The sequence below is a fragment of the Amycolatopsis speibonae genome (genome assembly GCF_042647925.1).
Taxonomy (GTDB): domain Bacteria; phylum Actinomycetota; class Actinomycetes; order Mycobacteriales; family Pseudonocardiaceae; genus Amycolatopsis; species Amycolatopsis speibonae.
Window position 1 is genome coordinate 1 of record NZ_JBHRWK010000030.1, and the last position, 57,104, is coordinate 57,104.

A 57,104-nucleotide genomic window follows, 5' to 3' on the forward strand; every position below is an offset into this window, starting at 1 on the left:
TCACGGACCGGACGGGCTACGGAGCCCAGGCCGCCGATACCGCCCAGGTCACGTCCTGGTCGTACGAGACCGGATTGTCGAACGGGTGGCCACCACCACTGGCGGCGACGAAGACCTCCTCGGCGTAATGCCGCATGTTCGTGCCGAGTTCGTTGACCGACGCCAACCGGACCCCACCGGCCCCGGGCTGGGCGCAGAACGTCGCGTCCTTCCGGAACAGGTCGGTGTTGTCGTTCCCGCCGAGCCGCACCCGGAAGTCCGCGTGCCGCAGGAACTGGCCCGGATAGTTGCGGGCCTCCAGCGAGTAGCACGACGGATCCGCGAGTCCGCGCCGCACGAAGAACGTCGCGTCCGCCTTGAGCAACGCCGCGCTCGACGCGTTCACCACGTCCGTCCGCGCGACGCCGTCACGGTGCCGCAGGAAGCGGTCGGTGAAGCCGGGGGTGGTCACCTTGAACGAGCGCGCCTGGTCCAGCGGCAGGTCGGCACCGCTGCGCCAGAGCGGGACCGTGGCCGCCCACGTCGTATCCGCCGCGAAGCTCGACGGCGTGTCCCAAGGGTTCGCCCCGCCGCTGCGCGCGAGATAGACGGTATCGGCGTAGTGGCGGATGTACGCGCCACGCTGGTTGAACGACTCCAGCGCCGTTCCACCGGCGCCTTCCCTCGCGCAGAAGGTCGCGTCCCCGGCGAACAGGGCCGAACCGTCGTTCGCGTCCTTGCGGATCCGCGACGACGCGTGCCGCAGGAACTGCCCGGGGTAGTTCCGCGACTCGAACGACAGGCACGACGCGTCGGCCAGCCCCTGCCGGACCCAGAACGTCGCGTCCTTCTTGGCGACGTCCGCGCTGCCTTCCCCGAGGACGTCGGTGCGGACGAAGTCGTCCTGGTGCCGCAGGTATCGGTCGGTGTATCCGGCCGTGGTGACCCTTAGCGAGGCCAGCTCACCTCGGCCGACCTCGGTGCCCTTGGCGATGGCGAGCACCTTCTGATTGATCTCGCGCACCCGCGCCTCGGTCACCTTCAGCACGCGGCGGTCGTAAGTGTAGAAGCCGTTGACCTCGTTCTCGACGTCGTACGGTTCCGTGTAGACGGACGCGGAAAGCCCACGGCCGTGCACGAACCGCCCGGCCTGTTTGGTGATCTCCACGTACCGGTTCGTCAGCGACGTCTCGTCCGGGTACAGCGCGCCGTACGCGAAACCCTTGCCGGGTTCCCATTCGTGCCCGGCGACGCGTCTGCCGAGGCCGCCGTACTCCCCCAGCACCGCGACCCGTTTCGCGTCCGGCTGTCTCGTGCCGGTGGAGACCTGGTACGCGTGGTCGTCGATCACGTCGCCGTTGCCGGGATCCGGATCGGACACGCAGCAGTTGGAACCCGAGTTGTGGTTGATCAGCCGCGTGTTGTCGATCGAGCGGACCAGGTCGACGATCCGGCCGGCGTCGTATTCACCCCAGCCTTCGTTGAACGGCACCCATTGCACGATCGACGTGATGCTCTTGTGCTGGTCGATCATCCGGCGCAGTTCGGATTCGTAGTTCGCGTGTCCGTTGGGGACTTCGTCGATCGAGTCGAGCGCGGGCATGTCCTGCCAGACCATCAGCCCCAGCTTGTCCGCGTGATAGAACCACCGAGCGGGCTCGACCTTGATGTGTTTGCGAACCATGTTGAAGCCCAGCGCCTTCTGGCGTTCGAGGTCGAACCGCAGTGCCTCGTCGGTCGGCGCGGTATAGATGCCGTCCGGCCAGTATCCCTGGTCCAAAGTGCCCAGCTGGAAGACGAACTTGCCGTTGAGCAGCGGCCGCATCACGCCGCCGACCATCGCCTTGCCCAGGGACCGCATGCCGAAGTACCCGGTGACGACGTCGCCTCCCGGCAGCCGCACCCGCAGGTCGTAGAGGAACGGGTCGTCCGGTGACCACAGCCGCGCGTTCGGTACCGGGACCCGCAGGTGGGACCCGACGGCGCCGGTGGCGGTGCCGACGACTTGGCCGCCTGAAAGCACTTCGGCGGTCGCCTGCTGTCCGGCCGTGCCCTGGACGACGAGGTCGAGCGCGCCGGCCGGGACGTCAGGCGTGGTGTCGAGCCTGGTGATGTTCTCGGCCCGGACGGGTTCCAGCCATACGGTCTGCCAGATTCCGGACGCCGCCGTGTAGAAGATGCCACTGGGCGTCTTGCGCTGCTTCCCGACCGGGTACCGGCTGCCGTCGACAGGGGACGCGACGCCGACGACGATCTCGTTCTCCCCCGCCTTCAGCGCCGGGGTGATGTCGAACGAGAAGGCGTCGAAACCGCCGGTGTGGTTCCCGATCGACGTCCCGTTGACCCAGACCCTGGTCTCCCAGGTGACGGCGCCGAAGTTGAGCTTCACCCGGCGACCGTCCCAAGTGGACGGAACGGTGAACGTCCGGCGGTAGAACATGTTGTCCTCATGCCGTTTGATCCCCGACAGCATCGACTCGATCGGGTAAGGCACGAGGACGTTCTCGCTCAGCGGCCTGCCGATCGGCGGCGAGGTCAGATTCGGCGCGCCGGTGAACCCCCAGGTCCCGTTGAGGTTGAGCCATTCCGAGCGCACCAGCTGCGGGCGCGGGTACTCGGGCAGCGCGTTCGACGGCGAAACCTGGTCCGTCCACGGGGTGGGGAGCGGGACGGGCGCGGCGTGGGCGATGGGGACGAGTGTCGTCGCGGCGGCCAGCAGACCGGCCACGACGCTCAGGGCGCGCGCGGTTCTTCGGTGCATGCGATCTCCCTATCTCCGGGCGGTCGTGCGGGCCAGCGACCGCTGCAGAACAACGACCACCAGCAGGAACGCACCGCTGACCACCGACTGGTAGTTGCTGTCGAGAGTTCCTATCTGGTTGATGACGTTCTGGATCACCGTTCGGATGCCCACCCCGATGACCGTTCCGAGAATCGTGCCCATCCCGCCGGTCAGCAGGGTGCCTCCGATGACGACGACGGAGATGGCGTCCAGTTCGAGGCCTACCCCGATCACCGTGACACCGGATTGCAGATAGGCCGCGGTGAGCGCGCCCGCGAGTCCGGAAAGGACACCGCTCATCACGTAGACGGTGACCTTGGTGCGCGCCACCGGCAGTCCCATCAGTTTCGCGGACTGCTCCGAGCCGCCGGTGGCGAACACCGACTGCCCGAACCGGGTCCGCCGCAGCATCAGGCCGCCGATCAGGCACAGCGCCGCCGCGATGAACACCGGATAGCCGAACCCGAAGAGTGTGCCGCGCCCGAGTTCGACGAACGCTTCCCCCTCCGGGATCTTGTAGGTCGTCGAGCCCTCGCTGGTGATCGCGAGCAGCAACCCGCGGGCGAACAGCAGGGACGCCAGCGTGACGATGAACGGCGCCATCCCGGTCTTCGCGACCAGCAGCCCGTTGATCAGGCCGATCAGCCCGCATACCGCCAGCGGCAGCAGCAGCGCGACCAGGAAACCCCACTGTGAGCCGTACGCGGCGAGGACCCCGCCGAGCGCGTAGACCGACCCCACCGACAGGTCGATCCCGCCGGTGATGATCACGAACGTCATCCCGAGCGCGATGATCGCGAGGAACGAGCTCTGCAAAGCGATGTCACGCAGGTTGTCCAGGCTGCCGAAGCGCGGGAACAGCAGCCACGCGACGGCGACCATGAGCACCAGCGCGATCGCCGCTCCTTGTTTCTGCAGGACCCCGGCCATCAGCTCGCGCCGCGTGGAGTCCTGGGCGGCCATCGTGGGCGCCGCGGTCATCGGCTGCTCCGTTCCCGTGCGACGTACACCGCGCCGACGATGATCGCGGCCTGGATCATCTGCGCGGTCGAATCCGGCAGGTTGTGCTTGATGAGCGTGGCGCGGACGAGCTGCATGAGCAGGACCCCCATCACCGTGCCGAGGATGCGGACGCGCCCGCCGGTCAGCGGGGTCCCGCCGACCACGACCGCGGTGATCGCGGACAGTTCCATCAGCAGTCCGGCGTCCGCGGGGTCGCCGGCGCCGAGGCGGGCGGTGGAGAGCACCCCGGCCAGCGCGGCGAGCAGCCCGCAGATCGCGTAGACGCCGATGAGGACGCGGTTGACCGGCAACCCGGCGAGCACACTGGCTCGCCGGTTGCCGCCGATCGCGACCAGCCGCCTGCCGAACGCGGTCTTCCCGACCAGCGCCGCCACGAGCACGGCCAGCACGGCCGCGATGAGCACGCTCACCGGGATCCCGAGCACCTCGCCGGTGCCCAGGGCCAGAAAACCCGGATCGTGCAGCTGGACGAGCTGGCCGTCGGCGAGCACCAGCGCGAGCCCGCGCCCGCCGACCAGCAAGGCGAGTGTCGCCACGATCGGCTGGATCCCGATCCTCGCCACCAGGACGCCGTTCAGTGTCCCGGCGGCCAGCCCGGCCACGAGTGCGATGGCGACCGCGGGCAGCGTCCCGGCGCCGAGGTACAACGGGATGATCGCCGCCGACAGCGCCATCACGGCACCCACCGAGAGGTCGACGCCCTCGGTGCCGATCACCAGCGCCATCCCCAGCGCGACCACCAGTACCGGCGCCGCCTGGATGAGCTGGGTCCGGAAGTTGCCCACGGTCAGGAAGTTCGCCGTGAACGCGATGTTGAACAGCACGAGCGCGACGACGGCGACGTACACGCCGTACTCCTGCAGCCACCGCGCCACCCTGGTCCGGTCCACCGTTTTCGCCGTGTCCGTCATGGTGCTTCCCGGGTCCTCGGTTCTCTGCTGGGTGCTAGTCATCCTTGTCACCGCCCGAAGCGATCGCGGCCAGCACGTGATCCTGGGTCAGCTGCTCCCCCGCCAGTTCGCCGACCACCGCGCCGTCCTTGAGCACGACCAGCCTGTCGGCGCCGTCGAGGAGCTCCTCCATCTCCGACGAGATCAGCAAGACGGCGAGCCCGTCCTTGGCGAGTTCGTCGATCAGCGCCTGCACCTCCGCCTTCGCGCCGACGTCGATGCCCCGGGTCGGCTCGTCGAGCAGCAGCACCTTCGGCTCGGTACACAGCCAGCGGGCCAGCAGCACCTTCTGCTGGTTGCCGCCGGAGAGTTCGGCGACCTTCTGATCGGGGCTGGACACCTTGATGCGCAGGCGTTTCACGAAGGTGTCGACGATCCTGTCCTGCCGGGCCCGGCTGACCAGGCCGAAGCGGGACAGCTTCGGCAGCGCGGCGAGCACGATGTTTTCCCGCACCGAGAGATGGGGAATGATCCCCTCGGTCTTGCGGTCCTCGGCGAGCATGCTGACGCCCGCGCGCATCGCGGCCGCCACATTCCCTTGCGGGACCGGCTTTCCGCCGACGAGGACGGTGCCGCCGGACAGCGGCAGATCACCGACGATCGCCCGCGCGGTCTCGGTCCGGCCGGAGCCGAGCAGCCCGGCGAGACCGACGATCTCACCGGGTTTGATCTCCACCGAGACACCGCTCAACCGGTTGCCGCTGGTGAGGTTCTCCGCGCGCAACACCGGTTCCCGGCCCGCTTCGTGATCGCCCTCGAAGGCCGTGGCGCCGTGCGACCGGATGTCGCCGACGCTGCGGCCGAGCATCATCGACACCAGTTCCAGCCGCGGCAGGTCGGCGAGCGGTCCGGTGTGGACCCGTTTGCCGTCCCGCAGCACCGTCACCCGTTCGCAGATCCGGTACAGCTCGTCCATCCGGTGGCTGACGTACACGATCGCGATCCCGCGCTCGTGCAGCCTGCCGATGACCTCGAACAGCGTCTCGACCTCACGCGGCTCCAAAGAGGACGTCGGTTCGTCCATGATCACCACGTCGGCGTCGACCGACACCGCGCGAGCCAGCGCGACCATCTGCTGGGCGCCGACGCCGAGTGTCCCGAGTGGACGGCGGACGTCGGCGTCGATGCCGTAGTCGGCCAGCAGGGCAGCCGCGTCGGAGTTCATCCGCGCCCAGTCGACCAGCCCGAACCGCTTCCTCGGCTCGCGGCCCAGGTACACGTTGCTCGCCACGCTCATCAGCGGGATGAGGTTGACCTCCTGGTAGATCGTGGAGATCGCGCCCCGCGCGTGGATCGTGCCGGAATCCGGCTTGTGCACGCCGGTGAGCACCTTGATCAGCGTCGATTTCCCGGCGCCGTTCTCGCCCACCAGCGCGTGCACCTCGCCCGGCCGCAGCGCGAACGACACGTCGTCGAGCGCGCGCACCCCGGCGAACGTCTTCGTCACGCCATCGACCTCGAGAACCGGTTCCATCGTCAGTACGCGTTTCCGAGCTTCTGCGCGGCGTTCGCCGAGTCGTACTGGTCGTCGGAGATCACCACGGTCGGCGGGATCTCCTTGCCTGCGGCGAAGTCCGCCAGGGTGGAGAAGGCGAGCGGGCCGAAGCGCGGGTTCGACTCGATGACCGCGTTGTAGCTGCCGTCGGCGATGAGCTGGACGGCGTTGCGGGTGCCGTCGATCGAAACGACCTTCACGTCCTTGCCCGGCGTCTTGCCCGCGGCCTTGAGCGCGGTGACCGCGCCGATGCCCATCTCGTCGTTCTCCGCGTAGACGGCGGTGATCTCGGGGTTGCTCTGGATGAGCTGCTCCATGACCGCCTGTCCCTTGGACCGGTCGAACTCACCGGTCTGCTCGGCGACGATCGAGATGCCCGTGGTGCCGGCGATCTCGTCCTTGAAACCCTTGGTGCGGTCGGTGGTCACGTTGTTGCCGGACGCACCGAGCAGGATCGCGACCTTGCCGGTGCCGCCGGTCGCCTTCACCATCTCCTGCGCCGCGCGCTTGCCCTGCTCGACGAAGTTCGACCCGATGAAGGTCAGGTAGTCGGAGCACGGCTGTGAGGTCACCTTGCGGTCGATCGTGATGACCGGGACCTTCTTGGCCTTCGCCGCGTCGAGGGCGGGCTGCAGACCGTCGGAGTTCAGCGGCGCCACGATGAGCAGCTGCGCGCCCCGGTCCAGCAACGACTTGATGTCGCTGACCTGCTTGTTGAGGTCGCTCTGCGCGTTGGTGACCAGGAGTTTGTCCGCCGGGATACCGAGTTTCGCCGCTTCGTCCTTGATGGACTGCGTCTCGGCGATCCGGAACGGGTTCGCCTCCTTCTCCGACTGGGAGAAGCCGACGACCGCGTTCTTCACGTCCACCTGCGGGTAGCCGGTCTTCTCGCGGGCACACCCCGGCCCGGCGGCGGCCTGGCTCGGCGCCGCCGAAGCGGCCGGTCCCGCTCCCGACGGGGCGGATTGCTGGGTCTCGCGGCTGGTGCAGGCCGTCAGCGCGAGCGCGAGGCCGGTCACCAGGAGCAGGGTGCGGCGGATGGGCAGGGACATCGATCGCTCCTCGGGGAAAGTCGAGCACACGGGCCTGCGGTGACCCATGTCACTCATAAGGACGATGCCAGATTTACATCGTTGGTACAACGTTGTAAATCCGCCGTTCGCGCGGCTAGGCTGTGCCGGATCTGTGCCGGAGCACTGCAGAGGGGAGCGAGGGTGGCCACGCTCAAGGACGTCGCCAAGCTTGCGGGCGTCTCGGTCAAGACCGTCTCGAACGTGGTCAACGGCTACGACTTCGTGAAGCCGGAGAACCGCAAGCGCGTCGAGGAGGCACTGGCGTCGACCGGCTACCGGCCGAACCTCGGTGCCCGCAACCTCCGCCGGGGCCGTACCGGGTTCCTCGGGCTGATGCTGCCCGAACTCAGCATCCCGTACTTCGGCGAGCTGGCGGGCCTGGTGCTGCAGGCCGCGCAGGAGCACGAGTGGAACGTGCTCATCGAACAGACCCTCGGCACCCGCGAGCGGGAGCGCAACACGCTGTCCGCGCTGGGACCGCATCTGATCGATGGCGCGATCATCAGCCCGGAGGCTTTGCACACCAACGACTTCGAAGACCTGGCACCAGGTGTGCCGCTGGTGATGCTCGGCGAGCACGTCGTCGACGTCCCGATAGACCACGTCGGCATCGACAACGTCCAAGCCGCCCGGATCGCGGTACGGCACCTGATCTCCCTTGGCCGCCGCCGGATCGCCGCGATCGGCGCGCATCCGCAGCGCCACACCGCCGCGCAACGGCTGGAGGGCTACCACTCCGCGCTCGACGAGGCGGGGCTCGTGCCCATTCCGGAACTCGTCCTGCCCGCGCTGCGCTACCACCGCGCCAACGGCGCCGAGGCGATGGCGCATCTTCTCGCGCTGCCGGATCCGCCCGACGCGGTCTTCTGCTTCAACGACCTTCTCGCCATCGGCGCCCTCCGCGCCGCGGCCGAGCGCGGCGTCCGGGTGCCGTCGGACATGGCGATCGTCGGTTTCGACAACAACGAGGAGAGCGCGTACAGCCTCCCTTCGCTGACGACGATCGCCCCGGACAAGGCGGCGATCGCGCGGGCCGCGGTCGATCTGCTGCGTCGGCGCATCGCGGGCGGGAGCGACCTCGAACCCGAGGACGTCCAGACCCCCTTCTCCCTCGAAATCCGGAACAGCACCGTCGCCTGACACCCCGCGTTTCGTCGACTACTTGCGCGGGTCGGTGACGTGACAGACGGACGTTGGGTCGTCGTACCGAAGTTAGCAACGGGAGCGGGTTCACCGACGGTCCCTGACACCTCTTACGACTGTCCATAAGGGACATTCCTTGACGTACAGGTGCCCGATTTGAGTGCTTGGCACCATTTTGCGAGAGGGTCGTGAGTGACAAAGAGGGTTAGAGCGCTCTTTGCCACTCACGACCCCTCGTGCAAAATGGGTATATGGGCATCAAGTGGACATTTACTCCGCAAGAGTTGTCCCTTGTGGACATTCGGCGGGCGAAAAGCTCCTTCGCGACCGAGGCTGGTCATGCCCCCTTTTGCCTTTCCTCTCAATAACCCCACTCGCCACTCACGACCTCCTGTGCCGACGCCTCACCGCCGTGCATCCCGCTTGAGGTACGTGAAGGACCCCTTCACTGCGCAGCCGCCGTGACCGACGTGGCTGTTGTGGCTGCAGTGACTGCTGGTGCGTGTGGGGCGAAAGTGGCGATCCGCAAGTCCGTGAAGGCCTCCTTCCCTACCTTCAGGGTAGGCAAGGAGGCCTTCACGGACCGGAGCGAGACGACGCAAGTACCGCATTCAGAGGACGAAACGCGAAGTGCGTGGCATGGTGTGTCCGTGAACCGGGCCCTGGCCGTACTGACCCTCGTCGCGTACGTGACGTTGCCCCTCGGCTCGGCCAATTACGAGACGCTCGTGCTGCCGACGCTCGTCGCCGGGCTGGTCTACGCGGCGATCGCGATCGCCGGCTTTCCCTGGGTCCAGAAACACGGACGCGCCTGGGCGATCGCGTACGTCTGCGTTCAGTTACCGCTCGGCTTCACGCTGTTCTCGCTTTCCGGTGCCGCTGTCGGGGCCGTCCTGCTTCTCGTGGTCCTCGTCTGCCACACCGTGTTGCTGCTGCCGCTGCCCGTGGCGTTCGGGGTCGCGGTGCTGATCCCGCTGATCCACCTGCCGATGGCGCCGATCGACGGGCTCCGCGAGGGGCTCGGGACGCTGGCGGTGATGGTGTTCGCCGCCGTGGTGACCGAACTGGTCGTCCGGGAGAAGCGGGCGCGGGAGGAACTGGCCGAGGCGCACGAACGTCTTCGCGATCACGCCGCCCAGGCCGAACAGCTCGCGACGATCCAGGAGCGCAACCGGCTCGCGCGCGACATCCACGACGGGCTCGGTCATCACCTGACGGTCGTGCAGATGATGCTGCAGGCCGCCCGCGCGGTGATCGGCACCGGGGACACGGAACGGGCCGACGGGATGCTCGCCAAGGCACAGGACCAGTCGCGTGAGGCCCTCGCCGAGGTCCGGCGATCGGTGTCGGCGTTGCGAGAGCCACGTTCCGAGCCGCTCGCGGACGCGTTGCGGACCTTGACGGAAGAGGCGTCCGCGGCCGGCGTTCCCACCGGGCTGGAACTCAAGGGCACCGCACGGGACACGCGCCCCGAGGTGGAGGAGTCGCTGTTCCGGGCGGCCCAGGAGGGGCTGACCAACGTGCGCAAGCACGCGCGGGCCCAGGCCGCGACCGTGGTGCTCGACTACGCCGGGGCCGATCTGGTCCGGCTCGAAGTCCGCGACGACGGCCTCGGACTCGCCGGGGATTCCCCGCCGGACAAGGGTTTCGGGCTCGTAGGGCTCCGCGAACGGGTCGCCGGGCTCGGCGGCCGGGTGTCCGTCGACTCGGCGGAAGGGCACGGCTTGACGCTGACCGTGGAGGTGCCGGGATGAGCGTCCGGGTTCTGATCGTCGACGACCAGGCGTTGTTCCGCGAGGCGTTGGCGACCTTGCTGGAAGTCCAGCCGGAGATCGACGTCGTCGGAGAGGCGGCCAACGGCGAGGAGGCCGTCCGGCTCTGCGCCGAACTCCGTCCCGACGTCGCGCTGATGGACCTGCGGATGCCGGTGCTGGACGGGATCGCGGCCACCGCCCGGCTTCGGGCCGAGCAGCCCGGCGTTCAGGTTTTGGCGCTGACCACCTTCGACGACGACGAGGACGTGTTCGCCGCGCTGCGAGCGGGCGCCGTCGGGTATCTGCTCAAGGACGTCTCGTCGACGCGGCTGGTGGAGGCGCTGGTCGCGGCCGAACGGGGTGAGTCGGTGTTGCAGCCGTCGGTGGCGGCGAAGCTCGTCGCGCGGGTGGCGCGGCTGCCTGCCGAAACACCCCGGGCCCAGCCGTTGGTGACGCCGCTTTCGGAGCGGGAGCTGGAAGTCGTCCGGCTCCTGGCGGACGGCCGCAGCAACCGGGAGATCGCCAAGACCCTGTTCCTCGCCGAGGGCACGGTGAAGAACCTCGTGACGAGTGTCCTGGCCAAGCTCCAAGTCCGGGACCGGACCCAGGCCGCCCTGCGCGCGCGGGAACTCGGCCTGTTCTGACCACCGGTCACATGACCCCGCGCATGACTTCCGGCACCTGCCGTCGTGCCCCGCCCCGGTCGACCATTGCTCCCGTCGCACCGATCGAGGGAGCCGGAAATGAACCACACGACAGAACCGAAGACCCGAAACCGGGCCGTCCTGCACTTCGCCCGCCACGCGGTGGAAATGCTCCTCGCGATGGTGGCCGGGATGATCGTCCTCGAACCGGTCTGGTCGTTCCTGTGGCCGGAGCTGGCGAAGAACGTGACCGCGAGCGCGCTGGTGATGGCGACGAACATGTCGCTCGGCATGGCGCTGTGGATGCGGATCCGGCGCCACGGCTGGGCTTCGATCGCGGAGATGTCGGCCGCGATGTACCTGCCCTACGTTCTCTTCCTTCCGTTCTTCTGGACCGGCCTGGTCTCCGGGGCGACTCTGATGACGGCCGGGCACGTGCTGATGGTGCCCGCGATGCTCGCCGCCATGGTCCGCCGCCGCGCCGAGTACGGAGCCTGACATGCGCACCTTCGTCCGTGTCACGCTGACAGTGCTGGCCTTCACCGTCGCCGCGCTGGCCCTTCCCCTCACCCTGGGCGGTGTCACGCTCAGCTCAAGCTTCGAAAACCGCTATGCGGCGAGAACCGACGGGGTCTCGCCGCGGCCGGTCCCCCGGGCGCACGATCCCGCCAAACCCACCGCCGTTGTCGTCGTGGGGAACCAGGGCGCCGTCGTCTCCGACGCGCTCGTTCCCTACGAGATCCTGGCGACGGCGGGCGCGTTCAACCTCTATACCGTCGCGCCGGAGGCCCGCCCGGTCACCCTGACCGGCGGGCTCGACCTGATCCCCGACCTGAGTTTCGCCGATCTCGACAAGCTGCTCGCCTCCGCCGCCCCGGAGGTCGTGGTGGTACCCGCGTTGCCGGACCTCGGCGAGCCGACCACGCGACCGGTGACCGACTGGCTCAGGCGGCAGTCGTCGAAGGGTTCGCTGCTCATGAGCGTCTGCAACGGTTCGGGCGTGCTCGCCTCGGCGGGGCTCCTCGACGGGAGGAAAGCCACCGCGCACTGGATCCGCATCGACGGCTTCGACGACGAATTCCCCGCCGTGGACTGGATTCGCGGCACACGCTACGTCGATGACGGGAACGTCCTGACCACGGCAGGGATCCTGTCCGGGATCGACGGGGCGCTCCGGATCACCGAACGCTTCGCCGGTACGGAAACCGCGCGGAAAACGGCCGAAACCCTCGGCTGGACGCACTACTCCCCCGGCTCCAGCCCGCCGATGACGCAGAACACCTTCGAAGCGGCGGACACCGTCGTCGGGTTCAACACCGCCTTCAGATGGGACAAGCCGAGGCTGGGGGTCCTGCTGACCACCGGGATCCGGGAACTGGAACTCGCCGCGGTGTTCGACACCTACGGCCAGTCGCTCGCGGTCGAAACGACGGCGGTCGGTCTCGACGGCACGCCGATCCAATCCCGGCACGGACTGACCTTCGCCCCGCGCGGCAAGCCCGCCGCGGCCGACCTCGACCGGCTGATCGTCCCCGGTGCCGACGCGGCCACGAGGCACGTGGCCGATCGGTACTCCGCGCTCTCACCGGTGTACCTGCACGCCGCGCCGGGGTTCCCGTTCGACGCCGTACTCGAAGACCTGGTCCGCACCACCGACACCGCGACCACGCGCTGGACGGCCAGGACCTTGGAATACCGGACCGAGCACCTGTCGCTCACCGGCGCGGCGTGGCCGTGGACGATCACGCTCCGGCCGTTCGGGTTGGCCGTCCTCGGGTTGCTCGCGGCGTTCGGGATCCGCGCGCTCTATCGCCGCCGCGTGTGATGGACGCCGACCACGAGTTGCGGGATCCCGGGCAGCCCGGCGAGGCCGAACAGTGAGACGCGGACCTTCGGGGGATCGAACGGCTCGGTGACGGTCGAACACCGCAGGCCGGACTCGACGGCGAGCAGCCGGAGCCGCTGCGCCACCAGGCCCGCCCGCACGAGGTGGTGGCGTGCCTCGGAGACGGTGGTGACCAGGAAGGCCGACCACGGATCCTCCGGATCCTCGCCGGGTGGCGCGATCGTCCCGGCGATCGCGCCGCCGATCCTCGGCAAGGACCGGATCCGGCGTGGCGAAACGGGGGTCACGCGGACGCCGTCGGCGGGATCCTCGTCCACACTCAGGACCGGCGAACCGTGGCACCAGGAGGACGCGCGCCCGGACATCGCCCCGAACGAGGCGAGATCACCGGCGGTCGGGCGTTTCCGCGCGGCGGCGGTGATCCGCGCGATCCGCCGCGGATCGGCTTCGTCGTGCGAGAACTCGGTTTCCGGGAGCCAGCCCAGTGTCCGCATCGCGACTTCGAGATGGACGAGCAGCGCGCCGCACGCGATGAGCCTCCCCCGGCTGTCGTCCCCCGGCCGTTCGACCACGTCGATGTCGTCACCCCGGACCTCCAGCGGCCATTCGCCGCGCAGCCACCGGCGGGGCGCCCAGCGCGCGGCCCGCACCAGGATCCGCGTTTCCTCGGCCGTCCACCGGTGTGTGCCGAGGACGGTGGCCTCGCTCACCGGTGTCCCTCCCCCGGCAGGATCCGGATGACCGCGCCGAGCGGGCGGCGCGGGGTGGTGGAGCCCGGGAAGCCATAGCCCAGCCGGAAAACGGCCTGCGGGTACTCGTTCTCACCGAGCAGTGACCGCAGAACGGCGCGTGCGGACGGGATTTCCACGGGTTGCGAATAGAACGACGCGCTGAGGCCGAGCGACGTCGCCGTCAGCAACGCCCGCTGCATCGCCCGCCCGGCCCGGATCTGGGCCAGTGGCCCGTCGGTCGGCGTCGTCAGGACCGCGACGACCGGATCGCGTTCGAATTCCCGGACCTGGTCGCTCTCCCCGTGGTGCCGGACCGGCAACAGCCCGCCGGAGGGCCGGGGCCCGCCCGCGTAGGCCGGGACACCGTCGAAGCTCCCGTTCTCCTTGGTCCACGCGCGAAGCTCCGCTTGGAAGCCCTCGTCGAGCGTCTGCACGTGATCCGCCCGCCGGATGAGCCCCGCGACGGCCTCCAGCAGGCCGACCTCGTCGAGCAGGATCAGCTTCGCGCCCTCTTCGCGGGCCGCCTGCCGCACCGCGTATCGGGGCCCGGCCGGGACCGGGGTCGAGGCGAACGGCCGGCGGTTGCTGTACCGCACGCGGATCGACGCCGCCAGGCGCTGCTCCGCCGCGGTCGCCCGGTGCCGGGGCCCGATGGTGATCCTGGCCAGCAGGTCCGGCCGGTTCTTCTCCGGCAGGAACTCCACGTCGCAGGTCTGCCCGGCGACGGCGATCGCGAGTTCGAGGTTCAGCAGCGCCGCACCGCAGGACAGCCGCGCCTCACGCCGGTCGGGGTCGCACACCGTGAGCACGCGGGCCTCGTCGAGGACGAGGTCGATGACGTCCGGCCCGAGTTCGAAGAGCCACGGCTGGCTGTTGTGGGGTGACGGCGCCCGGACAGCGGCCTCCAGCGCGGCGGTGACTACCGGTGCTTCAGTGAGGATCATCGCGGCTCCTAGCCGGAAGGGTCACCTCCCAGCCTGTCGTGCGGGAGCCGGGACCGGGAGTGGCCGTGGTCCTTTTCGGACCGGGACTTTCGGCCCCTCCCCGCCGTGATCCTTCGACGCGTCTCCCCCGTGCTCAGTCACCTGCTCGCGGTCCGGGGGCGGTCTCCCGCACGACGCGGTAGCGCGGGTTGGAACTCACTCGTGACTCGACTTCGCCGGGCAGGCCGTCGAGCGCGGCTTGGATGGCCGCGAGACGGCCCGCGGTGTCCGACGTCTCTTCGAAACGCCGGTAGTCCGCCTCGCTCGCCCAGCTGACGAGGTTCAAGACCCTCGTCCCGTCGATGCTCGCGTGGAAGCGCGCCGAGACGTAACCCGGGTAGAACCGGACCCAGCGGTCCTGGATCGCGGCGAAGGCGTCCACCAACGCCGCCTGGGTCTCGGGTCCGTCGACCGCGTACTCGATGATCGAGTAGAAACCCTTGTCCTCGCTCATGTTCACTCCTTGTAGCAGTGGGTGAGCCCAGGATTCACCCTCCACCTCGGTGGAGATCAAGAGTGACCTGCCCGACATATCGGACACATTGCTCCGGCCGGCCCTGGTGGACGGGCGTCCGCTCGACAAGGATCGCCCGATGCGCGACAGCAAGGCCTTCGACCTGGTGGCCCGAGGTGGGCTCATCTGTTACGCCGTCGTGCATCTGCTCGTCGCGTGGCTCGCGACGCGGGTCGCGCTGGGCGACACGGCCAAGGCCGACAAGGCGGGTGCCCTGCAGGTGGTGGTCGCCGAAGGCGGTGCGTGGCTGCTGTGGCTGATCGCGGCAGGCCTCGCCGTACTGGCGTTGTGGCAGCTCAGCGAAGCGCTTACCGGGCACCGGCACGTGAAGGCGCGTCGGCGGACGGTGCGCAGGATCGTCAGCGGGATCGAGGTCGTGCTGTACGGCCTCGTCTCCTACAGCGCGGTGAAGATCGCCATAGCGGGCGCGGACGACGGACAGACGTCCTTGGTCGCGGAAATCCTCGCGCTGTCCTACGGCCAGGTCCTGGTGACCGTCGCCGGGATCGCCGTCGTCGCGGTGGCGGTGTTCCTCGCCTCGCGCGGCGTCCGGAAGACCTTCGTGCGGGAACTCGACTTCGGCGGTGCCTCTGGACCCACCCGGACCACGACGATCCGGCTCGGCCAGATCGGCTGGATCGCGGTCGCCATCGCGTACGGCACCGTCGGGGTGCTGACGGTCATCGCCGCGGTCACCTTCGACCCCGCCAAGGCGAGCGGACTCGACGCCGCGCTCAAGACACTCGTCGCCCAGCCCTACGGCGGTCCGATGCTGCTCGCGCTCGCGGCCGGTATCGCCGCGTTCGGGACTTTCGCGGTGCTGGACGCCCGATTCCGCAAGATCTGATCTGCCCGGCGAACCGACCTGTGGCACCGTGAGACCCGTCTGGAGGTCGTGATGGCAGGTGTGGTCGAGCGGATCCGCGAGCGAGGCGAGGACGATCGGCAGGCGCGGATCGTCGAGGTGCTGGTGGAGGCCTTCGACGACCTCATGCGCGCCGACGCCGACGCGTTCCGCCGCAAGTTCCGCAAGATGGCCGCCGCCCCGTTCGCGTTCTATCGCGGTTCGGCGTGCCTGTTCTACGCGGACATGGCGCACGAGGACGACCCGTGGGCGAACGACGAGACCAGCCGGGTGTGGATCCAGGGCGACCTCCACGCCGAGAACTTCGGCAGCTACATGGATTCGTCCGGGACGCTGGTGTTCGACGTCAACGACTTCGACGAGGCGTACCTCGGCTGCTTCACCTGGGATCTCAAACGGCTGGCGGCCAGTGTCGCGCTTCTCGCGTGGAGCAAGGCGATCTCGGACGACGACATCGAGACGCTGATCGGCACCTTCCTGCGCGCCTACGTGAAGCAGGTCCGCGAGTACGCCGAGCGCCCCGGCGACGAACTCGTCCGGCTCCAGCTGGACAGCACCGAAGGCGTTCTGCACAGTGTCCTGCTCCGGGCCCGGCTCAAGACGAGGATCGCCCTGCTCGACGAAGTGACCACTGTGGAGGATTACGACCGCAGGTTCCGGCACGGCCCGGGCGTTCGGGTGCTGGAAGTGGCAGAACGCGAAACCGCGATCGCCGCCTTCGAGTCCTATTTGGACACGATCCCGGAGAACAAGCGGTTCGGCAGTATCACCTACCGGGTCAAGGACATCGTCGGACGGACCGGCTTCGGCATCGGCTCGGCCGGGCTTCCCGCGTACAACATCCTCGTCGAGGGCCGGACCCAAGCCCTCGAGAACGACGTCGTCCTGTCGATGAAACAAGGCAACGTCGCGGCGCCGAGCAGGATCGTGTCCGAGAAGAGCATCCGCGACTACTTCAGCAACGAGGGTCACCGCACCGCCGTCTCCCAGCGCGCGTTGCAGGCGCACGCGGATCCCTGGCTCGGGTACACCGAGATCGACGGGACCGGTTTCGTCGTCTCCGAGTTGTCGCCCTACGTCGACGACCTGGACTGGTCGGAGCTGACCGAGCCGTCGGAGATGGGACCGGTACTCGACTACCTCGGCCGGGCCACCGCGAAGATGCACTGTGTGTCCGATTCGGACTCCGAACAGACGCTGGTCGATTTCCAGAGCGAAGAGGCCATCGCCGGGATCATCGGCGACCGCGAGGACGAGTTCGTCCGCGCGCTGACCGAGTTCGGGATGGCCTACGCCGCGCAGTCGCGGGAGGACCACCGGTTGTTCGTGGACGCCTTCCGCGGCGGGAAGATCCCCGCCGTCCGGCCCGCCGCGGAGGGCTGACCGCACGACGGGGAGCCCGTCTATTCGCGGAGGCCGATCGCCTCGATCGGCTTCGACCGCAGAGCCACCCTGGTGGCGAGGCCGAGCGAGACCAGGCCGAGCAGGATCGCCCCGGCGATGACCCCGCCGAAGACGGCGACCGTGCCGGACGGCAGCGGTGTCCCGCGCAGGCCGAGGTTCAGCAGCATCAGGGGAACCCCCGCCACCACGGTCCCGAGCAGCGCCGCGACCCCCACCGTCGCCAGCGCTTCGAAGCGCATCATCCGCACCACCTGGCGTTTGGTGGTGCCGATCAGGCGCAGCAGCGCGAACTCCCGCGAGCGCTGCGCAGTGCTCATCACCAGCGTGTTGGCCACCGAGATCACGACGTAGCCGAGGATCACGCCGACCGCGACCAGGTTCACGTAGAACTGGGCCTGCTGCTGACCACCGGCGGGCGCGGCTATCGCCGATCCCGGCGTCACGACCAGCCCCGGATAGCGGGTGGCGAGGTCACGCAGGGCGGCGGTCACGGCCGCGGAATCCGCGTCCGGCTGCTGCCGCACCAGTACGGAGTCGTCCATCCGGTCACCGGTGTGCGCCCTCGCCAACTCGACCGGCAGCACGTAACGACCGAAAGCCTGGTCGCGGGTGTACGTGGCGATCAGCCGCAGCTTCGCCGGGGCGCCGTCACCGAAGTAGAACTCGACCTCGTCGCCGATCTTCTTCTCGTACCAGTCGGCTTCCGATTCGCTCATCGCCACGGTGTTCCCGGTCAGATCGGTGATCTTGCCCGACACGACGCCCAGTTCGACGTTCCCGCGGACCTGTGAGCCGTCGAGCCCCTGCGCCCCGTATCGCTCGACGCGCAGGCTTTCCTGCTCCTGCACCGTGTTCATCACCTCGGTGCGCACGACCGGGGTCGCGGCGGCGACGCCGGGGATCCGCTGTGCCGCCGCGGCCACCTCCGGGGAGAGACCGCCTGTACCGCTCGCGAGCACGTGGTCCGCGGTGGTCGACTCGACGGTCTCCTCCTGCCTGGCGGCGGCCGCGGAGGTCTGGCTGTAGAACATCGTCAGCGCGAACGAGACCGCCAGCATCACCGGCGTCACCGCGGCCGCCAGGCGGCGCGAGTTGGCCTGGCTGTTGGCGGCGGCCAGGTAGCCGCTGATCCGCGAGATCCGGTTGAGCACCGGGGCGATCAGCCGTGTCATGAACGCGACCACCTTCGGGCTCAGCACGGCCAGCCCGATCACGATGATCAGCGAGGACCCCGACGAGGCCGCGAGCCCCGGCTCGCCACGCAAGAAGATCGGGACCAGTGAGCCGCCGAGACCGGCCGCCACCAGCGCGCAGCCGACGATGACTCGCACCCGGCCGAGTTCCTTGCGCTCCACGGCGGCCTCGCCGAGCGCCTCCACCGGGCGGATCGACGACGGGCGCCGGGAAGCCGACCACGCGGCCAGCCGGGCCGTGCCCAGGCCGAGCACCAGCGCGGCGACGAGCGGGATCGGGCTGAGCGCCAGTTCGAAGTCCGGCGGGATCACCCCGACGGCACCGAAGGCGTTCCTCAGCCCGAAGCCCACCGCCACGCCGAGACCGCTGCCCAGCACCCCGGCGACCACCGCGACCAGCATGGTCTCGGCGCCGATGAGCTTGCGGATCTGCTGGGGGGTCGCCGCGATCGCCCGCAGCAGCGCGAACTCCCGGCGACGCTGGTTGATGACCAGTGCCAGCGTGCTGGCCACGACGAACACCGCGATGAGGAGCGCGAACCCGCCGAACGAGCCGGCGAGCGCCATCAGCAACATGCGGGTCTGGCTGACGTCGAGGAACTCGACCGTGCTGCGCTCGACCCCGGTCGTCACGGTCACCTTGTCGGTGCCCACCGCGTCGCGGATCTTCTCGGCGAGGTCGCCCGGTTCGACACCCGGGTCCGCCAGCACGCCGATCGCGTGCGCCTGGCCGGGTGTGCCGGCGAGTTCGGCGGCCTTCTCCGGCGAGAAGAACACCGCGGACTGCCGGGTGAGGCCGTCACCCGACTTCGGGGCGGCGATCCCGGAGACCCGGAAGTCCACCGGGGTCGAGCGGACGGCGATCTTCACCTGCCCGCCGACGACGGCCTTGCTCCGAGCCGCCAGTTCCGCGTCGAGGACGACCTCGTCGGCGCCGGCGGGTGCCCGGCCGTCACGCAGCGAGAACGGCGCCAGCGCGGCGGCGTCCCAGTTGTGGCCCCACGACTGGCCGCCTTCCGGCCCGTTCAGCGCCCGGCCGTCGGCCGTCACCACGTTGGCCGGGAAACTCTGCTCCGCCACGACGCCCCGGACGCCGGGAACCGCGGTGATCGCCCCGGTGAGCGTCACCGGCACCGAGGCCTGCTCGGCGACCTGCTGGGCTTCGAGCGGACCCGCCCCGGGCGGGTCGACCGTCTGCTGACCGCCGACGACGACCGCGGCGTCGGCGTACCGCTGGGTCGGGACACCCGCCCGCAGGCCGGATTCCATCAGGATGCCGCAGCCGGCGACCAGCGCCGTCCCGCAGAGGATCGCGACGAACGCGCCGACGAAACCGCTCAGCCGGGTCTTCATCGTCTGCCATGCCAAGTCCCACATGACCGTCACCACTCCCCGAGGTGGGTCATGCGCTCGGCGACGCGTTCCGGGGTCGGCTGCGGGAGGTGCCCCGCGAGCTTGCCGTCGGCCAGGAACAGCACGCCGTGCGCGGCCGACGCCGCGACCGGGTCGTGTGTGACCATCAGCACGGTCTGACCCATGTCGTCCACAATGGAGCGGAGCAGGTCGAGCACCTGGCGCGCGGTGCGCGTGTCGAGCGCCCCGGTCGGTTCGTCGGCGAGGACGACCTCCGGCCGGGTGACCAGCGCGCGGGCGATCGCGACCCGCTGCTGCTGGCCGCCGGAGAGCTCCGACGGACGGTGTTCGAGCCGCTTCCCGATCCCGACCCCTTCGACGATCTCGCGCAGCCACTGCGGATCGGGCTTCCGCCCGGCCAGCCGCGTCGGGAGCGTGATGTTCTGCAGCACGTTCAGCGACGGCAACAGGTTGTAGGCCTGGAAGATGAACCCGATCCGGGTCCTCCGCAGCTCGGTGAGCGCTTTCTCCTTCAGCCTGCTCAGTTCCGTGTCCCCCAGCAGCACCCGTCCCGAAGTCGGCCGGTCCAGCCCCGCCGCGCAGTGCAGGAAGGTGCTCTTGCCCGATCCCGACGGACCCATCACCGCGGTGAACGTGCCCCTGCGCACCCCGACGGTCACCCCGTTCAAAGCCGTGACCGCGCCGTCACCGGATCCGTAGACCTTGCTCACGGATTCCAGTGCCAAGGCGCACGTGCCCCCTGCATTCATCATTTCCCCTTAACCGGTGGTGATCTCTCTCGGCAAAACCTACGGTCGCCGAGGGCTCCGATCGATCCCGCGTGAGGGAAGACTCGTGGTAGCGCTGGCACCACCATCAGGCCGCCGGAGTCCGGATGGGACACTGTCCGGGTGACTACCCGGCTGCGGTCCTGTTGGTCCGCGATCCGGTATCTGGCCATCGGCGCGGCCTCTTCGATGGTCTCCTGGTTCGTCCTCGTCGGCATGCTGTTCGTGCTGCTGATGTGCCCGTTCGGCGTCGGGATCCCGGCACTGCCACCCGCGCTCAAGCTGATCCGGCATCCGGTCAACTTCGAACGCCGCCGGGCCGCCCGCCTGCTCGGCGAGCCGATCCCCCAGCCGTACCGCTCCGGGAACCCGGTGACCGATCCGGCCTCGCGACGGGACCTGGGGTGGCTCGCCTTCCACGGTGCCACCGGTTTCGTCATCGGGGCGTTCGCCGTCGCGCTGCCCCTCGGCGGACTCCGGCAGGTCGTCTCGGCGATCGTCTGGCCGTCCGTGGACGGCGGGGTGGAAAGCTCACTCGGCTTCATGGTGACGTCGTGGCCGCTCGCGGCAGCCAGCGCGGTCACCGGTGTCGGCATGATGGCGCTCACGTTCTTGTTCCCGCGGGTGGCCCGTTGGCAGGCTTCCGCCGCGCGGAAGCTGCTCGCGCCCGCGCCCGGTGTCGTGCTGACCGACCGCGTCGTCGAACTGGCCGCGTCCCGTGCCGCCGCGCTGGAGGCGCACGGCGCCGAACTCCGTCGCCTCGAACGGGATCTGCACGACGGGACACAGGCGAGGATCGCCGCGGTGGTGCTGCAACTGGGGATCGCCGACTCGATCTTCGAGAAGAATCCGGAGAAGGCACGGGAGTTGCTGGGCAAGGCGCAGGACACCGCGACCGGCGCGCTGGCCGAACTGCGGACCGTCGTCCGCAGTATCTATCCGCCGCTGCTGACCGACCGCGGCCTCGACGGCGCTGTCACCGCGCTGGCGGACCGCTGCCCCGTTCCGTGCACCGTGGACGTTCGCAGCAGCAGCCGTCGCCCGGCCGCGGTCGAGGCCGCCGCCTACTTCGTCGTCGCCGAGATGCTGGCCAACATCACCAAGCACTCCGGCGCCGAACACGCCTCGATCACCCTCGACGGCACCGCCGACACCCTCCTCATCGAGATCCGTGACGACGGCCACGGCGGCGCCGACGAATCCGGCGGCAGCGGCCTGTCCGGGATCCGCAAACGCGCCGAGGCCTTCGACGGGACCTTGAAGCTGACCAGCCCGGCCGGTGGGCCGACCGTACTGAAAGTGGAGTTGCCATGCGGGTCGTGATCGTCGAGGACGACGCGCTGTTGCGTGAAGGCCTGGTGCTGCTGCTGAACACGTCGGGCATCGACGTCGCCGCGGCGGTGGACAACGTGGACGAATTCCTCGAAATCGTCACCGAGGACCGGCCCGACGCGGTGATCACCGACGTCCGGCTGCCGCCGACCCACACCGACGAAGGCCTCCGGGCCGCCGTCAAGGCACGGAAGATGTACCCCGGGCTGCCCGTGCTCGTGCTGTCCGCGCACGTCGAAACCGGCTACGCGGCGGAACTCCTGGCCGACGGCAAGGGCGCTGTCGGGTACCTGCTCAAGGAGCGGGTCGGGAAGGTCGAGAAGTTCCTCGACGCGCTGGACCGGGTCGTCAAGGGCGGGACGGCCATGGACCCCGAGGTGATCACCCAGCTGATGGCGCACCGCCGGGCGACCGATCCGCTCGAAGGGCTGACCGCGCGGGAACGCGAGGTACTCGGGCTGATGGCGGAGGGCTACAACAACACGACCATCGCCGAACTGCTCGTGGTGAGCGATGGCGCGGTGCACAAGCACATCCGGAACATCTTCGCGAAACTCGGGTTGCCGGAGGACAGCGGGCATCGGCGGGTTCTGGCTGTGCTCGCCTATCTGAGCGGGAAGAACTAGGCAGGACCCGTTTCGGGTGGTCGTGAGTGGCGTTTCGAGTTCCCTTGAGTGGTAGGGCAAAAGTGGCGTCGCGTCCGAACCCGCTGTGAGCGAGGACGTGACTCGCGTGATCAGGAACGTAACTCGCGAGACCGCACGACTGTAGGTACCTAGGACACCGTTGGCTCTAACCCGAAACGCCACTCACGACCACCTGGACCCACCACCTCAGCGACTCCGGTTCGCGGCGCGCTTGACGGTCCGGATCACCGGCGCCGTCTCGATGTGCGTGATGGCGGGCAGCGCGGCCACCCGGGTGGCCAGGTAGCGGTAGAGCTCCCGCTGATTCGCGCACACCGCTGTCGCGCACAGGTTCGTCGGCCCGGTCGTGGCCGCGGCGAACGCGATCTCGGGATGCCCAGCCAGAGCACGGTCCGGGTGGTGATGTCGAACAGGCTTCCGTCGACGTCGATGTCGAGGTACAGAACGCCGCGTTCGCGCAGTTCGGTCATCCGTCGCCGGACCGTCGTCGGTGACCAGCCGGTCACCGCGGCCAGCTGCGAGAGCTCGGTCCGGCCGTCGGTGGCGAGCATGGCCAGGAGCTTCCGGTCCCCGTCGTCGAGCCGCACCGGTCCCGGCCGGTGCGACACCGGCGGCGGGCGCAGCCGCTCGATCGCTTCCTCGTCCAGCGAGCCGATCTTGGCGACGAAGCTGTCCGCGCCGCCGTAGAAAGCATGCAGCACGGAGTGCGCGGTCACCCCTTCCACGCGCGGGGTGCGCGGAAGCTTGGCCAGCAGCAGCGCCTCGCTGTCGGCCTCGCTTTCCGTGCGGACCGTGCAGGTGATCTCGGTGCCGCCGGAGGTCAGGCTCACCCAGGACGTGTCCGGACGCCTGGCCAGCGCCTCGGCGACCGCGCCCGAAGCGGCGGGCGCGCAGCGCACCCGCAGGAACCACAGCACCGCGCCCAGCGCTGTCGGATCGACGCCGCCGAGCACCCGCACCGCCCCCGTCGACCGCAATCGGGCGTACCTGCCGACAGTTTCGCCAAGGTCGCCGGCCTCTGGCAGGGCCGGGTGGACCGCGCGGGTCAAGGCGCCGGCAACGAACCGATGCTCATCCGCCCGGACGGCTATGTGTGCTGGGCGGGAGACCCGGACGACCTCGAACCGGCGCTCAGCCGCTGGTTCGGTATGCCGCTCTAGCTCGGCGGCTGCTGAGCCTGCGGGTTGGGCTGGGCATAACCGGGCTGGGCGTACCCAGACTGGGGAGGCGGGAACCCGGGCTGCGCGGTCACGGGGTAGCCGGCCGGTCCAGGGTTTCGCCGGCTCTTGACGACCCCGATCGCGACCAGGAGCCAAGAAAGCGCCGTGATGAGGTCGAGTGGGATGCCGACCCCCATGAAGATCAACCGGATCTCGTCGGCGGTGAGGCCGCCGGCCCAGGACGGCAGGTCCAAGACCACGAACTGCCACACGATGCTGATCACCGTCGAGAAGAGCATGACCGCGAAGGCGCCCACCATCAGGCCGGAGACTCCCCTGGAGCGTCCTTTGATCGAAAGGATCAGGCCAAGCATGCCCACCACGAGCAGCAACACTCGCGGGATGGCTTCGATGCTCGTGTACACAAGGGGTGACATGACTGCCTTTCACTGCTCTCCGCCGGAGATCGAGACGTCCGGGCTGGACAGATCCTAAGCGGTGGCGACGCCCGGTGTGGGGTGTTCAACGAAGAAACCCGGGTGTCCGGGCAGGTCTGGAGCCTTATCGTCGGCGAGGTGGACGAGGCTTCGGTACGCATGACGCTCTCGGTGGCGAGGGCCGCCGAACGCCGCGGTCGCCTGGCGCCGGGCGACTGGCCGGACGTGGCGGTCGCCATGCTGTTGGAAGGCAACGAAGATCCGGAGATCGCCGTGCTATGGTCGCTTTCATCGCGGCGCTGGCCAGTGGCCACATCTGTGCTCGCTATCCACTGGAATTCCGGCACCGGCAATCTGCGGGGCGTCGCCCAGGGACGCGGTCATTCCCGGTGTCCTGTCGGCCAGTTCCCGAGCCGCTGCCTACCCGGCCTGAAACGGCTGACCCTGCACGGGAAGCTCGGCACGCTGACCAATGCCGAGAGCCTCAACCGGCTCACACCGGCGCATGTTCCGCACCTTGAGACACTGTTCCTGTCCAGCGTGCCTGCCGAATACGCCACCGCCATGCGAGCGATCTGGCGCACGGAGATCCCCAACGGAACTGACGTGGACATCCACGCGCCACCGAAGCCGGACTGGGTCGCGGAAAATCGGGACAACCCGCTGCGTGACTGGGATGGACGCGAGCACATCAGTACCGCTCGCTTCAAGAAAGCCGTCGGCCAGTACAAGACCACACGACGTGCCGTGCTCGCCGAACTCCGTGCCCCAGGGACGGCCGATCAGCGGTCGCGGCTGTTCTCGCTCGGGCGCGAGTACGGCGAGGCCTTCAACCACATGGATCGCCGGAATTCCTTCATCGAAACAATGGAACGTGAAGAACTCTTCGACGGGCTGGCCGACATCGTGAAGACCGCCGAGGAGGAACTCGGTCGCGATCTCGCCCAGGGTTCACTCGCCCGCGCCTGACCAGTCGGCGGGGAAGCTGGCCCTCCGGTTTGACTTGGAGCGCGCTCGAGGTCCTAGCGTCGGTGGCGTTCGTCAGCCTTCGAGGTTCCGCCCGGTCGGCCGGGCAGAGGGAGTGTCCGCCCATGATCGCCCGAACCACGCTCGGCTCGCCCGGTCTCATCGTCAGCGCGATGGGCTTGGGGTGTATGGGGATGAGCGAGAGCTACGGTGCCTCCGACTGGGACGGCGGCCTGGCCACCATCGACCGGGCCTTGGAGCTGGGAGTCACGTTCCTGGACACCGCCGACGCCTACGGCACCGGGCATAACGAGGTGCTGGTGGGCCGGGCCGTCCACGGCCGCCGGGAGCGGGTACGGCTGGCCACCAAGTTCGGCATCGACCGCAGCGCCGGCGACCGGGCCCGCCGGATCCGCGGTGCCCGGGACTTCGTGCTGCGCTCATGCGATGCCTCGCTGCTGCGGCTGGGTGTCGAGGTGATCGACCTGTACTACGCCCACCGCCCGCCCCAGGACGTGGAGATCGAGGAGACCGTCGGGGCGATGGCCGAGCTGGTCGAGGCGGGCAAGGTCCGCCACCTGGGCTTGTCCGAGGTCGACGGCGAGCTGTTGCGCCGGGCGCACGCGGTGCACCCGATAACCGCGGTACAGAGCGAATACTCGCTGTGGACCCGTGACGTCGAGGCGGTCGCCCCGGTGATGGCCGAGCTGGGTGTCGGGCTGGTGCCGTACTCGCCGCTGGGGCGGGGGTTCCTGACCGGCAGCCTGGACCGCTCCGCGCTGGGCGAGAAGGACTTCCGGCGCACCAACCCCCGCTTCGCCGGTGAGGCGGGCGAGGCCAACGAGAAGATCGCGCAGACCGTGCGCGAAGTGGCCGACCGGCTGGGTGCCACCCCGGCCCAGGTGGCGCTGGCCTGGGTGTATGCCCAGGCCGAGCGGCTCGGGGTGGCGGTGGCGACTATTCCGGGCACCCGCAGCCCGGCCCGGTTGGAGCAGAACGCGGCCGCACTGGAGCTGGTCCTGGACGCCGAAGCGCTGACCGCGCTTGACCCGCTGAGCAGCCAGGTGACGGGCGAGCGCTACACCCCCGCGCACACCGCCGAGGTCGCGCAGGGCTGAGGTCGTTCGAGGGTGGCCGGTGGGCTCGACGCGCGCCGGCCACCTCACCGGTCACGAACAACGAAACCCGTGCCGTGCGAACATCCGCTCATTCGGAGAATCGGGAGCTGAAATTGCCTGGCCAGGCGGCGAGGCGATCAGAAGACGAGGATGAGCTTGCCGCCGGGCCGGCGGGACTGGCTGAGCTTGGCCGCCTCGTGGATCTGGTCGAGGGTGTAGGTGCGGGCGACCGATACGGCCAGGATGCCTTCGCCGGCGAGCCGGGCGAACTCGTCCATCTGGTCGTAGCGGATCTCGGTGGTGGTCCGGACGCCCAACTCGGCCGCGGCCGCGAAGTCCGAGACGGTGAGAACGCGGTCGGGGTCCCCGGTCAGCTCGATCAGGGTCGGCAGTGAGCCGCCTGCCGGGCTGGGCTGGTAGGCGCGGTCGATCCGGCCGCCGGTCGGTGCCGTGTCCAGGGCGCGGTCGACGTGGCCTCCGGCAAGTGCGCTGACGCGTTCGGTCATGCCCTCGCCGTAGGCGGTCACCTGGGCGCCGATCTCTTCCAGGGCGGCCGCCCGAGTCGGCCCGGCGGTGGCGATCACCCGGACACCCCGGTGCAGCGCGAAGCGCACCGCCGCCTCACCCACGGTGGTACCCGCGCCGTGGACGAGTAGCAGCTCACCCGGCTGGACGCCGAGGTCGTCGAGCGCGCGCCATGCCGTCTCGGCCGCCATCGGGAGCGCGGCGGCCTGCTCGGCGGTGACGCCCTCGGGAATACGTGCCCAGGCCGGCATCAGCGCGTACTCGGCGGCGCCGGCTGTCGGGCCGTCGAAGGTGGCCGGGCCGAACACGCGGTCGCCGATCTGGATGCCGGTGACGCCCTCGCCGAGCGCGTCGACGGTGCCCGCGATCTCGAGGCCGAGCCCGCGCGGCAGCGGTGGCAGTCGGTCGGCGAGGAGACCGTCGACGACGTGCCAGTCAGCCGGGTTCAGGCCGCACGCTCGCACGGCGATCCGGATCTGGCCGGGTCCCGGCTCCGGCTGCGGGACGTCGCGGAGCACGATCACGTCCGGGTGCCCGAACCGGTCGAACTGCAGAGCCTTCATGATGATCTCCAAGTGATGACAGCATCTGTTGTCGTCGACCCTAGCAGGACGACGACAGTCTCTGCTGTCATCCTGGTGGCTATGCCGAGATGGGAATCCGACGCACAGGGCCGACTCGAGCGCGCGGCGCTCGAGCTGTTCGAAACACAGGGGTTCGAGCGCACCACGGTCGCGCAGATCGCCCGTACCGCCGGTCTGACCGAGCGCTCGTTCTACCGCTACTTCCCCGACAAGCGGGAAGTCCTTTTCGCCGGTAACGAGCTGGAGGCCCACCTCGTCGCCCAGGTCGAGGCGGCCGCCCCGGACCTCATGCCGTTCGAGGCGCTGCTGACCGCGCTGGGAACCGCCGACGAGGTCTTTCGCTCGCGCGAGTTCCTGCTGCGCCGCGTCGGGGTGATCGCCGCCAGCCCGGCGCTGGCCGAACGCGACCTGATCAAGCTCGCCGACATCGCACGCGCACTGGCGCGGGCGCTCGAGGGCCGCGGCGTCGAGTCCGGCGAGGCACGCTTCATCATCGACGTCGCGATCGCGATCTCCCGGCGCGCCACGTCCCGCTGGCTGGCCGACCCGGACGCGACCTTGTCCGAGCTCATCGCCCAGGCCGCCGCCGAGTTGCGTGACGCGGTCACGCCGCGAGCCCCGACGGTCCGCTGAGCAGGGTCGGCCGAGCTCCCCTATCCGTGACCGAGGAGCTCCACGTCTCCTGGGACGTGAATCAGCGCAGCGTCCGCGTTCGGTACGCACGGGCGTCGGACCTCATTGTCGACGTCTACCGCGAACAAGCGACCCTTCTCACGGTCGACGACCGCAAGACCAGCCCGCTCGTCGTGTTGGAGTACTACGCGGAAGGCTGCCGCGGCCGGATCGAGTTTTCCCGCCTCCGCGGCCCGTCACTATGATCGTCCCATGGCGAAGGTCCTCGACTACGCGACGCCTGGCCCGTTCACAGACCTCGATGGCGTCAGTCCGCTCGTTCTGGAATCCTTCGCGACCGATCCGGTGGAGATCTGCTCCCCTGTCCACGAACTCGTCATTCAACCCACTGACACGCAAGCCCTGAATCTCTCCGCCGGACGCTTCGACGAAAACCAGATCCGGCCTGCCGGGGAATTGGTCCGGCGGCTGCTGGCGCTGGATCCGGCGCCGCCGGCAACGGGGCGCGAGCCGGGCAAGCGTGTGGTGGGTACCTGTCGGCATTTCGCGGTGCCGAGCTGTGCGCTGTTGCGCCACCGAGGTATCGCCGCCCGTGTCCGCTGTGGTTTCGCCACGTACTTCCAGCCGGGACAAAGGCTGGGCCACTGGATTACCGAGTACTGGGACGACGACGGCTCTCGCTGGGTTCGTCTGGACTCCGAGATACTCGGGCGAACGGTGCTGCCGCATCCGCACGACCTGCGCCCTGGCGAGTTCCTCTCCGGCGGGGAGGCGTGGAGTGGGCCGGATGACCGATGCCTACGACGGGAAGACCGGCGCGGACTACGACGAGCTTCTCGACGAACTCACCCGCGCGTTCCCGAAGGCCTGATCGGCCAAGCCGCCAGGTAGCGCCAGCACCACCTCGCAACCGGGGGTCACTCCCCTGGCCCCGCACCTCGCCCTTCCCTAGCGTATTTCCCATGAACGACACCAAAAACACCAGTGGCGCCCTCGTCACGGCTTCCCTCTGGCTGGTCCTCCTCGTCAGCGCCGCGGCCAACTCGATCGGACAGTTCGCGGGGATGGACTGGACCTTCCGAATGATCGCGGGTGCCGTCTCGGTCGTCTGCATCGTGCTTCTGATCATCCGTTATGTGTTGCGGCGTAAGGCCTGAACGATCATGATCGGAAGATCACCGCTCGTCGTGGACCGAGCGATCGAGCAAGCGGCGCAAGAGATCGTCGGCCAGGGCGCGACCGGCGTCCAGATCCGTTCGGTCCGGGACGGCGGGGTCCGTACAGCGTCCGCGGGCTTGGCCGATGTGGTCGCGAAAAGCCCTGTCCACGACGAGGGACGGTTCCGGATCGGCAGTGCCACCAAGCCGTTCGTCGCGACCGTCCTCCTGCAACTGGTGGCGGAGCACCGGCTCCGGCTGGACGACCCGATCGAGTATCACCTTCCCGGGCTCCTGCCGGACGGGAAGACGATCACGGTCCGGATGCTGCTCCAGCACACCAGCGGACTGTACGAGTACCTCCGCAGCATGCCGCTGACCAACGACGACTTCGCGAAGTACCGCTTCAAGCACTTCGAACCCGAGGATCTCGTCGGGCTCGCCACCGCGAAACCGCTCGACTTCCGGCCGGGCACCGCCTATTCCTATGCCAACACGAACTATCTCGTACTGGGCATGCTGATCGAGCGGATCGCCGGACGGCCGTGGGGCGCCGAGGTGACCGAACGGATCTTCGCACCGCTGCGCATGGACCACAGTTCCGTTCCCGGCGACCGGATCCGCATCCCCGGCAAACACGCCCGCGGCTACCAAGCGGTCCAGCGGTCCCTTGTGGACGTGACCGAGATGAACCCCAGCTTGGCGGGTTCGGCCGGGGCCTTGATTTCGACGACAGCCGACCTCGACAAGTTCATCCGGGCCCTGGTGGGCGGGAGACTGCTCTCCCGCCCACTGCTCGCCGAGATGACCCGGCCCCTGCCGTTCACCGAGGGATACGCACTCGGGCTCGAAACCCGGACGACGCCGTGCGGCGTGACCGTGATCGGCCACAGTGGCGGAATTCCCGGCTACGGCACCGTCGCCTTCACCAGTCTCGACGGAAACCGCCGGGTAGTCGCATCTTGGACCCACGGACACGATCCCGGCAATGACGCCGCCCGCGCGGTCATCGACAAGGTCATCTGCGCCTGAACGCTCGGCCCGCCCGGAATCGTCCGGGCGGGCCGAGTGCTTTCAGGACACCTTCGGCGTCGCGCGCACACCGTGGTGCACGTACGGCTCACCTGTCGACAGGGTGTAGAACGTGACCGGTATCCAGGTCTGTGCACCCGGCTCGCGGCAGACGTAGAGCGAGTCGGTCACCGGGACCAGGTCGAACTCCATCGTCTTCTCCGGCACGAGATCGGCCAGCGGACCCGTGGCGGTCTGCCGGAGCCGGAGACCGTCCCCTTCGGCCAGGACCTCCATCTGCACCCCGGCCCGTTCGTAGACACCGACGTGCCTCGAACCGTCGACGGTGACCGGGGTCGCGGGCGGCTCCAGTGGTCGCGGCATCGCCACATCGGCGAGTTCGGCGAAGATCTCCCGGTACAGCTCCTGGAACAGGTCGCGGGTGTTGCCGCCGTTGGTGAGCAGCGTGACGGCGAGCCCCTGATCGGGCAGCAGCCGCAGGAACGCCGACTGGCCGATCGTGTTGCCGTCGTGGCCGATGACCCGCCGTCCGCTCCACTCGTCGCGGATCCAGCCGAGGCCCCAGGAATCGCCGAGCGAGTGCTTGTCGGGGATGTCGGTCTGCTTCTCGGCCATCGCGGTGATGGACGCCGTGGTCAGGATCCGCTCACCGGACGGGGTGAGACCGCCCGTCAGGTGCAGCCGGGCGAAGCCGAGGACGTCCTTGGTCGTGGCCGTGATCAGGCCGGCCGGACCCATGTTCCGGGGCAGCCCCCAGATGGGCGCGGGCTGCTGTTCTCCGTCCGCGCCGGCGACGTGACCGACGGCCGCGCGGAACATCAGCGCTTCCTCCGGCAGGGTCACCGTGTGGGTCAGGCCAAGCGGGGCGAACAGCTTCTCGCGCATCGCGGCGTCCCAGGTCCGCCCGGTGAGCTTCTCGACGACCCGGCCCATGAGCACGAAACCCGAGTTGCAGTAGGAGAACGTCTCCCCGAGCGGATGGTTCTGCACGGCCTGGTCGAGGATCTCGACGTAGCGCTCGAGGCAGTCGTCACCCCGACCGGTGTCGGTGAAGACGTCCCCGTCGATCCCGCTGGTGTGCGTCAGCAGATGCCGCATGGTCACCTGCTTGGCGACGTCCGGATCGGCCAGCCGCAGTTCCGGGACGACGTCGGAGATCGGCGCGTCCAGATCGAGAAGCCCTTCGTCGACCAGTTGCATCACCACGGTCGAGGTCCACACCTTGGAGACCGAACCGATCTGGAACACCGAATCCTCGGTGACCTCGACCCCGGTCGCCGTGTTGAGCACGCCGTAGGAGGCGTGCACCTCGGCGTCGTCACCGATCCGCGTGATGCCCAGCGCCGCACCGGGAACGCGGTGCTTGCGCGCCAGTTCGGCCAGGCGCCGGCGCCAGTGCGCCGCCTCGATCGGCACCCGCGACACCCCGTCGGACGGCCCCGCGTACTGCCCGACCCAGTCGAGGACACGCCGGTTGAAGTCGAGGCGGTGCGAAGGCGGGCCGTCGAGGATGAACAGATGCGAGGCACCCGGGTACAGCACCATCCGGGACGGGACGCCGCGTGCGCGCAGGGCGCCGAACCACTGCTCGGCCTGGCCGACCGGGCAGCGCTCGTCTTCCGCGCCCTGGATCACCAGCGTCGGCGTCCGCACCTGGGCGACCTGGGCGAACGGCGAGAACTGGTCGTTTGCCTTGTCCCACGACGGGCCGCCGAGCTCGCTGACAGCCAGGTAGTGCCCGGCGTCGGAGGTGCCCTCCATGCTGGTCAGATCGCTGACCACGCCACCGGCGACAGCGGCGGCGAAGCGGTTGTCGCGGCTGGTCAGGTAGCAGGTCATGAACCCGCCGTAGCTGTAGCCCGCCACGGCGAGGCGGTCCGCGTCGGCGATCCCTTCGGCGACAAGCTGATCCAGCGGTTCAAGGAAGTCTCCGGCGTCCGCGGTGCCCCAACCGCCGACTGCGCCTGTGAAGAAGTCCTCGCCGTAGCCGTCGCTGCCCCGAGGATTGAGCAGCAGCACCGCCCAGCCTCGGGCGACGAGCGCCTGGTGATAGAGATGGATCGAATCTGCCGCGCCGTTCCAGGCGTTGTGCGGGCCACCGTGGATGTCGAGCAGCAGCGGGGCGGCACCTGAGCGGTCCGTGTCACGCAGCAACCAGCCGTGGACGACGGTGCCGTCGCCGATGGTGAACTCCCGTTCCTCGTGGCGGAAAAGGTCGATATCCGCGACCGTGGCGCCGTGCTCGGTGCGCACGTCGACATCGCCGGTGGCCGGGTCCACGACGGCGATCTCGCCGAACGAGGTACCGGTGGCCAGGACGACCACCGCCCGGTCGCCCGCGATGTCCATTCCGGACACGACGCGGTCGGCGCCCGCCAGCACCGCGCGCGGGTTCCCGCCGTCGGTGTCCACTCGGTACAGATGAGTACAGCCGCGATCGCGGAGGCCGAACAGCACGGAGCCGCCGTCCGCGGTCAGCTTCGGGAGCGCGCCCGGGTAGCCGGCGCCGCCGAACATCACGTTGCGGTCCAAGGAAGCCGTCAGGTCGACGGAGCCGCCGCCGTCGAGCGGGACCCTCAGCAGCCCGAGGTGGCCGACTTCGGTGTCGCCTCGGCCCGCGACCAGGAGTTCGAGGCCATCGGCGGTCCAAGTAGCCGTGCCGGCCATGCCTTCGCCGGAGCCGATCAGCCGCGGCTCGGACGTCTTCGTCGTCACGTCCAGAACGTAGGCGCCGGAACGGAAGGTCAGATCCGCGTCGGAGTCCCGTCCGGCGGTGAAGGCCAGGTGGGTGCCGTCGGGCGACCAAGTGGGCTCACCGGCGTGCCAATCGCCGAAGGTGACTTGCCGGACCTCACGAGTGGCGACGTCTAGGACGTGCAGGTGCTTGCGGATCGTCTTGATCAGTCCGGCACCGTCGGCCTTGAAGTCGATCCGGTCGGCCACCACCGGAGCGTTCGGCGCGGGTTCGTCACCCGCCAGGTCGACCGCGGCCGAGAACGCGATCTTGGCGCCGTCCGGGCTCCACACCGGTGCGCCCGCCCCGAGCGGAAGTTCCGTGACGCGCTCGGCTTCCCCGCCCGACGACGGCAGGAACCACACCTGCGGCGGCCCGTCCTGAGCACGGAGGAACGCGATCCGCGTGCCGTCCGGCGCCCAGCTCGGGGTCATGTCGGCGGTTCCGCGCGTGAGCTGCCGGGCGTCGCCGGTGGTCGCGCCGACCTCCCAGAGCGTGTGCTCGTTCCGGTCCTCGTCGCGGTTCGCGGTCCGCAGGACGTAGACGATCCGGCTGCCGTCCGGTGACAGCGAAGGCTGACTGGGGACGGCGATTTCGTACAGGTCGTCGAGACCGAGACGTCGGGTCATGGTGCGCTTGCTCCTCTGGGGATCGTGAGCTCGTGGCTCTCGTTTTCGCTGAAGTGGCAGGCCGCCGAGTGGGGTCGGTGTGCCACGTCGTCGGCAGGGTCCGCCTGAAGACAGAGCCGGCGGTCCGCTCGCACGAGCGGGCCGACCGGACATCGTGTGTGGTAGCGGCACCCGGCCGGCGGGTGGTGCGGATCGGCGGGCTCGGCGTCGGCGGTCGCCTCGTCCGCGCCGGTGTCGAACAGCGAGGTGTGCGCGGACGGCGCCGCCGCGAGCAGGTCACGCGTGTAGGGATGTTGCGGATCCGTGAGCACCTGCTCCGCCGGGCCGATCTCGACGATGCGGCCGAGATACATCACGGCGACGATGTCGCTGAGATAGCGGATCACCGCGAGGTTGTGCGAGATGAACAGCATCGACAGGCCCAGCCGCCGTTGCACCGACCGGACGAGGTTGAGCACCGCGCCCTGCACCGAGACGTCGAGCGCGGAAGTGATCTCGTCCGCGATGAGCACCTCCGGCCGCCCGGCCAGCGCGCGGGCGAGCGCCACCCGCTGCCGCTGGCCACCGGAGAGCTGCCCCGGCAGATGCCCGGCGCGGTCCGGATCGAGATTGACCAGCTCCAGCAGCCGGGCGACCTCGTCCCGGCGCGCGGCGCGGCCGGGAAGGACGCCGCGCGGGATCGCTTCGGTGATCGACTCCCCGATGCTCATCCGGGGGTCCAAAGAGGAATACGGATCCTGGAACACCATCTGCAGCGGAGGGCGCCGTGGCAGTTTCCGGATGTCCACCCCGCCCAGCAGGACCCGACCGGCGCTGACCGGCGAGAGGCCGACGGCGGCCCGGGCCAGCGTCGATTTCCCCGAGCCCGATTCGCCGACGAGACCGACGACCTGTCCGGAAGGGACGGTCAGGCCGACGCGGTCGACAGCGGTGAGACCGCGCCTCCCGCCATACCGCACGCTCACCGCGTCGAAGACGAGATCGCTCACTCCGCACCTCCGGCGGTCACGGTTTCCTTTGTGGGCTGGGAAAACGACGTCTCCTGCGGATACCAGCACGCGACGCGGTGCCCGGATTCCACGCTTTCCAGCACCGGATCTTCGAGACGGCAGCGATCGGTCACCGCGGGGCACCTGTCGGCGAAAGCACAGCCGCTGGGTACGCGATCCGGTTCCGGCGGACGGCCGGGGATCACCGCGAGCGGCGCCTCACGATCGGTCTCGAGGTCGAGCGTCGCGGCCAGCAGGGCCCGCGTGTACGGATGCCGCGGTGTCCCGGCCGACGGCAGGTCCTCCACCACCCGGCCCGCGTACATGACCAGCATCCGTTCGCAGGTCTGCGAAACGACCGCGATGTCGTGGCTGATCAGGATGATCGCCGTGTTCCGCTCCGACCTGGTCCGCGCCAGCAGGCGCAGCAACTGCCGCTGCACGGTGACGTCCAGCGCCGTGGTCGGTTCGTCGGCGATGATCAGCCGCGGGTCACCCATCAGGCCCATGCCGATCATCGCGCGCTGGCGCATCCCGCCGGAGAACTCGTGCGGGTACTGCTTCGCCCGCCTCTCGGCCGCGGGGATCCGTACCGCGCGCAGGCGGTCCACGGCCCGTTCGAACGCCTTGGCACGCGGGAGGCCCTGGTGCTGTTCGGCGACTTCGGCCAGCTGACGGCCGATCCGCTTGGTCGGGTTGAACGAGGTCATCGGGTCCTGGAACACCATCGCCAGCGACGTGCCGAGCAAGCCGCGCAACTCCCGTTCCGGAGTGGTCAGCAGCGGTTTCCCGGCGAACTCGAGCCGGTCCGCGGTGACCACGGCCGGCGCTTCGACCAGCCGGGACACCGCCAGCCCGGTCAGGCTCTTCCCCGAGCCCGACTCGCCGACGACGCCGATCGCCTCGCCCGCGTGGACGGTGAAGCTCACCCCGCGTACCGGGACCGTCCAGCCCGCCGGGCGCGGGAACGCCACCTGGAGGTTCTCCACCACCAGCACCGCGTCGTCCCGGTCTTCGGCGACCTCATCCCTGGCGGGGGTGACCGACCGCGGCGCGAGCTTGCGGAGCCCGGTGCGGACCCCGATCACCCCGGCCACGGTCTCCCCCACCAGGTTGAAGGCGAGCCCGGCCAGCACCACCGCGACACCCGGTGCGAGGGCGGCCGCCGGGTTGACGTAGATCCCGTTGAGTCCTTCGCCGAGCAGCCGTCCCCAGTCGTAATCCGGTGCCTGCACACCGATGCCGAGGAACGACAACCCGGAGAACGCCAGCAGCGAGGCGCCCGCGCCGATGGTCGCGTTCACCACGAGCGGTTCACCGATGTTCGGCAGGATGTGCCGGACCAGCAACCGGATCCGGCCGACCCCGGAGATCCGGGCGGCGGACACGAAGTCCTGGCCCGCCACGGAAGCCGAAAGCGTCTGGGCCAGCCGCGCGAACGCGGGCGCCAGCGCGAAACCGACCGCCATCACCGCGCCGTGAGTGCCGACCCCGAAGATCACCGAGAAGAACAACACCAGCAGCAGCCCGGGGAACGCCACCGCGATGTTCACCGCCGAGGTGACCAGCCGTGCGGCGGGCCGCGGCAGCAACGAGGGCAACGTGCCGAGGACGAGCCCGGTCACCACCCCGATCACCGTCGCGAGCACCGCCAGCAGCACCGAAAGCCGGGTCGCCACCAGTACCCGGAAAAGGATGTCGCGGCCGAGATCGTCGGTGCCCAGCCAATGCGCCGCCGACGGACCTTGCGCGATGGCTTCGGTGTCGATCTCGAAGGCGTTGTCGTGCCACAGGATCGGGGCCAGCACCGCGAGCACGAACACCACGACCAGCAAGGTCGCCGAGAACGCGCCCACCGGGGTGCGCAGGGCCGCGACCCATTTCGCGCGCCGATTCACCACCATGTCAGCTCTCCCGGATCGTCGAACGCGGATCGAGGACGGCCAGCAGGGCGTCCACCGTCAGGTTCACCAGCAGCACCCCGATGCCGTAGACGAGCACGATCCCCTGCACCAGCGGATAGTCCTTCTGCAGGATCGACTGCGCGATGGTGGATCCGAGACCGGGCCAGGCGAACACGTTCTCCACCAGCACCGTCCCGGCGACCATCCCGGTGAGCATCAGCCCGCTCATGGTCAGCGTCGCGGTCAGCGCGTTCGGCAGCGCGTGCCGCAGGTAGACCAGCCGCGCGGGCAACCGTTTCGCCCGCGCTGTGCGGATGAAGTCGTTGCCCAGCACGGAAAGCGTCTCGACCCGCACGATGCGGGCGAGTACCGAGGCCGGGCCGAGCGCCAGCGCGATGACCGGGAGCACGAACGAACTCGCGTCCGCGTTCCCGGCGACCGGGAACCAGCCGAGCTGGACCGCGAAGAACGCGACCAGCGCGACGGCGAGCAGGAACTCCGGGATGGCCGCGAGCAGCACGGTCGTCGAAGTGAACCCCAGCTCGCCGCCCCGCCGCCGTCCGCCACGGGTCAGCACGGCGAACAGGAGGCCCAGCGGGATCGCCACCGCGATGACCACCGCGAAGGCGGGCAACGCCAGCTGGAGGGTGGCGGGCAGCCGGTCCCCGATCACCTCGGAGACCGCCTGCCCGCTCGTCATCGACGTCCCGAAGTCACCGGTGACCAGCCCACCGATGTAGTGGACGTACTGCAGCCACAACGGATCGTCGAGCCCGAGGGCCGCCCGCCGCGCGTTCACCAGTTCCACCGGAGCGGTCAGCCCGAGCGCCGCGCGGACCGGGTCGCCGGGGATCAGCTGGATCATCAGGAACGCCGTGGTCACCAGGACCCACAGCGAAACCGCGAACCGGCCGAGGCGGCGCACCGCGAACGAGAGCCAGGGACTACCGCGCAGTCCCGACGGCGCCAGGGCGACCACCATCAGCTGTACATCCGGACACTAGACGGCTCGATCGAGCCGAAGTTGACCTTGAACCGCGCGTTGCTGCCGAAGATCGGGATGACCGAGTTGACGTACGGCACGACGTCCAGCCGCTCGATGAGCGCCGATTCCGCCGCGAGCCACGTCGCGCAGCCGGCGTCACCCGGCATCTGCGCCGCCTGCGCGGCCTGCGACGTGTACCGCTCGTTCTCGATGTGCGCGAAGTTCGTCCCGGCGGGCGGTTTCGGCCCGGAGACGAACGAGCCGACCTGACTCGGCAGCAACAGGGTCACCGGCGCGAGCGAGATGTCCCACTCGCCGGTGTTGAAGAGCACCTGGCTGGTACCCGGGCTGTCGAGGGCCTTGAGCGTGACGTCCGCACCGGCGGCCTTCCACGACTGCTGCATCAGTTCGGCCGACGACGCCATCGTCGGCCCCAGCTGGGAGCCGTAGATCGCGGTGAGCGCGAGCCGTTTGCCGTCCTTGACCCGAACGCCGTCCGCTCCCGGCTTCCACCCCGCCGCGTCGAGGGCGGACTTGGCGGCGGCGACGTCGAACGCGGGCAGCTTGCCCGACACCGCGTCACCGGCGCACGCCCTGGGTTCGGTGGTGACCATCCCCTGGCTGGGCGCCCCGGCGCCACTCGTGAGCACCTTGCCGATCTGGGCCAGGTCGAGGGCCTGCACCAGCGCGCGGCGGACAGCCTGATCGCCGCCCGCGCGACCGGGCGCCTGGTTGAAGAACATCTCTCCCATCGGCACGACCTGCTCGCCGTGGAACAGCTTCTGGGCGCGGAGGCGCTGCTGGTCCTGACCGGTGATCCGGGCGGCGTTGACCTCACTCGACAGCAGCAGGTTCGAGGTGGTCGTCATGTTCTGGATGACCCGGAAGACCACCTTCTCCGGCAGGCCCGGCTGCTCACGCTGCCAGTCCCCCGGCCCCCACGCGTAGTCCTTCCGCCGCGTCAGGGTGTAGCGGTCGTTCGGCACGATCTCGGACATCGTGAACATGCCGGTGCCGTACTTCCCCTTGGCCAGCGCCTGCCGGTCGGTCACGCCCTTGCCGCAGACGATCGGCAGGCCGCCGGCATTGCGCAGCAGGAAGGCGTCCGGGGCTCCACTGGTGAGGGTGACCGTCCGCGCCGCGTCGTCGGCGGTCGCCTTGGACCCCGGTGCGATCGTGAGCCCCGACATCGGGGACTTGTTGGCGGGATCGCCGACGAAGTTGATGTTCGCGGCGACGTCGCTCGCGGTGAGCGGCGTGCCGTCGTCGCAAGTGATCCCGTTGCGCAGGGTGAAGGAGGCCGTGGTCGTGGTGGCCTCGAACTTTTCGGCGAGCCCCGGGATCGGTTTGCCGGTCTCGTCGAGGTTGATCAGGCTGTCGTAGAGGTAGCGGCCGATCTCGAGAGCGGTCGAGAGCACGGTCATCGCCGGGTCCAGCGCTCCCGGATCGGTCCCGATCGCCATGGTGAAGGTCTTGCCTTCGGTGAGTTTCTGGTTCGCGGTCCGGTCTTCCCCGGATTGCGACGTCCCCCCGCACGCGCTCACGGTCAAGGCCACCACGCTCGCGATCGCGGCGGTGAGCCGGGCTTTCTTCATGGGGTTTCTCCTACTGGGTGACGGTCTGCGCACGGAGGTGTTCGACGGCGAGCCGGGCGGCCTCGCCGAGGGCGGAATCGACCGCGGGCTGACGATCGGCGAGGGAGTCCGCGCGGGTGAACACCGCGACGGCGTATCGGCGACCGTCCTCATAGGTCACCACTCCCGCTTCGTTGCGGACGGCCGGAAGCGTCCCGGTCTTCGCCGCGATCTCGACTCCGGCGGGGAAGCCGGACGAGATCCGGTGCGGCCAGATCTGCTGGGCCATGATCGTCCGCACGCGTTCGCAGGCGGCCGGGTCGCCCGCGCGGTCGGTCCAGATCGCGTCGAGCAGTTCGGTGATCTCACGCGGGGTCGACGCCGTGGTGCGTTCCGGGTCGAGGACGGCGAGCTTCCACAGTTGTTCCTCGCCGGCCGCGGCGAGGATGGCTTCCAGATCGTCGTCCGGTGTCGCGCCGAGATCGGCGACCACCGAGGCGAAGAGGTCTTCGCAACAGCCGATCAGCCGCGTCCTGGTGAGCCCGAGGTCGGTGAGGACCTTGTCGACGGCGTCCTGCCCGACCCGGTGGTAGACGAGGTCGGTCGCGGCGTTGTCGCTCATCGTCAGCATGAAATGCGCCAGGTCGCGCCAGCTCATCTCGACGTCGTCAGCGCAGCCCGCGGTGCCGATCCCGCCGATCCGGTAGCGCGCGGTGACGCGGGTCCGCTCGGTCTCGTCGAGCCGTCCGGCCGCCACCTCGCGGGCGAAGGCGATCGCCACCGGGATCTTGAACACCGACGCCAGCACGACCGGGTCGTCCGCGCCGACCCCGACTTCGGGACCACCGGGGACGCCGACCTCGCGCGCGTGCACGAACCCGCGCGCCCCCGCGTTCGCGAAGACCGCCTCGATCTCGTCCTCGATCGCCGTCACCGGCTCACCCGCCGGTCGGCGCGTCCGGTGTGGACGTACAAGGCGCGGCCGGCGCCGTCGTCACCGACGAACGCGTGCGGCATGTGCAGGCCGAGACCGTCGTGCTCGGCCACCAGCGTGTCACCCTTGTAGCCCAGCAGCCTGCTCTTCTCGGGCGCCGCGCCGAGGTCGGCGAACATGCCCTTCATCGTGCGTTCCAGCCACAGGCCGCCTTCCTCGTCCTGCGTGACCACGATGTCCGCGACCTGCGACGAGTACTCGCCCACGTAGCGGGACGGGTCCGCCGGGGCCTCGGCGGCGTTGGGTTCGGGCAGCGGCGGGACCTCGACACCCGCCAGGTCGCCCAGCACCTTCCGGAAGATGTCCAGGTAGAGGTGCAGCGGCTTGCCGCCGTTGGTCAGCAGCGCCACCGCGACGTTGCTGCCGGGCACCACCCGCAGGAACGCCGACTGGCCGATGGTGCCGCCGTCGTGGCCGATCACCGGGCCGCCGTCCCAGTCGAAGATCATCCAGCCGAGCCCCCACGCCCCGCCCATCAGGCCGAGGTAGGGCAGTTCGACCTGGCGTTCCCACATGGCGCGGGCGGTTTCGGGCTTGAGCACCTGGGTGCCGTCGTCGGCACGGCCTTCGTTCAGGTGCATGCGCACGAAGGTGAGCAGGTCTCGCGGGCGCATCGCGAGATGCGAGCCGGCGGGGACGTTCGACCGGGTGAGCGCCCAGGCCGGGGCCGGCTCCGGCGCGTCTGCCGGCGAGGCCTGGAGGTGGCCGATCGCGGCGCGGTACCGGATCGCGTCGTACGGTCCGGCCGCGGCGTGGGTCAGCCCGAGCGGCGCGAAGAGGTGCTCACGCAGGCAGTCGTCGTAGGACTTGCCGCGCAGGACCTCGACGATCCTGCCGAGTACGCAGTACCCGGCGTTGTTGTACGAGAACATCTCCCCCGGCTGGAACAGCTGGGGGACGTCGGACAGCGTCGCAACCAGCTTCGCGACGCAGTCGTCGCCCTGCCCGGTGTCGGTGAAGATGTCGCCCTCGAAGCCGGAGGTGTGACAGGTCAGCTGCCGCACGGTGATCCGCGAAGCGGCGTCGTCGTCGGAGAGGACGAACTCGGGCAGGTAGTCGCGGACCGGCTTGTCGAGGTCCAGCCTGCCTTCGTCGACGAGCTGCATCGCCAGGGTGGTCGTCCACACCTTGGTGATGGACCCGATCTGGAAGACGGAATCCACTGTGGACTCGACGCCGGTGCCCTTGTTCAGGACGCCGGCCGCGTGGTCGATCACCTCGCCGTTCGCGAACACCGCGACGGCCGCGCCGGGCACCTGATGCTTCGCCAGGAGCGAGGAGAGGTTCTCCACGAGCCAGGTATCGATATCGGAAAGTTTCGACATGGGCATCCTTGTCCGTCGAAAGGGTGAACCGGCAGTTGCCGGAATGCTAGGACGGTGACGGGCGTCACCGGTTCGTGCGGAACTACGAGAGCGGCGGGAAAATTCATCCGGGCGGACGAATCATTCGCTTCCGGCCTCGGGAAGCCTGAGCCATTCGACGGCCTGTGCCGCGGCGAAGCCGATGAACGCGTCCCGCTCCGGCACCCGCGACCGTCCGTCGACGGCGTCGGTGAAAATCCCTACCGCGTAACGGCCGCCATCCGGGTACTCGACAACACCGACCTCGTTGCGCACCGACGGCAGGGTCCCGGTCTTGCCGCTGACGCTGATCCCGTCGTCGGGGAACCCGGACCGCAGCCGATGCGGCCACACCTGGAGATCCAGCCAGCGCCGGACGTCGGCGCACGCTGTCGGCGACGCCGCCTCGTCGCGCCAGATCAGCCCGAGCAGCCGGGTGATCTCTTCGGCGGTCGTGGCGCAGGTGTGCTCCGGTCGCAGCGCGCGCAACGCGGCGATCCGCTCCATCGGGAGTTCCGCCAGCAGCTTTTCGTCGTCCTCGTAGGAGATCCCGAGATCCTCCCCGATGCTGCCGAGCACCTCCCCGCAGTCCTGCGGGACGGTGGTGTGCTCGAAACCGAGGCTCCGCAACGACTTCTCCGTCCGCTCCTTCCCGACGCGGGCGAGGATCAGATCGGTGGCGACGTTGTCGCTGATCCCGATCATCAGGATCGCGAGGTCGTACCAGGACATCGTGATCTCGTGCCGGAAGGTGGCGAGACCGTACGGGCTCGGCGTGGGATGCCCCGGCGGGACGGTGATCGGCTCGCCGAGGTCGAGCCCGTCGTCGGCGGCCTGCCTCGCCAGTTCCAGCGCGACCGGGACCTTGAAGACCGAGGCCGTGACGACCGGAGTGTGTTCGTCGACGCCGATCCGCCGGGTGCCGTCGACTTCGGCCGCGTGCAGCCGGACCCGGACCCCGACCTCCTTCGCGCGGGCGTTGATCGTTTCGATGACTTCGGACGCGGTGGGCATGGAACTCCTGTCTATTTAGGACTCGCCGTGGGTCAGGCGGGGTCACGCGGTGATCGCGGACCGAGATGAGGTTGCGAAAGCCACTTTCGCAACGTCCCCCTGGGCGCCACCCGGACACACGAAGGCGTGACTCGCGTGATCAGACGGCGAACTCGCGTGATCAGACGGCGAACTCGCGTGATCAGACGGGCGACACGCTCGCGGCAAACGCCCGCCGCGATTCGTCCGTCTAGACACCCGTGTCGCCCGTCTGATCACGTGTGTCGCCCGTCTGATCACGTGTGTCGCCCTTCCGATCACGTGTGTCGCCCTTCTGATCACACGGAACCGGCCCGATAGCGGGTATCCGGGAGACGGTCGGCGCTCACGGAGCCCCACGGGCCCCCGCGACGGGACCGGCCGGGGAGAACTTGAACTGCGCCGGGTTCTGCGGGACCCAGAACGCCATCACGGCGGTCAGGAAGGTGGTGCCGATCAGGAAACCGAACGCGGCCGTGTAGGAGAAAGCGTCGGCGAGCCAGCCCATCGCCACCGGGGCGACCGCGCCGGCCACCTGGCCGCCGAAGTTCATCACTCCCATGCCGATCCCGGTGACCTCCGTGGGCAGCACGCGCAGCGGGAGGCCGAAGACGGCCATCGTCGCCATGCCGAACACCGCCAGGGCGAGCGTCTCGTAGAGGGTGAACTCCGCCGTGCTGTCCGCGTTCACCATCAACGTCAGCAGCACCACGGTCACCAGCGCGATCGAACCGAGATACCAGCGGCCGTGGTCGTGGAAGTAGCGGTCGAACAGCCAGCCGCCGAGGATGGTCGTGCCGATGCTGACCAGCATCGGGATCGCCGCGAGCACCCCGGTCTGGCTCAGCGTCAGGCCCCGCGTCTCCAGGAGGTAGCTGGGGACCCAGGTGATCATCCCGTAGTTCAGCATGTTGGTGACGCAGAACAGCAGGGTGAACTTCCAGATCACCGGCGACCTCAGCACCTGTTTGCGCGAGACTTCAGGGGTCTTCGCCTCAGTGCGGGGAAGGCTGCTCAGGGACTTCGGCAGCGCCTTGGGCAGCAACGTCCAGACGACCACGCCGATGATCGCGCCGATCCCCGCCATCCAGAAGAACGTGTGCCGCCAGCCCACCGCCATCAGCAGCGGGCCGACGATCAGCGGCGCCAGCCCAGCGCCGATCCCGCCGGCGGACAGCATCACGCCGGTCACCGTCGCCCGGTTGCCGGGGGTCGTCCGTTCGGCGATCGCCTTGAACGAGGCCGCCGGGAAAAGCCCCTGGCAGACACCGAAAAGACCGCGGACGAACAGCAGCATGCCGAAGGTGCCCGCCATTCCGGTCATCGCAGTGAACGCCGACCAGGCCAGCAGCGTCACCAGCATAGGACCCCGTGAGCCATACCGGTCGGCGAGGAACCCCGCCGGGATCTGGCAGACCATGTAGACCAGCGCGAACACGGTCACCAGCCAGCCCTGCTGGGTCTTGCTGAGGTCGAATTCGGCGCCGATCATCGGCAGCGCCATCCCGATGGAGAACCGGTCGATGTAGTCGACCGCCCAGGCGAAGACCATCACCACCATGGTGATGAGCGCCGTCCGGTTGATCCGCCGCGCTGTCCAGGTGTCCTCGTTGACCACTGCCGTCATGGCGCCTCCGCGGAAACGTTGGGAGAGAAGGGAGACCGGCGAGGGTGGCGCCGATCACTCATTCTGAAACGCACTCGGCGGAGGGAGTTCGTGCGATCACACGAACATCCGCCGCCGTTTCGGGCCGGGCAGACCAAAGTCAGTCTTCGGCACCCGGCGGCCCTGTCCGCGCGTCACGGGGCAACAGCCGTAGTTGCACCATGGCGGCGAACCGCTCGCCCGCGTCGTCGAGGTCGATCTCGCCGACTTCGGCGAGGCGCCGCAAGCGATAGCGGAAAGTGTTCGGATGGACATAGGCCGCGGCGGACGCGGCGCCGATGTCACCGAAGGCGTCCAGCCAGCACCGGAGGGTGTGCACCAGTTGTGACTGGTGCTGGGCGTCGTAGGCGAGCAACCGCGCGACAGGTCCTGTCGCGACGTCTCCCCTGGCCGCGGCGAGGTCGGCCAGTTCCAGCATGAGCGCGTCGACGTGGACGTCGTCGGCGGTCGCCACGCGTTTCACGCCGGCGTTGGTGAGCAGCACGCGCAACGCCCGGTCCGCGCCGTCACGGGAAGCACGCAGGCCGGAGCCGTCGAGCGCGAGCGGTCCGATGCCGATCGCGGCGGCCGCGCGTCGCCCGGTGCGCTCCAGGAAGGTCGACGCGACCCGCACCGAACGCTCCTGCCAGTCGTCGTGACCGCCGGGCATCGGGACGATGCCGTAGGCGACGTCGCCGACGAGAGCGACTGCCGAACGCGGCTGGACCGCGCTGAGGTGCATGGCGAGCGCGTCGGCGACCCGCTGGCGGTCCGCGACCAGCCGGAGGTCGTCCTCGATCGCGGGCGCGCCGAGCAGGCCCATGGCGAGCACGATCGACGGCTGGCCGAGCAGGCCGAGCCGGGCGATGGCCTCCGGCGCCCCGGAACCGCCTTCGAGCGCCGTGCTCACCAGGTCCGCGCGCAGCCGTCGTTCGACGTCGGCGCCCGCGCGCAGCCGGAGCATGTGCAACGCGACGAGTTTGGTGGCGTCGATCAGGGCCTGGGTCCGCTCCTCGCTGAGCGGCTCCCGGACCGCCGCCCAGATCGAGCCGAGTATCTCGTCGCCTGCCCGGACGGCGAGCGCCACCCGGGGCAGGACGAGCTCGATTTCGTCGTAGCGCTGCGGGTCGACGTAGACGGGCGTGTGGTCGCGGTACAGCTTCTCGAAGACTCCGTCCCGCTCCAGCCCGCGGGCGAACCGCTCCGGCACCTGGCGGCCGAGGATGGTCTCGACCCGGGAAGGATCCGCTTCGTCCTGGCGCCCGGAGAACGCGAGGATCCGGTTGCTCCGGTCTTCGATGGTCACCGGCGCGTCGAGGAGCGCGGCGATCGCGTTGGCCAGCGCGAAAAGGTCGCCCGATGGCATGCCGCCGAGCGTCTGCGGCGAGACCTCGCCGACGTCCCCCTCGGCGAGCAGGGTCCTGAGCATGGCGGCGAGCTGGGCCCAGGACGCGCCGCGGGCGAGCCCGAGCAGGGCGACCCCGGACGATTCCGCGGCGCGCCGGAGTTCCGGCGTCGGGGTGACGGGAGAGCGGACGACGAGCGCCGCAGCGCCCCTCGCGCCCACGTCGCGCAAAAGGCGGACGACCTCGTCCTGCTCCCGCACCCCGACGCCGAGCACGACGGCTCCGCCAGGGATCTCGGATTCGTCGTGCGGATCGTGGATGACCACCCCGCCGAGCTTCCGGCGGGTGCTCCGGCCGACCGCGACCGGCTCCAGGAGCACGTCCCCGAGGTCCTCGAGGACGCGTCCCAGGCTCGTGTGCGGTTTGCTCGGCACCGGTGTCAGCACCCCCCGAAGTTAAACCCGGCCTCACCGAACCGATTGGTTCGTTTCGACCAAATCTAACCCCGGAATTAGTAGCTCGCTATGAACCGATCCACACCTTTTCGGTGGTGACCTCGTCCAGGAGGTCGGGAATCGGGGCCACGCCGAGGCCCGGTCCCGTCGGCACCGGCAAGTGCCCGGCGTCCAGCACGAACGGCTCGGTGATGTCCGTGCGGTAGAACCGGCCGGACGCCGAGGTGTCACCCGGCAGCGTGAAGCCGGGCAGTGACGCCAGCGCGACGTTGGCCGCCCGGCCCAGTCCGGTCTCGATCATCCCGCCGCACCACACCGCGACCCCGTGGGCCGCGCAGACGTCGTGCACCCGGCGGGCTTCGAGGTAGCCGCCGACGCGGCCGGGCTTGATGTTGACGATCTGGCAGGCGCCGAGTTTGATCGCGTCCGCCGCGGCCTTGGCCGAGACGATCGACTCGTCGAGACAGATCGGGGTCCGGATCCGCTTGGCCAGTTCGGCGTGCCCGAGCACGTCCTCTTCTTCGAGCGGCTGCTCGATCAGCAGGAGGTCGAACGGGTCGAGCCGGGACAGCAGGGGCGCGTCGCCCAGGGTGTACGCGGTGTTCGCGTCGACCTGAAGCAGCACGTCGTCGCCGAAGCGCTCCCGCACCTGGCGCACCGGCTCGATGTCCCAGCCGGGTTCGATCTTCAGCTTGATCCGGACGTAGCCCTCGTCGAGGTAGCCGCCGACGACGTCGAGCAGCTGCGGGATCGAGTCCATGATCCCGACCGAGACGCCGCAGGCCACGGAGTCGCGAGTGGACCCCAGTTCGGCCGCGAAGGACCGTTCGTGCGCGCGGAGTTCGGCGTCGAGGACGGCCATCTCCAGCGCCCCCTTCGCCATCCGGTGGCCCTTGAACTTCGCCAGCAACGGCGTCACCCGGTACGCGGTCACGTCATCGGCGGCCAGGAGGGCCGGGACGAGATGGTTCCGCATGACGTGTTCGGCGGCGTCGTTGTACTCCGACGAATAGAGCGGCGCCTCCATCGCGACGCATTCGCCCCAGCCCTCGCCCGCCGGGGTCACCGCACGGACGAGGAGCAGTTCCCGCTCGGACTGCGTCCCGAACGACGTCCGGAAGGGTGCCACGAGCGGCATCCGCAACCGGCGCAGTTCCACACCGCTGAGTTTCACGACTGCTCCTTCGAGATCACGTACCAGCCGGCACGATCGAAACCGGCGACCCGGGCGTTGTCCGCCATCAGTCCGCCGAGGACTTCGCGCAGGGCGACGCGCCACGCGTTGCCGCGACCGGGATCGGTGCGGCGTAACCGTTCGATGTCGGAGGGGACGGCGACGAGCACGGTCGGCGCGTCGGCGGATCCGATGCTCGGACCGCCGTCGGGGTCGACCGACAATGCTTTCGCCGCGCCCAAGGCTCCCGCGTCGATCAGGACGGGTTCACCGGAAGCGGCGGAGCGGACGTCCGGGCTCGTCAGATCCCAGCCGACCATCAGCCGGTCGGTGTCGCCCGAGCCGTTGATGCTGTCCTCCATCGGGCCGTAGAAGTCGGGCTTGTAGCCGATCGGGCGCGCGCCGAGTTTCCCCAGGTTGAAATAGGCGTTGCGCCGCACCAGCGGATCGAAGGTCCAGGTGATCATCGAGACGTCCTGGAGCAGCGCCCAGCCGCGCTGGTGCAGTTTGAGCGCGTGGCCGATCCCCCGGCCCACGCCGGCGCCCGCGACCCCGGCGATATGACTGTGCAGGCTCGCCTTCCCGGGATTCCCGAAGAAACCGAAACAGGCCCCCAGCAGTTCGCCGTTCTCGAACGCGCCCGCGACGTAGTTCCCGGCCGAGGACATCGCACGGAGCAGTTCCGTGCTCACCGGCCGGGCGCCGGGCGCGGACTTCCAGATCGACTCGAACAGGCCGACCACCGCGGCCAGATCGGCGATTTCGGTGAGTTCGCGGATTTCGACGCCCGAAGCCACGGCCGCGGCCCGCGCGGCGGCGACGGCTTCGTCGCGCACCTCCGCCGCCAGGCTCTCCGTATTCGTCGCAAGATTCGTCACGGGACAATCCTTTCCCGGCTCGGCGGCCGAGTCACCGTCGTGCCGTACCAGATTCGCCCGCGGGATTCGTCGCACCGGACGGACCCCGCTTCGCGAGCACGTTTTCCACGAGTGCGGCCAGCAAAGCGGTGCGTCGCGGCAATTCCGCGACGACGACGTGTTCGTGATCCGCGTGTGCCCCGCCACCGACGGCGCCGAGGCCGTCCAGGGTCGAAATACCCATGCCCGCGGTGTAATTGCCATCCGAGGCGCCACCGACCGACGCGGAGGCGAGCTCACCGAGACCGAGCTGGCCCGACAGTTCCCGGGCCAGCGCGAACAGTCCCGCCGACGAGCTTTCTTCGAGCGGCGGCCGGTTGATCCCGCCGGTCACCCGGACCTCTGCGCCGTCCAGTACCGGGCGGAGGTCCCGCATGGCCCTGTCGACGCGGAGCTGCTCGGCCTCGTTCCACACCCGGACGTCGACGGCCACCCCCGCGGCGGCGGGAACGGTGTTCACCGTCGTGCCCACCGAGGCGACGGTAGGGGTCACGCTGGTCCCGGCCGCCGGATCGGCGAGCGCGGCCACCGCGAGGATCTGGTGGGCGATCTCGATCCCCGCGTTGATCCCCTTCTCCGGTTCGAGCCCGGCGTGCGCGGCACGGCCGATCACCTCGACCCGGTAGTGGGAAACGCCCTTGCGGCCGCACTTCAGCGCGCCGCCGTCGGCCGAAGCCTCCAGCACGAACGCCGCGTCGCAGCCCGCCGCCGTTTCCTCGATCAGGGCACGGGACGACGGCGAGCCGATCTCCTCGTCGCCGGTGACCAGAATGGACAGTCCGTCGCGATCGGGGACGACCGCGGCGGCGTACAGCGCCATCACGACCCCGGCCTTCATGTCGAAGCAGCCTGGGCCGCGCAACACGCCGTCCCGTACGGAGAGCGGATGTGTCTCCAGCGAACCGTTGGGCCACACCGTGTCGTGGTGACCGAGCAGCAGCACGCGAGACGGTCCGTCGCCGAACCGCCAGCGCAGATGCGTGACCCCGTCGACGACGATCCGCTCCGGCTCCGCGCCGAGCAGCCTCCGGCCCACGTCCGCCACCACTTCGGCGCTGCGGGCCACGGCTTCGTGATCCGAGGACGGGGATTCGCAGCGGACGAGGGTCTCGATGTCGGCGAGCAGTTCGCTCATCGCGGCTCACCCCGCAGCGGCTTGCCGGGGAAGGCTTCGGTGCGCAGGTTTCCGTCGGTGACGACAGGAACGCCTGAGACGAACAGATGCCGGACGCCGACCGAAGGCCTGATCGGGTCGAAGTAGGTCGCCGCGTCGGTGATGGCGTTCGGGTCGATGACGACGATGTCGGCGTCGGCTCCCACGTTGAGCCTTCCCTTGGCCAGTGCCCCGGGAGCGACCTCGTCGAGCACGCGCGCCGGCAGATAGGAACAGCGCCGGAAAGCCTCCAGCCACGTCCAAGCCTTGCTCTCGCGCACCATCAGGCGCAAGGTCTTGGCGTACGTCCCGGCCGTACGCGGATGGGTTGCGCCGCCGGGCGGCAGCGGCCATTCGGTGCTCTCGCTGGTGCCGTTCTTCCAGTACACGGGCAGCGCGTCGCTGGCGACGATGGCGTCGGGGAACGCGAGTGCCTGGTGCAGCAGGCCGAGGTCGTGCGGGCTGCTTTCGTCGAGGAACTCGAGAATGCACGGCGCGCCCGGGTCTTCGGCGCGGACCTGGAGCAGGCGGCCTTCGTCGGCGATGCGCTCCCCCGACTCCAGCATGATCACGCTGGACGGGGACAGGCCCTTCATCTTCAGGCGTTCGGGCGAAAGGAACGCGGCGCCGATCCCGGTGCTTCCCGCACCGTAGGGATAGGCCTCGACGGTCACCCGGGATCCGGCGGCGCGGCCCGCTTCGAGCGCCGCGAGCACCCGCTCGATCTGATGCCCGGAGGTGCTGTTCACGTGGCAGTGATGCATCGCGGCGCCGGTCTCGGCCGCGACGATCGCGATCTCCGCCGAACCGTCGACGGGCGTCTCCGGATTCACCTCGACCAGTTCACGGACGTGGGTGTAGGTCGGCGCACCGGCTTCCTTGGCGAGACGCGCCAGCGCGAGGAATTCACTGGGGTCGGTGTCGGGCGCGTAGCCGAGGAGCACCCCGACGCCGAGCGCGCCCGCGGCCAGCTCACCGTCCACAAGGGACAGCCAGGCGGCCAGTTCCTTCGGCGACGAAGACCTTTGCCAGACGGGGTTCCCGAGCACCGCCAGCCCGCTGTCGATGTTCGCGTCCGGTTCGATCCCGGCGAGCACCTGCGCCCGCGCGGCGCCCCAGGACGCGGAGAACCCGTAGTGCAGCGGGCGTCCCGCCGCGGCCGCCTCGGCGTACGCCCGCTCGATCGGCATCAGCCCGGCTTCGAGGTCGAGCGCGGTCGTCACGCCGTCCATCGCCTGCAGCCGCTGGCCCGCGATGGTGTGCACGTGGCTGTGCAGGTCGATGAAGCCCGGTCCGACGACCAGCCCCGTGACGTCGATCTCCACGTCGCCGGGTTCCGCGGTCAAGCCCGCCCCGACGGCGGTGACCACCCCGCCCGATACCAGCACGTCGGCCGTGCCGTCGAACCCCGTCGCCGGGTCGATGACACGACCGCCACGCAAGAGTGTCCGCATGCTTCGCCTCCTCAGATCGCCTCGTTCATGGCGACCCTAGGAGGTTTCCGCGGACGTCCGTTCGTACCGCGCGACGAATCCGGGCCCCTCGGTCCATCCGCGCGCACGAACCGGTTCCGTCCCCCTCGCCCGTGTCACGAAAGGGTCGTTCAAGACACTTTTCGTCTTGAACGACCCTTTCATGACACCCCTGGGCCCGGTCAGCGGCCGTGGTGCTCGGCGATGATCTCCGCGTACCGGTGGCCGCTCGCCTTCACCGTGCGGACCTGCGTGTCGTAGTCGACCCGGACCAGCCCGAACCGTTTGCTCAGCCCGCTGTCCCATTCGAAGTTGTCGAGCAGCGACCAGGCGAAGTAGCCCTTCACCGGCGCGCCCGCTTCGGCGGCCCCGGCCACCGCGCCCAGGTGTTCCTCCAGGTAGGCGATGCGGTCGGCGTCGTCGATCGAACCGTCCTCGGCGACCTTGTCCTCGAAGGCGGCCCCGCTCTCGGTGACGTAGATTTCCCGGGCGCCGTACTCGTTGGCGAGCCGGTGAATCAGGTCCGCGAGCCCCTGCCCGTGGATCTCCCAGCCCATCGCGGTCGTGGCGGCTCCCTCGACAGGCACCTGCCGGGCGCGGGGCGCGGCACCGTCCGGATCGTCCTCGACGATCTGGCGGAAGTAGTAGTTCAGCCCGTGGAAGCCCACCGGAGTCGAGATCACCTCGAGGTCGTCCCCGACCACGGGCGGCTCGACGCCGTAGACCTCGATCATGTCCGCCGGGTAGCCGCGTCCGTTCGACGGGTCGAGCCACCAGCGGTTGACGTGCCCGTCCATCCGGGCCGCCGCCGCGACGTCCTCGGCGGAGTCCGACGCGGGCTCGATCCCGCTGAGGTTGACCACCAAGCCGACGTTGGCGGGCTCGGCGGCGTTCGCGGTGATCGCCCGCACTCCCAGGCCGTGAGCGAGCAGGAGATGGTGCGACGCGTGGATCGCCTGCTTGAGGTCCTTGACCCCGGGGGCGAAGCGGCCTTCGAGGTAGCCGAGCCAGGCCGAGCACAGTGGCTCGTTGACGGTGTTCCAGTCCTGGACCCGGTCACCGAGTTTCGCCGCGACGACAGCGGCGTAGTCGGCGTAGGCGTAGGCCGTGTCGCGCTCGGGCCAGCCGCCTTTCAGTGCTGAGGGCAGATCCCAGTGGAACAGCGTGGCGAACGGCCGGATCCCGGCTTCGAGCAGCGCATCGACGAGCCTGTCGTAGAAGCCGAGGCCGACAGCGTTGACCTCTCCCCGGCCGGTCGGGATCACCCGCGGCCAGGCGACGGAGAACCGGTAGGCGTCGAGGCCCAGTCGCTTCATGATGGCGAGATCCTCCGGCCAGCGCCGGTAGTGATCGCACGCGACGTCGGCGGTGTCGCCGTTCAGGACGGCACCCGGGACCCGGACGAAGTCGTCCCAGATGGACGGGAGGCGGCCGTCGACGTCGACGGCGCCTTCGACCTGGTACGCGGCGGTGGCCACACCCCACAGGAAATCGGCGGGCAGGTGCAGATTCAAGGCAGACCTCTCTGTACGGAGCGACGGGCGGGTCATTTCACGGCACCGGCGGTGAGCCCGGCGACGAGATAGCGCTGGAGCAACAGGAATCCGGCGACGACCGGGACGGACACGATCAGGGAGGCGGCCATGACCTGGTTCCAGTACACCTGGACCTGGGTCGAGTACTCCTGGAGACCGACGGCGAGGGTCCGCGTGCCCGAGTCGGTCATCACCGACGCGAACAGGACCTCGCCCCAGGCCGTCATGAACGAGTAGATGCCGACGGCGACGATGCCCGGCATGGCCGCCGGGATCACCACCCGGATCAGCGCGCCGAGCGGCCCCGTGCCGTCGACCATCGCGGCCTCGTCGAGTTCCTTGGGGATCGAGTCGATGTAGCCGGCGAGCATCCAGATGGCGAACGGCAGCGAGAAGGTCAGGTAGGTGATGATCAGCCCGAGCCGGGAGCCGTACAGGACGATGCCGGTGGTGTTGCCGATGTTGACGAAGATGAGGAACAACGGCAGCAGGAACAGGATGCCGGGGAACATCTGCGTGGACAGCACGGTCAGCTTGAAGAAGTTCTTGCCGCGGAACCGGAAACGGCTCAGGGCGTAGGCCGCGAAGATCGCGATCACCACCGAGAGGATCGCCGCCGAACCGGAGATGACCAGGCTGTTCACGAAGTACTCGGCGAGCGGGATGGTGTCCCAGATGTCGAAGAACGGCTGGATGGTCAGCGTCGTCGGGAACCACTCCCATTTGCCCTGCACGTCCCCGAGCGGCTTCAGCGACGAAGACACCATCGCGTACAGCGGCACCAGGGTGAACAGGGTGAGGAAGCCGAGGACGAATCGGCGGGCCCACGGGACCCAGCGAGGCTCAGACAACGGCGTTCCTCCTTCGTGCGGTCAGTCCCAAGTAGACGGTGCTGACGATCAGGAGGAACAGCAGCAACAGCACCGACATCGCCGAGCCGAGGCCGAAGTTCCAGGTCACGAAGGAACTCTGGTAGATGTGGATCGAGATCAACGATGCCTCCTTCGGCGCGGACGCTCCGAAAAGGACATACGGCGTGTTGAAGTCGTTGAAGGTCCACAGGAACAGCACCAGCAGCAGGACCTGGTTGACCGGGCGCAGCATGGGCTGGGTGATCGCCTGGAACTGCCGCCACCAGCCCGCGCCGTCGATCGCCGCCGCCTCGTACAGTTCGCCGGGGATGTTCTGCAGCCCGGCCATCACGATCAGGAACGCGAACGGCCAGTTGCGCCAGACCGAGACCACCACCAGCGACCAGAAGCTGTTGTCCCCGATGAGCCAGAAGGAATCGGTGCCCAGCAGGTCGTTCACCAGGCCGGTGTCCTTCTGGAACATGAACGACCAGGTGATCACCGCGGCGTACATCGGCAGCGCGTACGGCACCAGGAACAGGGTGCGCAGTACGCCGCGGCCCCGGAAGTTCTTCTGCATCAGCACGGCGGCCGAGGTGCCGAAGAGCCAGCAGAACCAGACCGAGAGAACGGTGTACAGAACGGTGATCCAGAACGAGCCGAGCAGCGATTTCCCCGCGGCGGAGTCGAAGTCCAGGACGAACTTGTAGTTGTCCAGCCCGGCGGCCGGGGCGGACGAGAAGTCCCGGATGGAGAACTGCGTCAGCTTGAAGAAGCTCATCACGAGCCCGGCGATCATCGGGATCAGGTGGACGAGCAGTTCGAGCAGGATCGCGGGAAGCAGGAGCAGATACGGCAGCGCGACCCGGCGCCGCTTGCGAGCGGGCCGGCGTCCGGGCGCCCCGGCCGCTTTCACGGCCGGGGCGTCATCGAGAGCGGTCGGCATCAACTACCGGCCGCGATCTGCTGGTCCGCCTGGTTCAGCTGGTCCCGGATCTTGGCTCCGTCGACAGGCTTGCCCGCGGCGACGTCGGCGAACATCGCCTTCATCGCGGTACCGATCAGGGTCTCGAACTGCGACTCCTGCGGCACCTGAGGCATCGGCTCGGCCGAGTTCGCGAGCACGCTCTGAAAGACCTTGACGTCCTCGGTCTGGAACGCCGCGTCGCTGTACGCGTCCTGGACGGTCGGAAGCGAACCGTAGGTCTTGTTGAGCAGCGCCTGTTCCGGCGCCGAGACCATGAACTTCACGAAGTCCAGTGCGGCGTCGGGGTTCTTGGTGTTCTTGAAGACCGACATGTTGATGCCCGCGACGAAACTGCTCACCTTGCGGCCGTTCGGCGGCGCGGCGGCGGGCAGCGGGATCGGTGCGACGCCCAGGTTCGCCATGTCCATCCCGATGCTCTTGAACGAACCGGCGGACGCCTGGTTCATGAACATCGCGGCCTTGCCGTCCGACAGGTCCTTGAGGGATTTGGCGGTGTCGGCGTATTCGGCGTTGGACGGATTGACGATCTTGTCCTTCTGCATCAGATCGACGAACTGCTGCACGGCCGCGACCGAGGGGTCCGAGGCCAGCTGCGGCTTGCCCTCGGAAGTGAAGAACTGCGCGCCCTGCTGGGCGCCGAGGATCGCCGCGTGGTGGCTGTTCTCGGTGACCTGGCCCGCCTGGAGCGACAGTCCCCACTGGCCCTTGTCGGGTTTGGTGAGCTTCTTGCCGTCCTCGACGAGCTCCTCCCAGGTGGCCGGAGGCTTGGTGATCCCGGCTTCCGAGAAGAGCTTCTTGTTGTAGTACAGGCCGTATGCCTGGCCGTAGAGCGGCACGCCGACCGGCGGCTGCCCGCTCGCCCCGGTGGCCGCCAGCGACGGGCCGAGGAACCGCGACTTGCCGCCGGTCTTCTCCAGCGCGACGTCGTCGAACGGCAGGAACGCTCCGGTCGCCTGCAACGAGGCCGACCAGGTGTTGCCGATGTTGAGCACGTCCGGCCCTTTGCCGGAGGTGGTGGCCGCGAGGATCCGGTTGAGCAGATCCGTCCACGGGACGACCTCGAGCTTGACCTTGATCCCGGAGGCCTTCTCGAACTTGTCGAGTTCGGGCTGCAGGACCGCCTTGTCGTTGTCGAGGCTGGTGCCCTGGTTGGATGCCCAGTACACGAGCTCCTTGGGAGCACTGGACGACGTGTCGCCGCCGCCGCACGCCGCCGTGGTGGCGGCCGCCAGCGCCAGGACGAGCGCGGGAGCGATCTTTCCGATTCGCATCGATGGTCCTCGGGGTGAGTGGCCAAGCCGCGCCCGAGGCCTGTGACCCGGGACACGTCTTATTTCAGGGCTTGAGTTAAGCCGTGGCTGAGGTGGGCGTCAAGGGTTTTCGCTCGCATTTTGTCTCGTGAGCGGCGAGGACGGTCAGAACCGTTGTTACCGCTCACGAGCCAGCATCACGTCGAGAGCCTGACCTCGGTGTGAGGCAAAGAGTTCCAGGGCCTTTTCGCCGTCCCGTGCGCGCAGCGCGGACGCCAGCCGACGGTGCTCCTCCGGAATGCTCGCGAGGTAGCCCTCGGCGCTCACACCGATGCGGGTCAGCAGGAACAGGTGCACCTGCGACCGGATGGCCTGCCACGCCTCGACGAGCCGCCGATGCCCGGAAGCCGCGTACACCGCGTCGTGGAAGTCGACGTCGCAGCGCACCATCTCGTGCTCGTCGCGCGCCCGGTCCATCCGCTCGACGGCCTCGTCGATCGCGGCCAGCTCCGCGGCCGACGCGTTCGCGACCACCAGCCGGACAGCCAGCTGCTCCAACGCGGAGCGGAGACTGTCGAGTTCGGCGACATCCACGTCGGACAAGGTCGTGACGAGGGCACCACGATGCCATTCGCTCCGGACAAGGCCCTCGCGGTCCAGCTTGAGCAGCGCCTCGCGCACCGGCCCGCGGCTGACGCCGAGCGCCGTCGAAAGCTCCACCTCACGCAACTGCGCGCCAGGCGGGTACGCGCCCCCGAAGATGGCGTCCCTGACCCTGTCGGCGACCTCGTCCGCCAGCCCGCGACGACGCGCCGGCACCACCTTGCTCATCGTCACCCTCCCTCAGGATCGTCCGATCGTAGCGACTCCCCTCTTGTCCTAATGTTAACATTGAGACATGAGCATCCTCGACTCCCCGATCCCGCGCTTCCACCTCGCGATGCCTGTCGACGACCTGGCCGCCGCCCGCACCTTCTACGGCGAAGTGCTCGGCCTCGAACAAGGCCGCAGCTCCGAGTCGTGGATCGACTGGAACCTGCGCGGACACCAGTTCGTCACGCATCTCGCCCCGGAGCGGCAACAGCGGATCCACAACCCCGTCGACGGCCACGACGTGCCCGTCCCCCACTTCGGCCTGATCCTCACCGTGCCGGAGTTCCAAAAGCTGACGGACCGGCTGCGTGCCGCCGAGACCGAGTTCGTCATCGAGCCCTACGTCCGGTTCGAGGGGCAGACCGGCGAACAGTGGACGATGTTCCTGCTGGACCCGGCGGGCAACGCCCTGGAGTTCAAGGCCTTCGCCGACGACTCTCAGGTCTTCGCCGCCTGACACCCCGACGCTCCGTCGCTCTGTGCGACGCTTTGCGGGAGCGAGGCGGTCCGCCACATACGCCCCACCCGCACCAGCCGTCACGGCGGCCGCGCGTGAAGGCCCCCTTCACGTACTGCAGGCGACCAGGGTGCCGCGCCGTGGTGGGTCCGGGTGGTCGTGAGTGGCGATTCGGGCTAGAGCCAACAGTGTCTTAGGTACCCACAGTCTGGCGGTTTCGCGTGATTGGAGGGGCAACACACGTGACTGGGTGGGCGACTCGCGATGAGACCCCAGACCGCGGCGTGTCGCCCGTCCAGTCACGCGTGTCGCCCGTCGGAGCACGCGTGTCGCCCACCCAGTCACGCGAAGCACCGACTCGGTCCAGTGGTCGTGAGTGGCGATTCGGGTTATTAACCGTCCTAGCCACTCACGACCACCGCGCTCACCGCACTTCCGGCACCGCCCCGACCACCAGCTCAGCGAGGTCGTCGAACCGGACCACGGCCACCGCCCCCACCGCACCGACAGCCGCAAAAAGCACCACCGCGACCGGATCCCCGCCGCCCACACCCGGCAACGCGACGAGGCCTGCCGCGGCGACCAGCAGCAGGAGCGCGTTGCGCACCACGTGCCGGTACGCGAGCACGGCGCGCGCCGGGCCGAAACAGCGGCACGCCGCACCGGTCCGGCGCGCCACCGCCCGCCACACCG

Annotated in this window: 50 protein-coding genes and 1 pseudogene (1 of these 51 running past the window's edge); 18 read left to right on the forward strand and 33 right to left on the reverse strand. The window is 69.2% G+C overall.

Annotation, left to right across the window (positions count from 1 at the left end; genetic code table 11):
* Window positions 1-16 precede the first annotated feature (16 nt).
* The 5 genes from ACFOSH_RS21795 to ACFOSH_RS21815 are packed head-to-tail and all read right to left on the reverse strand — an operon-like array spanning window position 17 to window position 7,281.
* Window positions 17-2,740: an AbfB domain-containing protein gene (locus tag ACFOSH_RS21795; RefSeq protein ID WP_378240872.1), complete on the reverse strand. Its 2,724-nt coding sequence runs from the start codon at window positions 2,738-2,740 to the stop codon at window positions 17-19.
* Window positions 2,741-2,749: 9 nt separating this feature from the next.
* Window positions 2,750-3,742, reverse strand: coding sequence for an ABC transporter permease (locus ACFOSH_RS21800; protein ID WP_378240873.1), 993 nt, complete (start codon window positions 3,740-3,742; stop codon window positions 2,750-2,752).
* On the reverse strand, window positions 3,739-4,695 hold the full coding sequence (locus ACFOSH_RS21805) for an ABC transporter permease (RefSeq protein WP_378240874.1): 957 nt from the start codon (window positions 4,693-4,695) through the stop codon (window positions 3,739-3,741). The genes ACFOSH_RS21800 and ACFOSH_RS21805 overlap by 4 nt, the downstream gene beginning before the upstream one ends.
* 34 nt (window positions 4,696-4,729) lie before the next feature.
* Window positions 4,730-6,208 (reverse strand): sugar ABC transporter ATP-binding protein, encoded by a 1,479-nt coding sequence (locus tag ACFOSH_RS21810; protein WP_378240875.1) that lies wholly within the window; start codon window positions 6,206-6,208, stop codon window positions 4,730-4,732.
* Window positions 6,209-6,210: 2 nt separating this feature from the next.
* Window positions 6,211-7,281 (reverse strand): ABC transporter substrate-binding protein, encoded by a 1,071-nt coding sequence (locus ACFOSH_RS21815; RefSeq protein WP_378240876.1) that lies wholly within the window; start codon window positions 7,279-7,281, stop codon window positions 6,211-6,213.
* A 162-nt stretch (window positions 7,282-7,443) separates the two neighbouring features.
* On the opposite strand from ACFOSH_RS21815, the gene ACFOSH_RS21820 reads away from it, so the two are divergent.
* The 5 genes from ACFOSH_RS21820 to ACFOSH_RS21840 all read left to right on the forward strand — a co-directional run bounded on the left by ACFOSH_RS21820 (window position 7,444) and on the right by ACFOSH_RS21840 (window position 12,668).
* Window positions 7,444-8,442 (forward strand): LacI family DNA-binding transcriptional regulator, encoded by a 999-nt coding sequence (locus ACFOSH_RS21820; protein WP_378240877.1) that lies wholly within the window; start codon window positions 7,444-7,446, stop codon window positions 8,440-8,442.
* Window positions 8,443-9,095: 653 nt separating this feature from the next.
* The gene (locus ACFOSH_RS21825; RefSeq protein WP_378240878.1) at window positions 9,096-10,199 is read left to right on the forward strand and encodes a sensor histidine kinase; all 1,104 of its coding nucleotides are present in this window, start codon (window positions 9,096-9,098) and stop codon (window positions 10,197-10,199) included.
* On the forward strand, window positions 10,196-10,843 hold the full coding sequence (locus ACFOSH_RS21830; protein WP_378240879.1) for a response regulator: 648 nt from the start codon (window positions 10,196-10,198) through the stop codon (window positions 10,841-10,843). The genes ACFOSH_RS21825 and ACFOSH_RS21830 overlap by 4 nt, the downstream gene beginning before the upstream one ends.
* Window positions 10,844-10,942: 99 nt before the next feature.
* Window positions 10,943-11,341, forward strand: coding sequence for a hypothetical protein (locus tag ACFOSH_RS21835; RefSeq protein ID WP_378240880.1), 399 nt, complete (start codon window positions 10,943-10,945; stop codon window positions 11,339-11,341).
* 1 nt (window position 11,342) lies between these two features.
* A complete protein-coding gene (locus tag ACFOSH_RS21840) occupies window positions 11,343-12,668 on the forward strand; it encodes a DJ-1/PfpI family protein (RefSeq protein ID WP_378240881.1) in 1,326 nt (441 codons plus the stop codon).
* Here the strand turns inward: ACFOSH_RS21840 and ACFOSH_RS21845 are convergent.
* The 3 genes from ACFOSH_RS21845 to ACFOSH_RS21855 form a co-directional block, all read right to left on the reverse strand.
* Window positions 12,650-13,399, reverse strand: coding sequence for a hypothetical protein (locus tag ACFOSH_RS21845; RefSeq protein ID WP_378240882.1), 750 nt, complete (start codon window positions 13,397-13,399; stop codon window positions 12,650-12,652). The two genes, ACFOSH_RS21840 and ACFOSH_RS21845, sit on opposite strands and share 19 nt — an antisense overlap.
* Window positions 13,396-14,364, reverse strand: coding sequence for an Acg family FMN-binding oxidoreductase (locus ACFOSH_RS21850; RefSeq protein WP_378240883.1), 969 nt, complete (start codon window positions 14,362-14,364; stop codon window positions 13,396-13,398). Before ACFOSH_RS21850 ends, ACFOSH_RS21845 begins: the two co-directional genes overlap by 4 nt.
* A gap of 133 nt (window positions 14,365-14,497) precedes the next feature.
* Window positions 14,498-14,857 carry an antibiotic biosynthesis monooxygenase gene (locus ACFOSH_RS21855; protein WP_378240884.1) on the reverse strand — a complete coding sequence of 120 codons (360 nt, stop codon included), beginning with the start codon at window positions 14,855-14,857 and terminating at the stop codon, window positions 14,498-14,500.
* Between the two features lie 49 nt (window positions 14,858-14,906).
* On the opposite strand from ACFOSH_RS21855, the gene ACFOSH_RS21860 reads away from it, so the two are divergent.
* Entirely contained in the window at window positions 14,907-15,764 is an 858-nt protein-coding gene (locus ACFOSH_RS21860) for a DUF1206 domain-containing protein (RefSeq protein ID WP_378240885.1), read from the forward strand.
* A 51-nt stretch (window positions 15,765-15,815) separates the two neighbouring features.
* Window positions 15,816-17,165 (forward strand): DUF2252 domain-containing protein, encoded by a 1,350-nt coding sequence (locus ACFOSH_RS21865; RefSeq protein ID WP_378240886.1) that lies wholly within the window; start codon window positions 15,816-15,818, stop codon window positions 17,163-17,165.
* A 20-nt stretch (window positions 17,166-17,185) separates the two neighbouring features.
* On the opposite strand, the gene ACFOSH_RS21870 is transcribed toward ACFOSH_RS21865, so the two are convergent.
* Both ACFOSH_RS21870 and ACFOSH_RS21875 read right to left on the reverse strand, forming a co-directional pair.
* Window positions 17,186-19,756 carry an FtsX-like permease family protein gene (locus tag ACFOSH_RS21870; RefSeq protein WP_378240887.1) on the reverse strand — a complete coding sequence of 857 codons (2,571 nt, stop codon included), beginning with the start codon at window positions 19,754-19,756 and terminating at the stop codon, window positions 17,186-17,188.
* Window positions 19,757-19,761: 5 nt separating this feature from the next.
* Entirely contained in the window at window positions 19,762-20,502 is a 741-nt protein-coding gene (locus ACFOSH_RS21875; protein WP_378240930.1) for an ABC transporter ATP-binding protein, read from the reverse strand.
* Window positions 20,503-20,643: 141 nt separating this feature from the next.
* Between ACFOSH_RS21875 and ACFOSH_RS21880 the strand changes: the two genes are divergently transcribed.
* Complete coding sequence (locus ACFOSH_RS21880; protein ID WP_378240888.1) at window positions 20,644-21,843, forward strand: sensor histidine kinase; 1,200 nt, start codon at window positions 20,644-20,646, stop codon at window positions 21,841-21,843.
* The gene (locus tag ACFOSH_RS21885; protein ID WP_378240889.1) at window positions 21,831-22,478 is read left to right on the forward strand and encodes a response regulator; all 648 of its coding nucleotides are present in this window, start codon (window positions 21,831-21,833) and stop codon (window positions 22,476-22,478) included. The genes ACFOSH_RS21880 and ACFOSH_RS21885 overlap by 13 nt, the downstream gene beginning before the upstream one ends.
* Window positions 22,479-22,685: 207 nt before the next feature.
* Here the strand turns inward: ACFOSH_RS21885 and ACFOSH_RS21890 are convergent.
* A pseudogene (locus ACFOSH_RS21890) lies at window positions 22,686-23,524 on the reverse strand (Lrp/AsnC family transcriptional regulator).
* Between ACFOSH_RS21890 and ACFOSH_RS21895 the strand changes: the two are divergent.
* Window positions 23,435-23,659: an aromatic-ring hydroxylase C-terminal domain-containing protein gene (locus tag ACFOSH_RS21895; RefSeq protein ID WP_378240931.1), complete on the forward strand. Its 225-nt coding sequence runs from the start codon at window positions 23,435-23,437 to the stop codon at window positions 23,657-23,659. The pseudogene ACFOSH_RS21890 and the gene ACFOSH_RS21895 overlap by 90 nt on opposite strands.
* Here ACFOSH_RS21895 and ACFOSH_RS21900 read toward each other — a convergent pair.
* Entirely contained in the window at window positions 23,656-24,096 is a 441-nt protein-coding gene (locus ACFOSH_RS21900) for a hypothetical protein (RefSeq protein ID WP_378240890.1), read from the reverse strand. The genes ACFOSH_RS21895 and ACFOSH_RS21900 overlap by 4 nt on opposite strands.
* A gap of 81 nt (window positions 24,097-24,177) precedes the next feature.
* Here ACFOSH_RS21900 and ACFOSH_RS21905 point away from each other — a divergent pair, with 81 nt between their 5' ends.
* Window positions 24,178-25,065, forward strand: coding sequence for a hypothetical protein (locus ACFOSH_RS21905; protein WP_378240891.1), 888 nt, complete (start codon window positions 24,178-24,180; stop codon window positions 25,063-25,065).
* Window positions 25,066-25,187: 122 nt separating this feature from the next.
* On the forward strand, window positions 25,188-26,180 hold the full coding sequence (locus tag ACFOSH_RS21910; protein WP_378240892.1) for an aldo/keto reductase: 993 nt from the start codon (window positions 25,188-25,190) through the stop codon (window positions 26,178-26,180).
* A gap of 137 nt (window positions 26,181-26,317) precedes the next feature.
* Here the strand turns inward: ACFOSH_RS21910 and ACFOSH_RS21915 are convergent, their stop codons facing one another.
* Window positions 26,318-27,268: an NADP-dependent oxidoreductase gene (locus ACFOSH_RS21915; RefSeq protein WP_378240893.1), complete on the reverse strand. Its 951-nt coding sequence runs from the start codon at window positions 27,266-27,268 to the stop codon at window positions 26,318-26,320.
* An 81-nt stretch (window positions 27,269-27,349) separates the two neighbouring features.
* Here ACFOSH_RS21915 and ACFOSH_RS21920 point away from each other — a divergent pair, with 81 nt between their 5' ends.
* The 5 genes from ACFOSH_RS21920 (at window position 27,350) to ACFOSH_RS21940 (ending at window position 30,111) form a co-directional block, all read left to right on the forward strand.
* Window positions 27,350-27,922: a TetR/AcrR family transcriptional regulator gene (locus ACFOSH_RS21920; RefSeq protein WP_378240894.1), complete on the forward strand. Its 573-nt coding sequence runs from the start codon at window positions 27,350-27,352 to the stop codon at window positions 27,920-27,922.
* 26 nt (window positions 27,923-27,948) lie between these two features.
* Entirely contained in the window at window positions 27,949-28,167 is a 219-nt protein-coding gene (locus ACFOSH_RS21925; protein ID WP_378240895.1) for a hypothetical protein, read from the forward strand.
* 7 nt (window positions 28,168-28,174) lie between these two features.
* Window positions 28,175-28,813, forward strand: a complete 639-nt coding sequence (locus tag ACFOSH_RS21930; protein ID WP_378240896.1) for a transglutaminase-like domain-containing protein — start codon at window positions 28,175-28,177, stop codon at window positions 28,811-28,813.
* A gap of 71 nt (window positions 28,814-28,884) precedes the next feature.
* Window positions 28,885-29,079 (forward strand): hypothetical protein, encoded by a 195-nt coding sequence (locus ACFOSH_RS21935; RefSeq protein ID WP_378240897.1) that lies wholly within the window; start codon window positions 28,885-28,887, stop codon window positions 29,077-29,079.
* Window positions 29,080-29,085: 6 nt separating this feature from the next.
* A complete protein-coding gene (locus tag ACFOSH_RS21940) occupies window positions 29,086-30,111 on the forward strand; it encodes a serine hydrolase domain-containing protein (protein WP_378240898.1) in 1,026 nt (341 codons plus the stop codon).
* 42 nt (window positions 30,112-30,153) lie between these two features.
* On the opposite strand, the gene ACFOSH_RS21945 is transcribed toward ACFOSH_RS21940, so the two are convergent.
* The 19 genes from ACFOSH_RS21945 to ACFOSH_RS22035 form a co-directional block, all read right to left on the reverse strand.
* On the reverse strand, window positions 30,154-33,474 hold the full coding sequence (locus ACFOSH_RS21945; RefSeq protein WP_378240899.1) for a serine hydrolase: 3,321 nt from the start codon (window positions 33,472-33,474) through the stop codon (window positions 30,154-30,156).
* Window positions 33,471-34,463: an ABC transporter ATP-binding protein gene (locus tag ACFOSH_RS21950; RefSeq protein ID WP_378240900.1), complete on the reverse strand. Its 993-nt coding sequence runs from the start codon at window positions 34,461-34,463 to the stop codon at window positions 33,471-33,473. Before ACFOSH_RS21950 ends, ACFOSH_RS21945 begins: the two co-directional genes overlap by 4 nt.
* Window positions 34,460-36,367: a dipeptide/oligopeptide/nickel ABC transporter permease/ATP-binding protein gene (locus ACFOSH_RS21955; protein ID WP_378240901.1), complete on the reverse strand. Its 1,908-nt coding sequence runs from the start codon at window positions 36,365-36,367 to the stop codon at window positions 34,460-34,462. The genes ACFOSH_RS21950 and ACFOSH_RS21955 overlap by 4 nt, the downstream gene beginning before the upstream one ends.
* A 1-nt stretch (window position 36,368) precedes the next feature.
* A complete protein-coding gene (locus ACFOSH_RS21960; RefSeq protein ID WP_378240902.1) occupies window positions 36,369-37,349 on the reverse strand; it encodes an ABC transporter permease in 981 nt (326 codons plus the stop codon).
* Window positions 37,349-38,947 (reverse strand): ABC transporter substrate-binding protein, encoded by a 1,599-nt coding sequence (locus ACFOSH_RS21965; protein ID WP_378240903.1) that lies wholly within the window; start codon window positions 38,945-38,947, stop codon window positions 37,349-37,351. The genes ACFOSH_RS21960 and ACFOSH_RS21965 overlap by 1 nt, the downstream gene beginning before the upstream one ends.
* Window positions 38,948-38,957: 10 nt before the next feature.
* Window positions 38,958-39,860: a serine hydrolase gene (locus ACFOSH_RS21970; RefSeq protein WP_378240904.1), complete on the reverse strand. Its 903-nt coding sequence runs from the start codon at window positions 39,858-39,860 to the stop codon at window positions 38,958-38,960.
* A complete protein-coding gene (locus ACFOSH_RS21975; RefSeq protein ID WP_378240905.1) occupies window positions 39,857-41,245 on the reverse strand; it encodes a serine hydrolase domain-containing protein in 1,389 nt (462 codons plus the stop codon). The genes ACFOSH_RS21970 and ACFOSH_RS21975 overlap by 4 nt, the downstream gene beginning before the upstream one ends.
* A gap of 120 nt (window positions 41,246-41,365) precedes the next feature.
* A complete protein-coding gene (locus tag ACFOSH_RS21980; protein ID WP_378240906.1) occupies window positions 41,366-42,277 on the reverse strand; it encodes a serine hydrolase in 912 nt (303 codons plus the stop codon).
* A gap of 364 nt (window positions 42,278-42,641) precedes the next feature.
* Window positions 42,642-43,922: an MFS transporter gene (locus tag ACFOSH_RS21985; protein ID WP_378240907.1), complete on the reverse strand. Its 1,281-nt coding sequence runs from the start codon at window positions 43,920-43,922 to the stop codon at window positions 42,642-42,644.
* A gap of 139 nt (window positions 43,923-44,061) precedes the next feature.
* Window positions 44,062-45,732: a PucR family transcriptional regulator gene (locus ACFOSH_RS21990; RefSeq protein WP_378240908.1), complete on the reverse strand. Its 1,671-nt coding sequence runs from the start codon at window positions 45,730-45,732 to the stop codon at window positions 44,062-44,064.
* A gap of 76 nt (window positions 45,733-45,808) precedes the next feature.
* Window positions 45,809-46,915 (reverse strand): o-succinylbenzoate synthase, encoded by a 1,107-nt coding sequence (gene menC / locus ACFOSH_RS21995; protein WP_378240909.1) that lies wholly within the window; start codon window positions 46,913-46,915, stop codon window positions 45,809-45,811.
* Window positions 46,912-47,793 (reverse strand): GNAT family N-acetyltransferase, encoded by an 882-nt coding sequence (locus ACFOSH_RS22000; RefSeq protein ID WP_378240910.1) that lies wholly within the window; start codon window positions 47,791-47,793, stop codon window positions 46,912-46,914. Before ACFOSH_RS22000 ends, menC begins: the two co-directional genes overlap by 4 nt.
* Before the next feature lie 31 nt (window positions 47,794-47,824).
* Window positions 47,825-48,967 carry a M20 family metallopeptidase gene (locus tag ACFOSH_RS22005; RefSeq protein WP_378240911.1) on the reverse strand — a complete coding sequence of 381 codons (1,143 nt, stop codon included), beginning with the start codon at window positions 48,965-48,967 and terminating at the stop codon, window positions 47,825-47,827.
* Window positions 48,964-50,439, reverse strand: coding sequence for an amidohydrolase family protein (locus ACFOSH_RS22010; RefSeq protein WP_378240912.1), 1,476 nt, complete (start codon window positions 50,437-50,439; stop codon window positions 48,964-48,966). The genes ACFOSH_RS22005 and ACFOSH_RS22010 overlap by 4 nt, the downstream gene beginning before the upstream one ends.
* A gap of 200 nt (window positions 50,440-50,639) precedes the next feature.
* The gene (locus ACFOSH_RS22015) at window positions 50,640-51,971 is read right to left on the reverse strand and encodes a GH1 family beta-glucosidase (protein ID WP_378240913.1); all 1,332 of its coding nucleotides are present in this window, start codon (window positions 51,969-51,971) and stop codon (window positions 50,640-50,642) included.
* Between the two features lie 32 nt (window positions 51,972-52,003).
* The gene (locus tag ACFOSH_RS22020) at window positions 52,004-52,843 is read right to left on the reverse strand and encodes a carbohydrate ABC transporter permease (protein ID WP_378240914.1); all 840 of its coding nucleotides are present in this window, start codon (window positions 52,841-52,843) and stop codon (window positions 52,004-52,006) included.
* Window positions 52,836-53,789, reverse strand: a complete 954-nt coding sequence (locus tag ACFOSH_RS22025; protein WP_378240915.1) for a carbohydrate ABC transporter permease — start codon at window positions 53,787-53,789, stop codon at window positions 52,836-52,838. Before ACFOSH_RS22025 ends, ACFOSH_RS22020 begins: the two co-directional genes overlap by 8 nt.
* Window positions 53,789-55,102: an ABC transporter substrate-binding protein gene (locus ACFOSH_RS22030; protein WP_378240916.1), complete on the reverse strand. Its 1,314-nt coding sequence runs from the start codon at window positions 55,100-55,102 to the stop codon at window positions 53,789-53,791. Before ACFOSH_RS22030 ends, ACFOSH_RS22025 begins: the two co-directional genes overlap by 1 nt.
* A gap of 156 nt (window positions 55,103-55,258) precedes the next feature.
* Window positions 55,259-55,912: a GntR family transcriptional regulator gene (locus ACFOSH_RS22035; protein ID WP_378240917.1), complete on the reverse strand. Its 654-nt coding sequence runs from the start codon at window positions 55,910-55,912 to the stop codon at window positions 55,259-55,261.
* A gap of 67 nt (window positions 55,913-55,979) precedes the next feature.
* On the opposite strand from ACFOSH_RS22035, the gene ACFOSH_RS22040 reads away from it, so the two are divergent.
* Window positions 55,980-56,411 (forward strand): VOC family protein, encoded by a 432-nt coding sequence (locus ACFOSH_RS22040; RefSeq protein ID WP_378240918.1) that lies wholly within the window; start codon window positions 55,980-55,982, stop codon window positions 56,409-56,411.
* Between the two features lie 424 nt (window positions 56,412-56,835).
* Here the strand turns inward: ACFOSH_RS22040 and ACFOSH_RS22045 are convergent, their stop codons facing one another.
* Window positions 56,836-57,104, reverse strand: partial view of a MauE/DoxX family redox-associated membrane protein gene (locus ACFOSH_RS22045; protein ID WP_378240919.1) — the final stretch only. 304 nt of this gene lie beyond the right edge of the window; 269 of the gene's 573 nt are visible here — the last part of the coding sequence; its start codon lies off the right edge, out of view — the gene reads right to left on this strand; its stop codon occupies window positions 56,836-56,838.

Excerpts from the sequence above, each read along its gene's own strand:
- ACFOSH_RS21795 (WP_378240872.1), bottom strand. The coding sequence starts at position 2,740 with ATGCACCGAAGAACCGCGCGCGCCCTGAGCGTCGTGGCCGGTCTGCTG.
- ACFOSH_RS21800 (WP_378240873.1), bottom strand. The coding sequence starts at position 3,742 with ATGACCGCGGCGCCCACGATGGCCGCCCAGGACTCCACGCGGCGCGAG.
- ACFOSH_RS21805 (WP_378240874.1), bottom strand. The coding sequence starts at position 4,695 with ATGACGGACACGGCGAAAACGGTGGACCGGACCAGGGTGGCGCGGTGG.
- ACFOSH_RS21810 (WP_378240875.1), bottom strand. The coding sequence starts at position 6,208 with ATGGAACCGGTTCTCGAGGTCGATGGCGTGACGAAGACGTTCGCCGGG.
- ACFOSH_RS21815 (WP_378240876.1), bottom strand. The coding sequence starts at position 7,281 with ATGTCCCTGCCCATCCGCCGCACCCTGCTCCTGGTGACCGGCCTCGCG.
- ACFOSH_RS21830 (WP_378240879.1), top strand. The coding sequence starts at position 10,196 with ATGAGCGTCCGGGTTCTGATCGTCGACGACCAGGCGTTGTTCCGCGAG.
- ACFOSH_RS21835 (WP_378240880.1), top strand. The coding sequence starts at position 10,943 with ATGAACCACACGACAGAACCGAAGACCCGAAACCGGGCCGTCCTGCAC.
- ACFOSH_RS21840 (WP_378240881.1), top strand. The coding sequence starts at position 11,343 with ATGCGCACCTTCGTCCGTGTCACGCTGACAGTGCTGGCCTTCACCGTC.
- ACFOSH_RS21850 (WP_378240883.1), bottom strand. The coding sequence starts at position 14,364 with ATGATCCTCACTGAAGCACCGGTAGTCACCGCCGCGCTGGAGGCCGCT.
- ACFOSH_RS21855 (WP_378240884.1), bottom strand. The coding sequence starts at position 14,857 with ATGAGCGAGGACAAGGGTTTCTACTCGATCATCGAGTACGCGGTCGAC.
- ACFOSH_RS21865 (WP_378240886.1), top strand. The coding sequence starts at position 15,816 with ATGGCAGGTGTGGTCGAGCGGATCCGCGAGCGAGGCGAGGACGATCGG.
- ACFOSH_RS21870 (WP_378240887.1), bottom strand. The coding sequence starts at position 19,756 with ATGTGGGACTTGGCATGGCAGACGATGAAGACCCGGCTGAGCGGTTTC.
- ACFOSH_RS21875 (WP_378240930.1), bottom strand. The coding sequence starts at position 20,502 with ATGAATGCAGGGGGCACGTGCGCCTTGGCACTGGAATCCGTGAGCAAG.
- ACFOSH_RS21885 (WP_378240889.1), top strand. The coding sequence starts at position 21,831 with ATGCGGGTCGTGATCGTCGAGGACGACGCGCTGTTGCGTGAAGGCCTG.
- ACFOSH_RS21900 (WP_378240890.1), bottom strand. The coding sequence starts at position 24,096 with ATGTCACCCCTTGTGTACACGAGCATCGAAGCCATCCCGCGAGTGTTG.
- ACFOSH_RS21910 (WP_378240892.1), top strand. The coding sequence starts at position 25,188 with ATGATCGCCCGAACCACGCTCGGCTCGCCCGGTCTCATCGTCAGCGCG.
- ACFOSH_RS21915 (WP_378240893.1), bottom strand. The coding sequence starts at position 27,268 with ATGAAGGCTCTGCAGTTCGACCGGTTCGGGCACCCGGACGTGATCGTG.
- ACFOSH_RS21920 (WP_378240894.1), top strand. The coding sequence starts at position 27,350 with ATGCCGAGATGGGAATCCGACGCACAGGGCCGACTCGAGCGCGCGGCG.
- ACFOSH_RS21930 (WP_378240896.1), top strand. The coding sequence starts at position 28,175 with ATGGCGAAGGTCCTCGACTACGCGACGCCTGGCCCGTTCACAGACCTC.
- ACFOSH_RS21935 (WP_378240897.1), top strand. The coding sequence starts at position 28,885 with ATGAACGACACCAAAAACACCAGTGGCGCCCTCGTCACGGCTTCCCTC.
- ACFOSH_RS21940 (WP_378240898.1), top strand. The coding sequence starts at position 29,086 with ATGATCGGAAGATCACCGCTCGTCGTGGACCGAGCGATCGAGCAAGCG.
- ACFOSH_RS21945 (WP_378240899.1), bottom strand. The coding sequence starts at position 33,474 with ATGACCCGACGTCTCGGTCTCGACGACCTGTACGAAATCGCCGTCCCC.
- ACFOSH_RS21955 (WP_378240901.1), bottom strand. The coding sequence starts at position 36,367 with ATGGTGGTGAATCGGCGCGCGAAATGGGTCGCGGCCCTGCGCACCCCG.
- ACFOSH_RS21960 (WP_378240902.1), bottom strand. The coding sequence starts at position 37,349 with ATGGTGGTCGCCCTGGCGCCGTCGGGACTGCGCGGTAGTCCCTGGCTC.
- ACFOSH_RS21965 (WP_378240903.1), bottom strand. The coding sequence starts at position 38,947 with ATGAAGAAAGCCCGGCTCACCGCCGCGATCGCGAGCGTGGTGGCCTTG.
- ACFOSH_RS21975 (WP_378240905.1), bottom strand. The coding sequence starts at position 41,245 with ATGTCGAAACTTTCCGATATCGATACCTGGCTCGTGGAGAACCTCTCC.
- ACFOSH_RS21980 (WP_378240906.1), bottom strand. The coding sequence starts at position 42,277 with ATGCCCACCGCGTCCGAAGTCATCGAAACGATCAACGCCCGCGCGAAG.
- ACFOSH_RS21985 (WP_378240907.1), bottom strand. The coding sequence starts at position 43,922 with ATGACGGCAGTGGTCAACGAGGACACCTGGACAGCGCGGCGGATCAAC.
- ACFOSH_RS22005 (WP_378240911.1), bottom strand. The coding sequence starts at position 48,967 with ATGAGCGAACTGCTCGCCGACATCGAGACCCTCGTCCGCTGCGAATCC.
- ACFOSH_RS22010 (WP_378240912.1), bottom strand. The coding sequence starts at position 50,439 with ATGCGGACACTCTTGCGTGGCGGTCGTGTCATCGACCCGGCGACGGGG.
- ACFOSH_RS22025 (WP_378240915.1), bottom strand. The coding sequence starts at position 53,789 with ATGCCGACCGCTCTCGATGACGCCCCGGCCGTGAAAGCGGCCGGGGCG.
- ACFOSH_RS22030 (WP_378240916.1), bottom strand. The coding sequence starts at position 55,102 with ATGCGAATCGGAAAGATCGCTCCCGCGCTCGTCCTGGCGCTGGCGGCC.
- ACFOSH_RS22035 (WP_378240917.1), bottom strand. The coding sequence starts at position 55,912 with ATGAGCAAGGTGGTGCCGGCGCGTCGTCGCGGGCTGGCGGACGAGGTC.
- ACFOSH_RS22040 (WP_378240918.1), top strand. The coding sequence starts at position 55,980 with ATGAGCATCCTCGACTCCCCGATCCCGCGCTTCCACCTCGCGATGCCT.